Below are 56,236 nucleotides of genomic sequence, written 5' to 3'. Positions count from 1 at the left end.
CATGGCTGTCGGCCGGAAAACGCGCGACGGCAAAAACACCGTCAACCAGTGCAGCATCGCTTGCATAACCGATCGCCAGTGGGGCCTCTTTACGGGCGACCAGCGCGACAGCGGCGCGCACGTTATCGACTTCGGCGACATGTGGCGACAAACGGTCCCAAAGCCCCAGATGCGTCAGCGCGGCCTTGCCATAGATGCCCGCAGGCACAGAGGCGACAAAGCCCATGGCCAGCCGCCCCCCATCCAAGCGGGTCAGCACGGCGTCAACAGTAAGGTCAAGAGGTTCCGGCTTCGCCGCAAGAACGACAAGGTGATTGCCAAGGATGTCTGCGCGGCTTTCTGGCAAGACGTGTCCACCTGTTTCCAGTATGTCCATCCAGTCTGTGCTGGCAAGGATGACCACATCGGCAGGTGCCCCCAGACTGATCTGGCGTGCCAGCGTGCCACTGCCACCGTACGACACAACCACATCGCCTGCCTCTGCCGCAATCTGATCAAGTGGCCCTTTCAGGCTTGCCGCAGCGAAGACAAGGATGTCATCCGCAGCCAGCGGCGTGCCAAGACAGGCAATCACAAGAACAAGCGTTTTGAACATAAGCGTTTATTGAGCGCAGCGGCGAGACTGGCAAGGGGGCGGTTTGGCTGCTAGTGCGATGGCACCACTTTTTCGAAGGCCTATATGCGGTGTTTCTTTATCGGCTCCTTTCTCCCCTGATCGGTCTTGCGCTGCTCTGCCGCGCACTCTGGGCCGTTCTGCGCGGGACAGAAGGCTGGGGCGACATGCGCCAACGCATCATGGGGCCGCGCGTTACATGTCCGGCGGTCTGGGTGCATGGGGCGAGCGTGGGCGAAATGAACGCTGCGCGCCCAATCATTGCGGCGTTGGCACAGGAAATGCCGGTGCTGGTCACGGCGACGACAACCACTGGGCGCGCCACCGTGTGCAACTGGGGACTTGTGAACGTGCAGGCGGGTCTGGCACCGCTGGATTGGCGCTGGATCACCCGCCGGTTCCTGCGGCGCAACAGGATCACGGGCCTCGTCATCATTGAAAACGAACTTTGGCCCAACCGGATCATCACCTGTCACAAGAACTCCCTTCCGGTCGCGATGGTCAACGCGCGCATGTCGGCAGGCAGCGCGCGGACATGGCAGCGTTTCGGCGGGCTTGCGCAGCACGTGCTGAAGCCGATGATACTGGTCGCGCCGCAAGATAGCGAAAGTGCTGCCCGCCTGACTCAGCTGGGCGTGCGATCCGATGCCCTGGCGTCGCCGGTCAACCTCAAGGGGCTTTACGTCCCGAACCACACACAGATCCCGCACTATCTGCGCGCACGCGACCCTTCGCAAACGGTTCTCGCCGCTGCCACACACCCGGGGGAAGATGATATCGCGCTATCCGCCCTGAAGATCATGCGTGCAACCCGCCCCGATATCGGTCTCATCATCGCGCCACGTCATCCTGTACGGGGGGCCGAAATCGGAACCGCAGCAGAAGCCGCCGGATTTTCCGTCGCCTTTCACAGCAGCGACGACGCCCCTGATACGGACGTCTTCATCGCCGATACGTTGGGCGACATGCATCTGTGGTATCGGCTGGCCGGGGTCGCATTCATCGGGGGGTCGCTGGTCAACAAAGGCGGGCACACGCCATTCGAACCGGCCGCATACGGTTGCCCGATCCTCTTTGGCCCGCATGTGGCGAATTTTACCGATACCTATGCGGCACTCACCAAAGCGAACGGGGCGGTCGAGGTCACGGACGCGGCAAGCCTCGCGCAGGCAGCACTTGCACATATCGGTGATACGTCAATGGCCGCCCGTGCAAAGGCAGCACTGGATCAGCCCGACATCACACCACTGCTTGACCAGATCAGACAGGCCCTAGGCCCAAACACCTGACCGCGCGGTCAACTGCGCGACACGCGTGCGCACCTCATCTGATATCGGCCCTTCGCGGGGTTGATCGCGCAGCGTTGTCACCCACTGCTCAGGCGGGGCCTTGACCCGCGATTGCCCCGTCCATTTCAAGGCGCGCAGGACGTCTTGCGCAGGATTCGGCAGGCGCTCGGGAACGTCATGCCCGTTCAACGTCGCCCAGACGCCGGTCCAGCATCGCCCCACGGACCACGGGTTGTAACCACCCCCGCCCAGCACAACAAAGCGCGGTGCCATGGGCATCAGGGCAGCGACAACGGCCCAATGCGCGTTATTGGAAAGGGCCATCCGCGACTGCGGGTCTTCGGTGACGGCATCCGCGCCGCATTGCAAAACGATGGCGTCAGGACGAAACGCTGCAACAGCTGGCAGGATCAGCCTTTCACGGACGAACGCCATTTCCGTGTCATTGAAACCGGCAGGGACCGGCAGGTTGAAGACCTGACCGCTGCCCGCGTCCTCAAGCGCGCCGGTGCGCGGCCAGCGGTTCTGTTCATGTGTGCTAACAAGCAGGACATCGGGTTCATCGGCAAAGGCGTATTCCACCCCATCAGGATGATGGGCATCAACATCAATATAAGCCACGCGGGTCGCACCGTTGCGGCGCAAGGACTGGATCGCAAGCACTGGATCGTTGAGATAGCAAAACCCGTTCGCGCGATCGGGAAACCCATGATGGGTGCCCCCGGCTGGCGTATAAATAATCCCGCCCTCACGCAGCAATTCACCTGCGAGCATGGCCGCACCGGCAGAGGTGGCGGGTCGGCGATACATTTCGGGAAAAACGGGGTTGGCGTGGGTGCCAAGACCGTGGCGTGCGCGAACCGCATCGGATACGGCCTGCGCCGTTTCAGCTGCTTGCAAAGCGGCCACATATGCCGAGGTATGAAAACCGTACAACGCTGCAGGTTTCGCCCGCGGGCTGACCAAATACTGATGGGCAGGTAGCCAGCCAAGGGCCCGTGCCAGATCCATCACGGTGGACACACGGGGCACGCGCAACGGGTGCCAATGACCATAGCTGGAGTGCCGATAAATCTCAGAACCGATAAATCGGGGCGGTTGATTCATTCGCATCTTGCCTGTGTCAACGCTGCGTGGAACGGTAGATCCGTCAATGCAAAGGAACCTAAGGCGCGTGCCTCAACAAGCCACCAAAAAGAAAAAACGCCAGTTGCCCTTGAAACTGCGGGAAGGTGGGAAAACAGATGTTCGCACACAGTTCGCGGCCCTGTGCTATCGCGTGACGGATGGAACGGTCGAAGTCTGCCTTGTGACCAGTCGTAAGTCGAAACGCTGGATTCTGCCCAAAGGCTGGCCAATGCACAAACAGACTCCCGCAGCAGCCGCCGCAACCGAAGCTTGGGAAGAGGCTGGGGTGACCGGTCAGCCGATCGACCACTGCCTCGGGGCCTACTCATATGTCAAACCGCTCTCTCAGAACCCTACGCCGGTGATCGTGATGGTTTATCCTGTGAAAATCACCAACATCGCGAGCAAATGGCCCGAAAAGAAGCAGCGCAAACGCAAGTGGGTGCCCCAGCGAATTGCGGCGAAGAAATTGCAAGAACCCGAATTGCGCCGGATCGTTGCGACCTTCGATCCCGAACGCCTCGAGAATTGATTGTCTTTTCAACAAAGATACTTATCTTCGATCTATCCGCATTTCTCAGGCGACAGGACAATGATCCGCTATACGCTGACATGTGACAACGACCACCATTTCGAAAGCTGGTTTCAGTCCGGCGACGCATTCGAACGGCTGCTCAAGGCTGGCATGGTGAATTGTGACGCCTGCGGGTCTGCGCAAGTCAGCAAAACGATCATGGCACCAGCCATTCCCAAAAAGGAACACCGCAGCAAGCCGGACGTGGCTGAAAAACTTGCCGCCCTGAAAAAGCACATTGAGACGAACGCGGACTACGTCGGCAACACGTTCTATACCGAAGCCCGCGCAATGCATGACGGCGAAAAACCAGCACGCGCCATTTATGGTCAGGCGGACGCGAAACAGGCGAAATCGCTGATCGAAGACGGTATTCCGGTCATGCCACTCCCATTTATTCCCAAAAAGCAGACGAACTGATGACATATCTGATTACCGGCGCAAACCGCGGTATCGGCGCGGAAATGCGCACGCAATTGCAATCACGCGGTGACACGGTCATCGGAACGCACCGCGATGCGCCACAGGACGGGTTTCTGCAGCTGGACGTCACGCAGCCCGCAGATTTTGACAAGCTGGCGCAGGGCCTTCAGGGGCACAAGATTGCGACGCTCGTCTGCAACGCTGGCGTTTACCTGGACAAGGGCGAAGACCTTGAAACAGGTTATCCGCAGGACATGTGGGCCGCGACCTTTGCCGCGAATGTGACCGGCGTGTTCAAAACGATCCAGACGGTCCTGCCGTTTCTGGAAAGCGGCAGCAAGATCGGCATCATCTCCAGCCAGATGGGGGCCAACGCAAAGGCAAGCGGTGGCAGCTACATCTACCGTGCGTCCAAGGCGGCGGTGCTGAACCTTGGCAGCAACCTTGCGACCGATCTGAAATCGCGCGGCATTTCCGTCGGCATTTATCATCCGGGATGGGTGCAAACGGACATGGGCGGCGACGTGGCGGCGATCACCCCGACGCAAAGCGCAAATGGGCTGATCGCCCGGCTCGACGACCTCAGCATCCAGACCAGCGGGACATTCCAGAACTGGGACGGCACGCCGCACCCCTACTAGGCAGGGCGGAAGGTTGGGCGCGCAAAAATGTGACGCTACGGCACCCCGCCCTGACCGATGCCATTGCCCTTGTGGGCAGAGCGCATTAAAGGGACGCCAAAGGGCTCCAAGGACTTCCCATGCCAACACTCGTGATGAAATTCGGCGGCACGTCGGTCGCTAATCTTGACCGGATTGCACGCGCGGCCAAGCGTGTCTCGGTCGAGGTCGCAAAAGGCTACGATGTGATCGTGATCGTCTCGGCCATGTCCGGCAAGACGAACGAACTGGTCGGCTGGGTCGATGAAACATCGCCGCTTTACGATGCGCGGGAATATGACGCCGTCGTGTCCTCGGGGGAAAACGTCACCGCTGGCCTGATGGCGCTGCGTTTGCAGGAAATGGGGATCAATGCCCGCAGCTGGCAAGGCTGGCAGGTGCCGGTCCAGACAACATCGGCCCATGCCAGCGCCCGGATCGAGGATATCCCGCCCGCCAATATCCGCGCCCGCTTTGACAACGGCATGCAGGTCGCGGTCGTGGCCGGTTTTCAGGGGGTCAGCCCCGAAGGACGGATCACGACACTGGGACGCGGCGGGTCAGACACAACGGCAGTGGCTTTTGCCGCCGCATTCGAAGCGGAACGTTGCGATATCTATACCGATGTGGACGGCGTCTATACGACGGATCCGCGCATCACCTCCAAGGCGCGCAAGCTCGACAAGATCGCGTTCGAGGAAATGCTCGAACTCGCCTCGCTCGGGGCGAAGGTCTTGCAAACACGCTCTGTCGAACTGGCGATGCGCTACAAGGTGCGCCTGCGCGTGCTGTCGTCGTTCGAGGAACCATCTGACGAGGCAGGCACGCTGGTCTGCGATGAGGAAGAAATCATGGAACAAAATGCTGTTGCCGGTGTCGCATATTCCCGCGACGAAGCGAAACTGACACTCATTTCGGTCGCCGACCGCCCGGGGATCGCCGCGGCGATCTTCGGACCGCTGGCCGATGCGGGCGTGAACGTGGACATGATCGTGCAAAACATCTCTGAAGAAGGTCGCACCGACATGACGTTCTCGTGTCCGGTCGATCAGGTGTTGCGCGCGCAAAAAGCGATGGAAGACGCCAAGGCCAGCGAGTCAATCAACTTTCATGACTTCGTGACAGACGATCAGGTTGCAAAAGTATCAGTCGTGGGGATCGGAATGCGGTCACACGCCGGTGTTGCAGCAGATATGTTCAAGGCGCTGCACAACGAAGGGATCAACATCAAGGTCATCACGACCTCTGAAATCAAGATTTCGGTGTTGATCGACCGGAAATACATGGAACTTGCCGTGCAGGCGCTGCACGATGCATTCGATCTGCACAAAGCTGCCTGAATAACAGGCAGCACCGATTTCCCGAGGTTGATAGCGCAATGCCCCTTTGCCTTGTCGGACCTGTCCTTTAAGACAGTCAGCGGGGGAACGCATAATGCCGCAAAGCGTTGAATCAGAAAGCCGGAAACTGCTCGGACGCCTGCGAAAGGCGCTGGCAGAAGATGGGGCCGGACAGGAAAGGCTCGACCGGATCGTCGAACTGATCGCCAGTTCGCTGGCCACCGAAGTCTGTTCGATCTACCTGTTCCGCGATACCGAGACACTTGAACTTTGCGCCACCAAGGGTCTGCAGGCCGAAGCCGTGCACCTTACCCGCATGCGGCTCGGCGAAGGGCTTGTGGGCCGTGTCGCAAAGACCGGACAGGTCATGAATACCGCCGATGCCCCGAACGAACGCGGATTCCGCTATATGCCGGAAACGGGCGAGGAACGGTTTTCATCATTCTGCGGCGTGCCGATTCAGCGGCTTGGTGATGCGCTGGGTGTTTTGGTCGTACAGTCAAAGGAAGCCCGCGAATTCACCACTGACGAGGTCTACGCGCTCGAAGTCGTTGCGATGGTGATCGCAGAAATGACAGAACTTGGTGCCTTTGTCGGCGAAGGTGCCGCCCTGTCCGCACGCCACCAACAGGCAGTGATGTTCAAAGGCAGCGTTGGTCAGGAAGGCGTCAGCGAAGGTCAGGTCTATCTGCATGAACCGCGGGTCGTCGTCACGAACCCGATTTCCGAAGACCCGGACGTCGAACTGGCCCGCTTGCGCGAAGCAGTCGATACGCTGCGCATGAGTGTCGATGAGATGCTGACGGATTCGCCGCAGATGGTCGGCGATCAAAAACAGGTCTTCGAAGCCTACCGCATGTTTGCCAATTCCCGTTCGTGGATGAAGCGCATGGAAGACGACGTCTCCAACGGTCTGTCCGCCGAAGCGGCTGTCGAAAAGGAACAATCGCTTGCACGCTCGCGCCTTGGACAGGCCAAGGACGCCTATATGCGCGAACGGCTGCACGATCTGGACGATCTGTCGAACCGCCTTCTGCGCATACTGACAGGCCAAGGCAGCGAAACGGGTGCGGAAATGCCCGACAACCCAATCCTCGTCGCCCGCAACATCGGCCCTGGCGAGCTTTTGGACTATGGCAAGACATTGCGCGGGATCATTCTGGAAGAAGGGTCCGTCGGCTCGCACGCGGCCATCGTAGCCCGCGCCTGGGCCATTCCGCTCGTTATCAACGCCAAGGGCATCACAACCGAAGCGTTGAACGGTGACGTCGTGCTGGTTGATGGCGAACAAGGCATTGTTCACTTGCGCCCCGATGAACAGGTGCAGGCCGCATTCCGCGACAAGATCGCAATGCAGACGCGCGCGCAGGAACGTTATGCCTCGATCCGTGATCTGCCCGCACGGTCCAAATGCGGCACCGAAATCCAACTGCACATGAATGCGGGATTGATGGCCGATCTGCCATCGCTGGAAAGCTGCGGGGCGCTTGGCGTTGGTCTGTTCCGCACAGAGCTACAGTTCCTTGTGCGCAACAAGATGCCCCGACGCGCCGAACTTGTCGCATTGTACCGACGCGTGATGGATGCGGCCAAAGGCAAGCGCGTCGCCTTCCGCACGCTTGATATCGGGTCAGACAAGGTGCTGCCCTATATGAAGCCGAACGATGAACCCAATCCCGCAATGGGCTGGCGCGCGATCCGCGTGGGCCTTGATAAACCCGGGGTCCTGCGCATGCAGCTGCAGGCGCTGATCCGTGCCGCCAATGGTGAACCCTTGACGGTCATGTTCCCGTTCATCACGCTTCGCAGCGAATTTCGCGACGCAAAAGCGGAAATGGACAAGGTGCTCGCCCGCGAACAAAAGCTTGGCAATCCGCTGCCTTCCAAGATCGAGGTGGGTGCGATGCTGGAAACGCCATCGCTCGGATTTGCACCTGAAAGCTTCTACCAAGAGGTCGATTTCATCTCTGTCGGTGGAAACGATCTTAAACAGTTCTTCTATGCAGCCGACCGTGAAAACGAGCGGGTACGCAAACGCTATGACACGCTGAACGTCAGCTTTCTGAGCTATCTGGAAATGGTCGTGGGGCGTTGCGAAAAATCGAATACGCCGATCTCGTTCTGTGGCGAGGACGCAGGCCGCCCGATTGAAGCGATCTGTTTTGCCGCCCTTGGCTTTCGGTCGCTCTCCATGCGCCCGGCATCCGTCGGTCCGGTCAAGCATCTGCTTCGGCAAGTGGATCTAAGCGAGGTCAAATCCGTCATTAACAAGGCCCGCGAAAGCGGCGAGCAATCGGTGCGCACAGCCGTTTCAGACTATTTGCTGGATCAGGCGCGGTTGACTGGCAATCTGGCGGCGACAAGCGCTGTGTGAAACGCCTGTTCGACGGTGTCGGGTCCGTGAATTCGGGCGATGCGGCGCAGACCGAAATGAACGTGAGCCATTTCAACATAGTAATCGGTGAACGCATAGTTCGTCCCCGCACCGGCTGCGGCCCCCAGCAACGGCACCGCCTGTGACGCCAGTTTCTGCGTCAGAACGGTTGCAAAACGTGGTGCGACCCTGCCAAGCAGCCCGTTGATCGCCGCCCCTGTGATGCCAAGACGCGCGCCGATGAATGCGGTATCGACCCCGTCGTCGTCCGGCCCCGGCGCGCCTGCGCCAAAGACGGCAAGGCATTGCAGCCGGGTCTCCTGATCGGTCGGATCTTCGTCATATTGCACAGCAACGCCCTGCACCGCGCGGAAAATCATCGTGGTGGCAATCGGCAGTTCCGCCAACGCAGTGGGCAAACCGCCAACACCCCCAAGCGCGCCTGAAATCGTGGCAAGCACCTTATGCGCCCGATCCGACTTGATCCGCCCTGCCCCGACGCCCGTGCGGGACGTTGCGGCCACGTCATAGCTTTTTTGCAAGGCTTTACGGGCCGCGCCGTTGATTTGGGATTTCGCGCCTTTTGGCAGCAGCTTCAGCGTGTCTTCGACTTGACCGCCTACATAATTGATCGCCTGCATCAGCACGCCGTTTGCCTTGGCTTGGCGCCGCGCAAAGGCTGCAATCATCTCCTCCGCCTCCTCTGTCAGCGGCGGGTGTGGGTTATCGGGGTTCACCAATTTCATCTCGCTCATAAAGAATAGATATGACCGGCCCGACCCGGTTTCAATCTATGGCGCGCAGAACCGATCCGGTGACACCGTCCCAGGCATCATCCACAAGTTCGAGACCCAGAACACGTTTCGGGTTCGTCGGCGGTGGCATTTTCACGTCGCGCAGCCGGAAAAAACCGAACCGGCCGTAATAAGGTGCATCACCCACCAGCATGATCCTTTCCCAGCCAAGTGCGGCGGCCCGTCCGATACAATCCAGCATCAAAAGCGCAGCGATCCCTTCGCCCTGGCGTGTCGGATGGACGGCAATCGGGCCAAGCAGCAACGCTTGCTTTCCACCCACCTTCACCGGCCAGTTTCGCACCGCACCGGCCAGCACACCGTCATGATCCCGCGCAACAAGACAAAGGGCTGCAATCGGTCTGACATCCTCGCGCAGGCGATAGGATGACAAGGCGGATCGTCCGGGCGCAAAACACAGATCATACAGCATTTCGACTTCCCACCAGTCATCAAGCGTTTCCTCGGTGACGACAATCTCTTGTGTTCGCATCTTGCGCTGGCCTGCTCTGTCTTTTCAGGGCAGGTTAGCGGCTGGAACCACAGACGAAAAGGCGCAGCGATGTTCTATAGACCCGAAGACGGTCACGGCTTGCCACACAATCCATTCAACGCCATCGTCACACCCCGCCCGATCGGCTGGATCAGCACGCGCGGCGCGGACGGGTCCGACAACCTTGCACCCTATTCGTTCTTCAACGCAGTAGCCTACGAGCCGCCGCAGGTGATGTTCGCCTCGACAAGCGCGAAACCCGACAGGGACGGTACGAAGGACAGTGTCGCCAACATCCGCGATACCGGTGTTTTTGCCGTAAACATCGTGGCCTTCGCCATGCGTGATGTGATGAATCGAACATCAGGGCCCTGGCCGCGCGACACAGACGAATTCGCAGATGCCGGAATCGCCAAATCCGACTGCGCCACCATCGCCTGTGCCCGCGTGCAGGATGCGCCAGCGACGCTTGAATGCAAGCTGACACAGATCGTGCAGCTTCCCGGCGCGGCGAACTTTGTCGTTTTCGGCGAGGTCACCGGCGTCCATATGCGCGATGATTGCCTTGTGAATGGCCTATTCGACGTGACCACTTTCAACCCGCTCGCACGGCTTGGCTATCACGATTACAGCTTTGTGGACGCGGTCTTCAGCCTCAAGCGGCCTGAAAGCTGAGCGTCAGCAGGTCATCTGAACGTTCAGCCTGCGGATTCCGCTATACGCGATAGGCCGGTCCCGATTGCGGTGCTGGCTTGCGCCCGGATGGGATTCGTGAAGGCTGAAATTCGTGAATGTCGCCGCCAGTCCGGCCAACGTCCCGAAGTTCATCATACTCGCTGATTCCAGCGCCGGTCTGATGCGTTCAAGAATGTGCCACGCCGGATTCATCATCCTGTGCGTCAGTGTAAACTGGCGATTACCGGTGTCGTGCATCTGGTGCCAGTGTTCATTACGAAACGAGAAGGACAGCGCGAGGTCGCCCGGTGCCTCGCGCAATGCATAGCAGCCAGCCCTGAATGCGCTCTGGATCGCGCCGTCAGCGATACCTGTCATACCGCGCTGCAAGTTCGATGTGATCGCCTCGTTTCCGGCCGCGCGCGCGGCGGTGCGACCGGCACTCGGCAGGGTCTCGGCAAGACTGGCCATATCGGCCATTTCAAAGACTTCACCGACATCAATATTGAGGTTCCGGTATTCAAATGCACCGGTCCCGACTGCAAATAGTCGAATAGGCATGTAGCACTCCAATCACTCATTCAATGAACGGAGTCTACGCGATTTCCGGTTTATGACAAAGTCGGGAAAACCCTAGTGCCCGCCAATGATCCCGGTACGCACGGAATAGTCGACGGCCAGCGCGTAATCGGGGTCATCATCACTGTCGACCATCAGGTGCCCGGCCTTGGACAAAAGTTGGTGACAATCGCGGCTCAGGTGACGCAACTGGATCTTCTTGCCAGCCGTCTCGTACTTGGCCGCAACCGCCTCGATTGCCTGCAAGGCAGACTGGTCCACAACGCGGCTTTCGTTGAAGTCGATGATGACAAGCTCCGGATCAGCATCAGGTGCAAAAAGTTCTGCGAACCCGTCCGCAGACCCAAAGAAAAGCGGACCCTGAATGCGGTAAACCTTCTGACCTTCTGTCACCTCGGTATGGGCATGGATGCGGGTCGCGTTGTTCCAGGAATACGCCAGCGCGGACACGATCACCCCGACGACAACAGCCGTAGCAAGGTCGGTATAGACCGTCACAGCCGTCACCAGCACAATGACGAAAGCATCCGTCAACGGTACTTTGAACAAGATCGTCAGCGACTTCCACGCGAATGTGCCGATCACGACCATGAACATGACGCCCACAAGGGCCGCCAGCGGAATCTGCGCAATCAGACCGGATGCAAACAGGATGAAGGCCAGCAGGAACAAGGCCGCGACAACACCTGCAATCCGCGTGCGGCCGCCAGATTTCACGTTGATCATCGACTGGCCGATCATGGCACAGCCACCCATACCACCAAAAAACCCCGTGACAGTATTGGCAACACCCTGCGCGATACATTCCTGCGACGCACCGCCCCGCTTGCCAGTCATTTCGCCCACAAGGTTCAATGTCAGAAGGCTTTCGATCAAGCCGATCGCAGATAGAATCAACGCGTAAGGCAAGATAATCCAGAAAGTTTCCATGTTCAGCGGCGGCAGCAGATCACCATAAAGCCCGGTGACTCCGGTCGCCGGATCAAGGGTCCAGGGAATGTGGAACGGCGGCAACCCGCCCTCGATAGAGGCCAGATCACCCACGCGCGGCACGTCAAGGCCTAGCCCGATCACGAGAAGCGCGACAATTCCGATCCCGGCAAGCGGTGCGGGAATAAGACTGGTGATCTTGGGCCAGATCCAGATGATCGCCATGGTCAGGGCGGTCAGCGCCAGCATCATGTAAAGCGGCATGCCGGATAGCCATTCGCCGTTCGCCATGCCATGCCCGCCGCCACCATGGGCGGTCCCGGGCACCTGGAACTGGCCAAGCTGTGCCAGGAAAATGACGATGGCCAGCCCGTTCACAAAACCCAACATAACGGGATGAGGCACAAGGCGAATGAATTTTCCCCAGCGCATGATCCCGACAAAAACCTGAATAAGCCCCATTAGAATCACAGTTAGAAACAGGTATTCGACGCTGTGTTGCGCCACCAGTGACACCATGACGACCGCCAGGGCACCCGTCGCACCCGAAATCATCCCCGGCCGCCCGCCGATCACCGCAGTGATCAGACCGACGATGAACGCGGCATAAAGACCGACAAGCGGATGAACCCCCGCAACAAAGGCGAATGCGACCGCTTCGGGCACCAGCGCAAGCGCAACAGTCAGACCAGAAAGCACCTCAATCCGGATCCGACCGGGCGTCAACGGTGCATCGGGATCTTTCAAAGACAGACTGTCGGAGAAATTCGCCAGAAGGGCGCGGGCCATGTGCTTACCTGAGATTGGGAACTGCTTTGGCGCGGACCTAGCCCAGCACGCCCGCCTTGTCACCCCCAAGGCTGTAATTGGGTTGCAGACCCTCGCGTCACAAGGCAACACTGGACACAACCAATGGGGGAAAGATGCAGACGAAGATCGGGATAATCGGCGGATCTGGCCTTTATGATATCGTCGGGCTCAGCGATGCGACGTGGATCACGATCGACAGCACGTGGGGGCAACCCTCCGATCAGGTTCTGACAGGTACGCTCGACGGGGTGCCACTGGTCTTTCTGCCAAGACACGGGCGCGGGCATGTGCACACACCCACGACAGTGCCGTACCGCGCGAATATCGACGCATTGAAACGGATCGGGGTGACTGACGTGATCAGCGTCAGCGCGTGCGGATCGTTCCGCGAAGACATGGCCCCCGGTGATTTCGTGATCGTAGACCAGTTCATCGACCGGACCTTCGCGCGGAATAAATCCTTTTTTGGTACAGGCTGCGTCGCGCATGTCAGCGTTGCGCATCCGACCTGTCCACGGCTATCAGCCGCATGTCTGACAGCCGCAAAAGACGCCGGAATCAACGTGCATGATGGCGGGACCTATCTCGCGATGGAAGGGCCGCAGTTCTCCAGCCAGGCGGAAAGCCGGCTCTACCGCGATGTCTGGCACTGCGATGTGATCGGGATGACAAACATGCCCGAAGCAAAGCTCGCCCGCGAGGCAGAGCTTTGCTATGCCTCCGTCGCGATGATCACCGATTACGACAGCTGGCACCCCGATCACGGGGCAGTCGATGTTTCCGATGTCATCAAGACGCTGCAAGGTAACGGCTCCAAGGCGCGCGATCTGGTCACGCGGCTGCCAACGCTGCTCGACCGGATGCGCGCACCCTGCCCGCACGGCTGTGATCGGGCACTCGAACACGCGATCATGACAGCCCCCGACAAACGGGACGCTGCGCTGGTCGCCAAACTCGATGCGGTCGCAGGCCGCGTTCTCTGAAGAAAGCATCCATGAAAACCGTCAAAGACTACATCCGCACCATTCCGGACTTTCCACACGAGGGAATCATGTTCCGGGACGTGACGACACTTTTCGCCGATCCTAGGGGTTTCAGGATCGCGATCGACCAACTTCTGCACCCCTACGCCGGTGAACCGATCGACCGCGTTGTCGGGCTCGAGGCACGCGGCTTCATCCTTGGCGGTGCAATCGCGCACCAGCTTTCGCTGGGCTTCGTGCCGATCCGCAAAAAAGGAAAGCTGCCGGGCAAAACGATCGCACAGCCCTACGTACTCGAATACGGCGAGGCCGTCATGGAAGTACACGAGGACGCGCTGCAACCGGGGGAACGGGTCCTGCTGGTCGATGACCTGTTGGCCACAGGCGGCACAGCCGAAGCGGGGATCAAACTTGTGGAAAAGATGGGCGCATCGGTGATGGGCTGCGCATTCATTATCGATCTGCCCGACCTTGGGGGACGGGCAAAACTGGAACGGCTCGGGATGAATGTTCACACCCTATGCACGTTCGAGGGAAGCTAAGGGGCGCTGCCCCTCGCCTGCGGCTCACCCCGAAGTTTGATTGGACAAAGAAAGACAAACAAAATGCGCCCCGACCCGCTGCCCACTGAAGGGCGGACCATGGTGAAGTCACGTGGTCAGGGCGTCTTTCTCCGTCACGGTCATCAACGCTTCCGCCTGTACCGCAACTCCAGCATGGCGCGTTAACCTTAATAGTTGATGAACACCCAAATCTTTCTTTGTCCAATCAAACTTCCGCCGGAGGCTGGCCGGACGCCTGACGAAAGGACATCGCCCGCATGATGCGAGCACGGGCAGACCAGTGCGCTGGAATGTCATGCGCCGTCAGGCGCGCCGCATTACAGCGCCGGGGTTGAGAATTCCCTCGGGGTCAAGCGCATCCTTGATCGCGCGCATCATCGCCTGTTTTGCCGGATCCGCGTAGGTTTCGAGATCATCCACCTTGAGGCGGCCGATCCCGTGTTCTGCGCTCACCGATCCACCATGCGCGTGCGCCAGATCATGTACCGCCTTTTTCACCACATCACGCAGGTTGCCATAGTCTGCGCGCGACTTCCCCGCCGCGGGAAAAACGTTGTAATGCAGGTTGCCGTCGCCAAGATGTCCAAAGCAATTGATCCGAAAATCGCCCAACTTCTCAAGCAACTCTGCTCCTTCATCAATGAAGGCCGGCACACTGCCGAGCGGGACTGAAATATCGTGGCTGCTGACCGATCCGATCCGGCGATTTGCCTCAGGAATGCTTTCGCGGATATGCCAGAACGACAACCTGTCAGCTTCCGACTGCGCGATGACACCGTCACTGACCAGTCCTGCCGCGAACGCTTCGGCGAACAACTCCTCAAGGGCTGCATCCGGCGAAAGCCCGCGTGGCAGACCGACGTCGATCAGGACTATCCATTCGGGCGACGGTGACAGCGGCGCTTTGACCTCTGGCCCCACCTCGGCCAGAAAATCCATGCCTTGCCGGTGCATCAACTCGAAGGCTGATATGCCTTCGGCCATCCGTGCGCCTGCCATCGCCAAAAGGTCCAGTGCCGCGGCAGGCGACGTGACGGCCATCATCGCAGCACCCCGTTCTGCGGGGCACGGAACCAGTTTAAGTGCTGCCGCCGTAATGATCCCCAACGTCCCTTCTGACCCGATCATCAGGTTGCGCAGATCGTAACCGGTGTTGTCCTTGCGCAGCCGGGACAGCCCGTGCCAGACCGACCCGTCAGCGCGAACCACCTCAAGCCCCAGACATTGCGCGCGCGCATTGCCGTAACGCAGAACGTTCACGCCACCAGCGTTCGTGGCCAGCAATCCGCCGATCCGGGCAGATCCTTCCGATGCCAGCGACAGCGGAAAAAGCCTGTCGATATCCTCGGCCGCTTTCTGGACATCGGCAAGGATGACGCCCGCCTCGACAACCATCACGTTCTCACGCGGATAAACGTCACGTATTTGGTTCAAACGTTCGACCGACAGGACGACAGGTGTTGGTCCGTCTTCCATGATTTGCCCGCCGACAAGTCCGGTCCCGCCGCCGTAAGGGACGATCCCGACCCGCGCCGCGTGGCAGGCCTTGACCATCGCGGCGACCTCTTCGGTCGTGCCCGGAGCGACGACAAGCCCGTGCCCGTGCCACCTTGCCCGGCTTTCTGTAAAGTATTTTTCCGTGTCCGCCTTGAATGCTGCTGCGGGCAAAAGCGCGCGCAACTCTGTTTCGAATTCCGGCGTGACAGGGTTAAGCATGGCGGGCTCCTTTGCTGTTGCTTCAAACATGCCCGGGCACAAGGTTCAATGCGTCAGGTGCGCGCCTTTTCAAACGCGGTCCAGGCAGCCTCGAACCGCGCGAAATCAAACCCCGCTTCGCGCGCGGGGCCAAGCACAAGCTGCTCTGTCTCCTGCATCTTGCGGATCGCGGCGGCAAGGTGGTCGACAACATCGGGCGGCACGACCACCGCGCCGTGCCTGTCCGCGTGAACAAGATCGCCGGGCGACACGGTCAGGCCGAAGATAGTCACCGGGCCCGCCAGTTCAGTCACATGCACGAACCCATGGCTTGGCCCGATCGACCCCGCGACGACCGGAAATCCGTCGGCCATGTCGCCAAGGTCGCGCATCACGCCGTTCGTCAACGCGCCGGCCATGCCAAAGCCCTTGTGAACGGTCGTATTCACTTCGCCCCAGAAGGCCCCGATAGCATCGGGGAAATCCGTGTCTTCGATCACGGCGACTGACGGTTTCGGGGCTTCGGCCATCATCTTGTAGTAATCCATGCGCCGCGCACGGATCACATCGGGCGCTTCGGTCGGCGGCGTCACGGCGCGGATTTTGGCCGTTACCGCATAGCCGACCACCACGCCTTGCGGATCGGACGCCAGCATCGTGCCGCGCGTGAACGCATTAAATCCGCGTTTGCCTTGCGCGACCTCGATTGCATTGCAAACCGTCGGGGTGTCTACACTGCGTAGTAGTGTCAAAAGGCTTTGATCCATTAGTCCTCCAGCCAGCGGCGCAAGGCCGCTGTCGTTTCTTGGGGTTGCTCCAGTGTTGGCAAATGCCCTGCGTTTTCAATGACCTGCAAGGTCGCGTGCGGCATCAGATCAGCCATCAGCGTGTGACGGTGCAGCGGGCAAAGCGCATCCTCCCGCCCGCACAGGATCAACGCCGGGCACTGCGCGTTTCGCAAGGTGTCCTGCTGGTCCGGGCGCGTTTGCAAGGCGCGGGACTGGTTTTCAAAGACGTCCGGACCAAGGCCCAGCGCCATGTCCATGCACAGCTCTAGTATGGCGTCGCGCTGTGGTCCGTCGGCCAGATAGCGCGGCTTCATTTCATCGCGCATGACGCCTGCCAGCCCGCCTGCGCGCACTTTTGCGATCTGCGTCTCTCTCGCATCGAGGATTGCGTCCGCTTCGGCCTTTGGGTTGGTGTCCATCAATGCGATCCGCGCCACGCGATCCGGGGCCTGCGACAGGATTTCCATTGCCACGATTCCGCCCATCGACAGCCCCGCCAGTGCAAAACGCGGTGGTGCATGGGCAAGCACCTGCGCGGCAAGCGCGCTGACCGTATCCGCCCCGCCAATGTGTGCCACCTGCACGGCCCGTTCCTGCGAAAAGGTTGCAATCTGTGACGCGAAAAGTCGCGCATCGCACATCATGCCCGGCAGGAAAACCAGTGGTATCATTTCGCGGCTGCGGCCCCTTCTGCCATCGCGCCGAGTTTGGCATAGGCAATTTCGGGATCAACCGCGCCAAAGCCCGCGAATGTACCAAAGCCGCAATCACTACCTGCCACCACGCGATCGCGTCCGACAATTTCCGTAAAGCGATCAATACGTTGCGTGACAAGCTCTGGGTGTTCGACGAAGTTTGTCGTCGTATCAACGACGCCGGGAACCAGCACCTTGTCATCGGGGATGTCGGCCTTGCGGTCACGGAACACGGTCCATTCGTGGCCGTGGCGCGGATTTGAGGTTTCGAACAGAAGATAGCGCGCCTTGGCTGACATCAGGGTGTCGAACATCTTGGCCATCGGGATGTCGCAAACATGCGGGCCTTCGTAGTTGCCCCAGCAGATATGGATGCGCACCTTGTCCTGTGGAATGTCCTGAAGCGCGTGGTTCAGCGCCGCGACGTGGCCGTTCGCGATCTTGATGAATTCTGCGTCCGAGAGGTCGTTGAACAGCATGTGCCGCGACAGAGCGAGGTCGGGGCAATCAAGCTGCAAATCAAGGCCCGCTGCGACGATCGTTTCGTATTCCGCCTTCATCGCATCGGCGAGTGCGGCAAGATAGGCCTCGCGCGTTTTGTAGTAATCGTTCTGCAAGAACAAAGAGATGACGCCGGGAGAGGCCGCGTTCATGAAACCGCGTTCCACCCCGTGCTTTTTCATCGCTGCCTTGAGGTTGGCGATATCCTTTTGCAACTCGCCCTGGCCTTTCGATTTCACCTCGCCGACGCACATGGGTCTGGCATATTGCGGTGTGCCGCCCTCGTCAGCCAACCGCTTGAGGAAGCTTGGAAATTTCTTGAGATCAGCTGGCGCGTTGCGCGGGCTGTCACCGTCAAATCCCGTGTAGCGGTCTTTCACATATGTCGCATAGGAAATCTTGGACGTTTCGCCGTCACTGACGATATCCACACCGACGGCGGCCTGCCTGCGCACGGTTTCATCGACGGCGGCCGTCATGCAGGCATCAAATTTTGCCTGATCAAAGGGCTGGCCGTGTTCGCGTGAAAAGATTAAATCCACGACCTCTTGCGTGCGCGGCAAGGATCCGGCGTGCGTTGTTAGGACTTTGGCCATTTCGGCTCCTTTCGGGTGGTGACTTGCGTGCACAACCTGTGCACAGGGCGTACACCGTGCTGCACAGTTTGCGCGATTAACCTTTCCACGTCAGGCCCGCCGGGTCACCCGTGGCGACGACATGGTAAAGCGATGCTTCGCCCGACATGGACGGCACCGCGTTGTGCATCAGCCCCTCTGGCACCGACATCGTATCACCCGGCGCAAGCGTGGCGCTGCCACCGTCCCAACTGACCCGCCAGTGTCCGCGCATCGGCATCAGCACGGACGGATATGGATGGCTGTGCATTTCATCGGAAGCAGAGTTGCGGTTCATCAGTGCCACCTCGAACCCCGGCTTGTCGCGCAGCCGCCCGTGTTCGCCGATCACGGTAACGGGTTTTTTGTCGGCAAGCGCCATCAAATCCCAATAGCGGGCGACGTAATGCGGCACGACGTCGGCCGACGTGGGTTCGGGAAAGGTTGCAAGTTCAGCGTCTGTCAAAAGCGGCATCGGCTTTAGCCCATCGGGCAGCGTCTGCCCTTTCTTTGTGTCGTAAAGCTTTCCGTTCTCGCCCAGCACCAGCCCGTGCCCGGCGGCATCCTCGATCACCTGCGGTGCCCAGATCACGCCGCCACCCGCATCATCACCACCAAGCACCGCCATGATCATCCCGTAATCAGTGCCAATATTTTCAAACCCGCGAAAGATGCCGGTCGGGATATTGATGATGTCACCCTCTTCCAGAACGACCTCACCCGCGTTCCCCCAACGGCCCCAAAAGAACCGCCAACGCCCTTTCAGGACAAAGAACACCTCGGCTGTGCGGTGGCTGTGAAGCGAGTTGCGGCACTTTGGCGGCTGTCCCGCCGCGCCGATATTGAAACCGTGCGGAATGGCCAGATGCACGTGCTGGTCGGGGCTTTCGCTGACACCGCCGCCGATGATCGTGAAGTTTTCCTTCTGATCGCTGCCCGGTGTATGTGCGTCGATAAAGGCCGTCTTGCACGGGTGCAGATCACCATAGCGGACAATGCGGGATTCCATTTCAGCGGGGGTCATTTTGTTTTGCTCCGGTCCCCGAGGTGGTCCGGGACATTTGGTTGTGGCTGGTCGAGGTTCCGGATCAAGTCCGGGACGTGTGGGTTCATGACAGGATTCATTGTGACATTGGACAGGTCGGGCTTGTCCCGCCCCAGGGTTCGCACAACAGCAGTGCCCCAACTTGTTTCATCGCGATGTCGGCGTTCTGGACCGACACATCAATAGCCAGGTCACGAGATGTGATTTCGACGACCGCGTCACCGGACACAAGGATGATGTGGGTGTTATAGCCAAACTTTCCGTCGACGATGTATCGCCCACCGGTCCAGTCCCCGTATGCGAACGGCTGACCCTCGAGGCAGTTGCCCATATCGGCGCACCTTTTCGCGATGTCAGGCGAAACTGCAAATTCAATCTGCGGGTCTGACGTGGTACCGCCGAAAACGCCAATGACCGGGTTTGTGCCTTCTCCACATTCAAACATAAGTATCGGCCCTTGCGACAGGGAAACCCTGCAATTCCCCGGCACAAAGGCCGCCGCGTCGATCTGCTGCAGGGCCGTCATATCGACCTTTGCATCATTCGCGTGGCCCGCAGCCGGGATCAACACGCAGCAGGCAATGCCAATGACGCGTCTCATCCCTGCGCCATCAAAATCTGCTTCCAGATCGCGATCTCATCATACAGCGCGAATTCACGCCGCAGCCCCCATGGCCCGAACTCGGCATGGCACATGCCCATCACATGGACTGGTGCGCCGGTGGGTTTGCCAAAACTACCCCAGCCTTCGTGCAGTCCGTCGAGCGACCAGCGGATTGCGGCGCGCGGCGAGAGCATGTCGCCATCCATCCCGATCTGGTGATGGATCTTGAAGTCCGCATTCGGAAAGGACGACCGCAGCCCGACCCAGAATTCCAGACAGCCCTCGCGCCCGATGCTTGTCTTGGCCCCCGCGTATTCACCGATGACAGCGCGGTCGAATTCCTCGGCGATGACGTTGAAGTCCTTGGCCATGATCCGGGTCAGCACGTCTGCGTATTCCTGCCCCCAGTCGTTGTCATTGCCGGTGCCTTTGTAATCGCCCCGCACGTCCATTTTCGGCGTGAAGACGGGTTTGGCGTTGCCCGGACCACCTTCGGCCTCGATCAGGCTGGCGGCATAGCTGGCCGGGTCCATCCCGAGTTGCCGCACGATCCCGCCGTAGTCGCGGATCAGCCATTCGTCGTAGATGACATCATCTTTTGCCGCGCAATCCGCGATCACGCGCACGGTCCATTTCTTGCCTGTCGCAGGCCCGAACTGCCCGTCCCGGCTGTGCGTCGCTTTGGTCAGCAGGCGGTGGGAGGACAGGAAGCCTTCGTCTTCGTTGCCTGACCAGATTACATCCTCGCCCAGCAATTCGCGGTCAGGGAATTCGTTTATCGTGGCCATGGTCGAGGCGATCACCGCCTGATTGCCTTGCTGCACGCCCATGGGTGAGCGCACCGGGATGTCGGGCGCATAGTAGTGGTTCAATGTGCCGACGCCGCGGTCTTCCCAGATTTCCTTGGTGATCCCGATGATATAGTCGGGAAAGTCTTTCCATTTGGGATTGAAACCCTTCATGTGCGTTGTCCTTTGGTCGTGCCGCGCTGGATCAGCGGGCCATCAATTTCGATCTTGCGCGCGGCGACACCTGCGTCGTCAATCTGGGCAAGCAACTGGTCCACCGTTGCCTTGACCATCTGGTTCACCGGTTGCCGCACAGTTGTCAGGTCGTAGGCCGCCCATGCAGCAAGCGGCACATCGTCATAGCCCACGATCGCCACATCATCGGGCACGCTGCAGCCGATTTCGCTGCGCAGCGTGTCCATCACCGCAAAGGCCATGTGATCGTTTCCGACAAAGATCGCATCCGGCGGTGTTGCCGCGTCCATCATCTGGCGGGCGGCCGCGGCCGCTGTGTCCCTGTCGTATTTCCCGTCGATCATGTCGTGCAGCGTTGCCCCAGCCGCCTGAAGTCCCGCGACGAACCCTGCGTTGCGGTCCCGTCCTGTGGATGATCCTTCCCAGCCGCTGATGTGGGCGATGCGCTGATAGCCGCAATCCAGCAGGTGTTGCGCCACCTTGCGCCCGCCCGCCGTGTTGGCCGAGGTCACCGCCGAAATCGCCGTATCGTCCTGCCCCCTATTGAACATCACCACGGGGATGCCCGCCGCCTCGCACCGCGCGGTCAGGTCGCCGTTCATGCCGACCGAGGCAGTGATGATCCCGTCGACCTGATAATCGAGCAGGTCCTGCAGCACACCGGCGACCTGCGCGGCGTCGTTCGTGACCGTGAAGACAAGGATGTGATAGCCTTGCGATTGCAGCGCGTTGGACAGCCGTTCGAGTGCGACCGGATAGAACTGGTTGTCGAGGTAGGCGACGATCAGCCCGATGATCCGGCTTTTGCCTGTGATCATCGCGCGCGCCATCATGTTCGGGCGATACCCGAGCTCTGCCGCCGCTTTTTTCACCTTTTCGATTGTCTTGGGACTGGCCGATGCGCCGGGCGTAAAGACCCGGCTGACCGCCGATTGGCTGACGCCGGCACGTTCCGCGACCTGCAGCGATGTGATCCGTTCGCTTGCCATCAGTCTGCCGTCCAGCCGCCGTCGATCAGCATGTGCGTCCCCGTCATCAGCGCTGCAGCGTCGGAGGCCAGATAGACCACCGGCCCCATGATATCGCTGACGTCACCGATGCGGCCGAGCTTGATCTTGTCCAACAGCCATTTGACCCGTTCGGGCCGTTCAAACGTCTGTTCCGTGAGTGGTGTTCTGATGAAGGTCGGGCAGATCGTGTTGACGCGGATGCCGTGCTGGCCCCATTCGATTGCGAAGGCCTTGGTGAACCCTTCGACGCCGTGCTTGGTGCCGCAATAGACAGCACGGTCGATTCCCCCCACGTGGGCCATTTGCGAGGTGACGTTGATCAGGCTGCCGGGTTTGCCAGCAGCGATCAGCCCTTTGGCCACGGCGACGGTCAGGAAATAGGCCCCCTTGAGGTTGACCGCACTGACCGCATCGAAATCCGCTTCGGCTGTTTCGATTGCGGGCGTGTGAATCGCCAGTCCGGCAGAATTGACGAGCACTCCATAGGGGCCGGTTTCGGCGACTGTCGTTTGCATTGCCGGGACATCGGCGACATCAAGTGGCAGCGCGCGGGCTGTCATGCCTGCGGCAGTCATTTCATCCACCACCGCGTTGAGCTTGTCGGCAGATCGCGCAGCAAGCGTCACGTCAGCCCCTGCTTCACCCAGTGCCACAGCGCAGGCCAGCCCGATCCCCGAGGACGCCCCCGCGACAAGCGCGCGTTTCCCATCGAGCCGGAAGGAAGGCGTGGCCGGAAGGGTCATCGCATGCCCTATTCCGCTGCTGTCTTGTAAGGCGCGCCTTCGCCGTAGGGCACATTGATCCCGCCATAGCGGCGCACGCGGATATTGCATTGCTCGGCGTGGCCCACAAAGCCTTCGAGCATGCAAAGCCGTGATCCATAGGCCCCGATCTCGGCGGCCGCCGCGTCGGTTGTAATTTTCTGATAACTATGCGTTTTCAGATACTTGCCTACCCAAAGCCCGCCGGTATAACGCCCCGCCTTTTTGGTCGGCAACGTGTGGTTCGTGCCGATCACCTTGTCGCCGTTGGCCACATTTGTGCGCGCCCCGAGAAAGAGCGCGCCATAGCAGGTCATCTTGTCGAGGAACCAGTCGTCACGGTCGGTCATCACCTGCACGTGTTCGGACGCGATGTCATCCGCGACTTGCAGCATTTCGTCGTAGGTGTCGCACAGGATCACTTCGCCGAATTCCTCCCAAGAGGTGCGGGCGGTTTCGGCGGTGGGCAGGATTTTCAGGATCCGGTCAATTTCCGACAGCGTATCCTTGGCGAGCTTTTCAGAATTCGTCAGCAGCACGGCTGGCGAGTTGTAGCCGTGTTCGGCCTGACCGAGCAGGTCGGTCGCGCACAACTCTCCGTCGACCGTGTCATCTGCGATGACCATGGTTTCCGTAGGACCGGCGAAAAGGTCGATGCCGACGCGCCCGAACAGCTGCCGCTTGGCTTCGGCGACGAAAGCGTTGCCAGGCCCGACCAGCATATGCACCGGGTCGATGGTTTCGGTACCAAGCGCCATGGCCCCGATGGCCTGAATGCCACCCAGCACATAGATTTCATGCGCCCCGCCCAGATGCATTGCGGCGATCACGGCGGGGTTCGGTTCACCCTGAAACGGTGGTGTGCAGGCGATGATGCGCGGCACCTTGGCGACCGAAGCTGTCGCGACGGACATATGCGCGGATGCGACCATCGGGAATTTCCCGGCAGGCACGTAGCAACCCACAGATTGCACCGGGATATTCTTGTGACCGAGGATCACGCCGGGCATCGTTTCAACCTCGATATCCAGCATGGAGTCGCGCTGCGCCTGCGCGAAGTTGCGTACCTGTTCCTGGGCGAATTTCAGATCCGCCATGTCCTGATCGGACACTTTCGCCATGAGCGCTTCGATTTCAGAGTCCGTCAGCCGGTAGGACGGCGGTGTATACTTGTCGAATTTTTCGGACATGTCGCGCACGGCGGCGTCACCGCGCGTTTCGATGTCTTTCAGACCTTCTTCGACGATGGCGCGGACCTTGGCATCATCTTCGGCGCGCGCCTCTGCGGAGCGGGCGGTTTTCAGGTGGCGAATGGTCATAACAGGCGCTCTCCGCTGTCCTTGTCAAAGAGGTGGCAGATGTTGGCAGGGATCGCCGCCGAGACAGGATCACCAATCTCGACACGGTAGTCCTTGCTGGATTTCACCGACAGGATGGTTCCGCCTGCACGCATCGTCACCATCGTCGCTTCGCCTAGCAGTTCCAGTGAATAGACCTTGGAATTGGCGTTGCTTTCGCCGGTGACGACGGTCGCGTCCTCTGCCCTGAACCCAAGCGTGATCGGCCCTGATACTTCTGTAGGCAAGCCGCTGATCGACACCTTGTCGGCAGTAAAGGTGCCGTTGCTGATCGTTCCGTCCATGAGGTTCATCGCGGGCGAGCCGATGAAACCGGCCACGAATGTATTGGCGGGCCGGTCATAGATTTCGGTGGGGCTGCCCACCTGCTGCACCATGCCCTGATTCATGACGACCACGCGGTCGGCCAGTGTCATTGCCTCGATCTGGTCGTGCGTAACGTAGATCGTCGTGGTCTTGAGTTCGTGGCTGAGGTTCTTGATCTGCGCCCGTGTTGAGACCCGCAGTTTTGCATCGAGGTTGGACAGGGGTTCGTCCATCAAAAAGACATTCGGTTCACGCACAACAGCGCGCGCAAGCGCAACCCGCTGGCGCTGGCCGCCGGACAATTCGGCAGGCTTGCGATGCAGGAAATCGTCAAGTTCCACCATTGCGCTGGCCCGTTTGACCATCGCGTCATGATCGCCCGCCACCTTGCGCACCTTGAGCGGAAAGCGGATGTTTTCGTAGACGTTCATGTTCGGATAAAGCGCGTAGGATTGGAACACCATCGCCACATCCCGATCCTTTGGGTCGAGATCGTTGATCCGTTTGCCATCGACCAGAATGTCGCCGCCGGACGCGTCTTCAAGCCCTGCGATCATGCGCATCGTCGTGGTCTTGCCACAGCCCGATGGGCCAAGCAGCACGAGAAACTCTTGATCTGCGATAGTGAGGTTGAAATCATGGACGCCCACAAACGAACCCCAGCGTTTGGTCACGTTTTTCAACTGGATTTCGGCCATAACGCCCCCAAGGATTGCATACGCATGCAAACTCTTACGGGATTCGCGCTTTCTGGCAAGACCTCAAATAATAAAACGCGATTTGGCCGTGGAGCGACATATTCTTTCTTGCCTAAACGCACCGAAAGGCGGTTAAATTGCAATCGTATGCAAGGGCTTTCGCGATTCGCGGGTGCCTGCAGGTATCACTCGCAGCCATCGCGCTGCCCAAAATATGCTGCGCAATAGCGGCAAAGTTAGAACTGGGAGGTTCTTGAAAATGAACATGTTAAAAACAGCCCTTCTTGGGACGGCGATCGCCGCGATTTCCGGAACAGCTGTCATGGCGGACGGGCACGGCTGCTCTGTCACGGAAGGCCGCATCAGCATCATCGGCAACGAATTCCCTGCGATCCAGTCGGTCGGCGCTGCCGCCCTTGCCTGCGCTGAGGGCATCGAGGCCGAGACCAACCTGACCGCCGACCACCAGACCCTGAACGTGGCTGGTATGACCGGCAATCCGGCTGAGTACACCTCGGCCATCATCGCCAATTCGTCCATCGTCGCGCTGATCAACGAGGACGTCATTCGTCCGCTGGATGATCTGGTCGCGCAATACGGGCAGGACATCCCGCCCCGCCAGTTGATCACCATTGACGGCAAGGTCATGGCCGTCGCCTTTATGGCGAACGCGCAGCATCTGGTGTACCGCAAGGACGTGCTGGAACAGATCGGCATGGATGTCCCCACGTCCTATGAAGAGGTGCTGGAAGCCGCTGAAAAGATCCGCGCCGAGGGCATCATGGAATACCCTGTCGGCGGTGCCTATGCCGCTGGCTGGAACCTCGCCGAGGAATTCGTAAACATGTATCTGGGTGCGGGTGGCGCGTTCTTTGAGCCCGGCACGGCCAATGTCTCGATCAACAACGAGAAGGGCATTATGGCGCTGGAGACGATGAAGGCGCTGACCGAATACATGAATCCCGACTATCTGACCCATGATTCCAACGCCACCAGCGCGGAATGGGAAGCCGGCAATGTCGCCCTGATGAACATGTGGGGCAGCCGGACGGGTGTTCTGATGGACGAGGAAGGATCTGAAGAGGTCGTTTATTCCAACACTGTCGCGGGTGGTCCGCTGACCGTTGGTGACAGCGGCGTGCCTGCATCCACCCTGTGGTGGGATGGCTGGACAGTGGCCAAGAACATCAGCGACGAAGAAGCCGCTGCCACCTTCCAGGCCCTTGCACATGCCACATCCCCTGCCTTGCTGAACGACGAGACCATGGGTCAGGCCGTGTGGCTGATGGAGGGTTACCAGCCACAGCCGGTAAACGAAGGCGTACTTGCCACGGTTGCCTCTGGTGCGCAGCCGTATCCGATGCTGCCTTACATGGGTCTGCTGCACACAGCCCTTGGCGACAACCTTGCCGAGTACCTGCAGGGTCAGGAATCCGCAGAGCAGGCGCTCGCTGACGTCGAGGCGGCCTATACGACCGCCGCAAAAGAACAGGGCTTCCTGCAATAGGATACCCGACGGCCGGGGTGCTGACGCGCCCCGGCCATAACTGATTTCAAGGCCACGGGGGCGCGGGCGACGTGAAGCACAAGACCTTTTTCTGGTTTGTTTTGCCATCCGGGCTGCTGATGATGCTGTTCATCGCTTTCCCGATCTTTTCCGTTATCACCCAGTCGCTTTATTCCCAGCACGATCAGGTACTGCTGACAGTCGAAAACTGCGGCCCCTTCGGGTGCACGCAATCGACCACTGTCGATCAGGACGCCACTGCCGCGCTGAAGCAGGAACAACCCTTGGGCAAATGGGCGGGGACTGGCATCTACCGCGACCGCAACCATCTGGCCTTTGGCGAAGTTGCCGCCGCATGGGTCAATGCGGACGGTTTGCCCGACTTTGGCCGCAGCCTGATGAACCTGCCGTTTTACAAGGCGATGGCCTTTACCCTGACCTACACTGCCATTGTTACCCCACTGACCATCATCCTTGGTTTTGCTATTGCCGTCGGCGTCAATTCGGTGGCCACAGCCCTGAAAGGGCCGACGATCTTCTTCTCGTTGCTGCCTTTCATCGTCACACCGCTGGTCGGATCGCTGGTGCTGTTCTGGATGGTGGATGCAAACGGTATCCTTGGCGCGGGGCTGCAATGGCTGACCAACAATCCAACGCTATCGGTCAAGGCCTCGACCGCGCTGATGTGGATCATGCTGATGGTCTATGGCGTCTGGCACGCAGCCCCTTTCGCGTTCATCGTGTATTACGCGGGGCTTCAGACCGTAAACACCGACACGTTGGAGGCGGCGCTGATTGACGGAGCCTCGCGCTGGCAGCGCATCCGCTATGTCGTTGTCCCGCATCTGTTTCCGCTGACCACATTCATCGCCCTGATCCAGCTGATGGACAATTTCCGGGTTTTCGAGCCGATCGTGTCGTTCAGCGCGCAGGCCCATGCGGCGTCGCTGTCCTATGCGATCTACAATGATCTGTCCGGTGAAACGCGCCTGCTGTCTTCGGCGGCGGCCACGTCTGTGCTGACGATCCTTGGCGTTGCCATCCTACTTTCGCCCGTGCTGGTGCGCACGTATCGCGATTTCAGCAATCCACGCTAGGGGCGACAGTATGAGCAGCAAAGCGCAACAACAGTCCATGCCGATCCGGATTTTCGCCACCAGCTTTCTGTTGCTTTGGCTGGTGCTGGCCGCCTTTCCGTTTCTGTGGACCCTTTGGGGGTCGTTCAAGGTCGAGGGTGATTTTTTCTCGAAGGCGGACTGGGCCAATTCCGTTTTTGGCAATCTGACCCGCGTTGAAACCGGCGGCAGTTTCACCGGTGACGGATATTACGGGGCGTGGGTCCAAGAGGAATTCTGGCGCGCGGCGCTGAATTCCGCGATCGTCTGCGTTTGCGTTGTTACAATATCGCTGACCTGCGGGACGCTGGGCGGCTATGCCCTGTCGCGGTCCACCTATCGCTATGCGTTCTGGTTTCTGTTCTTTGCCCTGATCTTTCGGGCGATGCCACCGATCACGCTGGTTTCGGGCTATCTGTTGCCCTTTTTCGAATGGAACCTTTGGGGCCATCTGTCCACCACCATTATTGTGTTGGTCGCGATCAACCAGCCGTTCACGCTGTGGATGCTGCATGCCTTTTTCAAGAATATCCCCAAAGATCTGGACGAAAGTGCGATGGTGGATGGTTGCAACCGCTTTCAGGCCTTCCGGCATGTCATCATTCCGGTGATGTGGCCCGGTGTCATTACCACGGGGCTGTTCAGTTTCTTGCTGGCCTACAATGACTTTGCCGTCACCACGATGCTGCTGTCCAAGGAGAACCAGACAATGGTGCCCAAGATCGCATCCTTCCTTGGCACCACGCAAACAAAGGGCAACGTGATGTTCGCCGTTGCCGCCGTTGTTTCCGTGACTGCCCCGTTGTTCGTGATGATCATGGTATTCCAGCGCCAGATCGTGTCCGGCCTGACCGCCGGTGCCGTGAAGGGGTAACGCATGTCATTTCAGGCCGAAAAGGCGGTGGTGCGCGCGCATCACGCTGCGATTGCGGGTGCCACGCCTGAAACCGTTGCCGCTGCCCTGGCCACCCACACCACCCCTGATTGGCACTGGCGCGGCATGCATCCCTTTCACGAGCACCACGGCGCAGCGCACGTCGCCGCCGTTTTCTGGACCCCGTTCCTGACCGCGATGACCCGCGTGCAGCGGCGCGAGGATATCTTTTTCGCGGGCCACAACGACCGTGCCGTAGGCGGTGTCTGGGTCTCGTCCATGGGCCATTTGATGGGTCTTCTTGACGCCCCGTTTCTGGGGATACCCGCCACCGGCAAGATCGCGATGCTCCGCTATGCGGAGTTTCACCACGTGCGCGATGGCAGGATCGTCGAGACCGCCATGTTCTGTGATCTGATCCATTTGATGCATCAGGCGGGTCTGCAGCCCTTGCCACCACAGACCGGCGCGCATCTGATCCAGCCCGGACCGATGACACATGACGGCCTGCTGCGCGATGATGCCGACCCGACAGAAGGCCCGAAGACCGCCGCGCTGATCGAACGGATGATTGGCGATATTCAGGCAAATTCAACGTCGCGCGACAACCCCGCGCCCCGCGATGCCACGCCGCAAGACGAACTGCGCCGCTGCTGGCATGACGACATGTTATGGTGGGGGCCGGACGGGATCGGCGCGACCTATACGATCGACCGCTATATCGCCCAGCACCAGCGTCCGTTCCGCACGCAGTTGAAAGACCGCGAATTTCACGGCCATATCTGCCGGATTGCTGAAGGCAACTATGGCGGGTTTTTCGGCTGGGCGAACCTGTCAGTGTTGCCGACCGGCGGTTACATGGGATTGCCCGCATCCGGAAAGCGGGCCGAGATGCGGGTCGTCGATATCTATCGCCGCGACGGTGACAAGCTGGCCGAGAACTGGATTTTTATCGATATCCTGCATTTCCTGAAACAACAGGGGCTGGATGTGCTGGAGCGGATGGAAAGCCTGACCCGCGTCTAGCAGACGATCATTGCAGGGAAATACTGCACTGTCACTCCGCGATCTTCGATGCGGGCTTTGGTGTCTTCATCCACCGCGAAGCTGTTTACATCCAGCGTTTGCAGGCCCCGCATTTGCAGCAGCGGTGCGACGTCATCCGGCAAGGCGGCTTCGAGGGCGAGGTTCTTGATGCTGCGATTGCCTGCGAGCGGTGACAGGTCTGTAATCTCGCCGCTCATGAAAAAGAGCGATTCAAGCCGCCCCATGTTTCGCACGAAAGACAGCCCGTCGTCGGGTCGCGCATCAAGAGAGAGTTCCTTCAGCGCCGTCATGCGATAGACCGGAGCATAGGTCGGCTGCTGGTAAAGATCGTTGGCATGCAGCATTTGCAGATTGCGAAAGGCGGCGACGCCGGACAGGTCGGACACATCCGTCCAGCTGATATGCAGTTCGGTCAACTGCGTCATGTCCGCGATGTCCGCCAGATCGGTGAAGTTTGTCCGACTCATCATCAGCTTGGTGACGTGCGGCATGTCGTTCAGCACGGTGAAATCGGCCAGATGGGTGCCGTCCAGATCAAGTCGCGTGCATTCGCTGGCTTTGCAGGCCGCAACCTTTTCCGCGCCGCGCTTCAGCGCGTCTTCTTTCCAGTCAACGACGGGTGGTGTTTCGGTCTGGCACGCGGTCAGCGCGAGAACGGCAATAAGAGAAAGCAGCAACCGGAACATCATAACGCATCTTTCAAAATGTGATGCTGATACCGTCACAAAGCTGCGCCTTTGGGTCAAGCTATGGGATTCCTGACCTTTTGCGGCGTTTCGCAATGGCAACAAGTCACACCTCAGCCGACGTCGGTCTTGCCCCGTCTGTCATGGCGCAGGTTCGCGTAAAGCACGTGATTGCGCCAGCGACCGTTGATTTGCAGATAGCTTTGCGCGACGCCTTCGTATTTGTAGCCGCACTGTTCGAGCAACCGCCGAGACGGTGTATTTTCGGGTAGGCACCCTGCCTCGATCCGTGACAGATCAAGCGTGTTGAAAGCGTGATGCACGACGGCCTCGATCGCTTCGCGCATGTAGCCGTGACGGGCGAAGGGTTCGCCGATCCAGTAACCCGTCGTCCCCGCCTGTGCCGGACCGCGCCGGATGTGATCCAGCGTGATTGCCCCAAGCAGCGCCTGATCTTCACGCCGGATCAGGAACAACGGCACCGCCGTACCGTTCGCGATAGAGCGTTGCGCCCAGTAGACGCGGTTGGTGAATGCCTTGCGTGAAAGGTGGTCACGCGCCCATGTCGGTTCCCACGGGCTGAGAAAGCTTTCGCTTTCGCGCCGCAGGGCTGACCATTGCCGGAAATCACCGTGCATCGGTGGGCGCAGCGTCATCCGTTCTGTTTCGAGTTTGACCTTACGCCGTGTGCCGAGCATCAGGCAGCTAACCTTGCCCGCAGCGCCTCCAGCGTGGGCGCGTTGGATGCTGGTCCGTAAAGCGCCATCGCCGCGCCTGCATTGCCAGCCATGTGGCCTGCAAAGTTGCGCACGTCCTGCGTTGTCACACCGTCGACGTGGGCGATGGTTTCTTCGAGCGGCGGAATGCGGTCCCAGATCGACAACAGACGCGCCAGTCGTTCGCCCCGGTTGGACGGGCTTTCCAGCCCCATCAGCAGACCCGCTTTCATTTGCGCCCGCGCGCGCGCGACTTCTTCGTCGGTCATGTCATCGGCGGCGCGTTTCATTTCGTCCACAGTGATTTCGGCAAGCTGGCCGATCTGTTCGGCGCTGCTGCCCGCGTAGATCGTCGTGAGTCCCGTATCTTCGTAGGCTCCTGCCTGCGCGAAGATCGTGTAGCAAAGCCCGCGGTTTTCACGGATTTCCTGAAACAGCCGCGAAGACATGCCGCCGCCCATGGCTGTGGCATAGATCTGCGCGGTATAGATCGCAGGGTCGCGGTAGTTCGGACCTTCGAGAGCAAGCGCGAAATGCACCTGTTCGAGATCCTTTGTCATCCGCTTTTCACCGCCGCCGAATGCCGCAGGTTGGATCACGGCTGCCGGTTTTACCCGTTCAAGATGCCCAAACAGGTCTTCGGCCTGCCGCACGATTGCATCATGGTCGATCCCACCCGCCGCGGACAGGATCATCTGGTTGGGTCCGTAGTGTTCACCCACAAAGTGCGACAGGTCTTCGCGGTTGAAACTGCTGACCCGTTCGGATGCGCCAAGGATAGTCCGGCCCAGCGCCTGATCGGGATAGGCGACTTCTTGCAGCCAGTCGAAAATCACATCGTCTGGCGTATCAAGCGCCTGACCGATTTCCTGCAGGATCACGCCCCGTTCGACTTCGATCTCGTCGGGGTCAAAGACAGGGTTCAGCAGGATATCTGCGATGACATCCAGCCCGAGTGCCACGTCGTTTTCCAGCACACGCGCGTAGTAGGCTGTCATCTCGCGCGAGGTATAGGCGTTGATATAGCCGCCCACGTCCTCGATCGCCTCGGCGATCTGCAAGGCGCTGCGCGTCTTGGTGCCCTTGAACGCCATGTGTTCAAGGAAATGCGCGATTCCATTCTGTTCGACCCGTTCGTGGCGTCCACCCGCCCCGACCCAGATGCCGATGCTGGCAGAATGCAGCCCCGGCATGTGTTCGGTCACGATCCGCAGACCGTTGGACAAGGTGTGCGTTTGGATGGTCAATTGATGCGATCCCGGATGATGGTTTGTATGGCTGACAGGTCGTTGGCGACGCGCGTGATGCGTTCTGAACGCTCATACAGGTCTGCCATGCGTGGGGGCAAGGGGGGATGGATGTTTGTCGCGGCTTCGACAGCCGCCGGGAATTTGGCGGGGTGCGCTGTTGCGAGCGTGACCATCGGTGTGCTGCCTTGATGCGCCTCGGCCACGTGGACGCCCACGGCGGAATGCGGGCAAAGCAATTCGCCGTGTTTTGCCACATAGGTCTTGATCGCTGTCGCGGTTTCTTTTTCGGATGCGCGCCCCGATTTGTAGGTTTCCTTGAGCGCCTGATAGGCCCCCTGGCTGATGGTGAAGCCGCCTGATTTCAGGTCTTCCATCTGCCCAGCAACCGTCCCGCCATCCTGATCGTAGGCATAGAACAGCGCCCGTTCAAAATTGGAACTGACTTGGATGTCCATCGACGGGCTGATCGTTGGCGTGACACCTTCCTTGGTATAGGCCCCGGTTTCCAGCGTGCGGTGCAGGATATCGTTGCGGTTTGTGGCGACGATCAGATCCTTGATTGGCAGTCCCATCTGTTTGGCGATGTAGCCCGCAAAGATGTCGCCAAAGTTGCCTGTCGGCACCGTATAGCTGATGTCACGACCCGGAGCGCCGAGCGATACCGCGGATGAGAAGTAATAGACCACCTGCGCCAGCACCCGCCCCCAGTTGATCGAATTGACGCCAGCGAGCGAGACCTCTTCACGGAAGGCGAAATCGTTGAACATGTCCTTGACGGCCGCCTGGCAGTCGTCAAAGTCCCCGTCCACGGCGATGGCGTGCACGTTGTCTTCGGTCGGTGTCGTCATTTGCCGGCGCTGCACCTCTGACACCCGGTTGTGCGGGTAGAGGATGAAGACGTCGACCGCATCAAGCCCGCGGAACGCCTCGATCGCGGCGGACCCGGTATCGCCTGACGTTGCCCCCACGATTGTCACCCGCTTGCCAGAGCGCGTCAGTGCGGCTTCGAACATCTGCCCGATGATCTGCATGGCGAAGTCTTTGAACGCCAGCGTCGGCCCGTGAAAGAGTTCGAGCAGGAAGTGATTGCTGTCCAACTGCACGAGCGGTGCGCGGGCGGCATGGCCGAAACCGGCGTAGGCTTTCGTGATAAGTGTTTTGAATTCAGCGTCGGTGAAGGTGTCGCCGATAAAGGGGCGCATCACGGCGAATGCGATGTCCTCATAGGATTGCCCCGCCATCGCGGCGATCTGACCCTGTGTCAGCGTCGGGATGGTTTCGGGCACGTAAAGCCCACCATCGCGGGCAAGGCCGGTCAGCATTGCCTCTTCGAATGTCAGAACGGGGGCTTTGCCACGCGTGGAGATATAGCGCATCAGGTGGCGTCCTTTTGCCGTGTGCGGAAGATCAGGTAGATCGTCATGGCCGCCCAGACGATTGCCAGCAGGAACCACGTGATTGCGTATTCCCAGTGGTCGTTCTTGATGCTGGCACTGTTGATCGGCAGCGGTGTCAGACGCGGATCCTGTGCCGTGCTGGTGTTGGCGACAACCATGATCGGCAGTGTGTCCAGTGCCTGCGACATGGCGATCACGTCGCGGGCAAACCATGTGTTTGCTGCGATGTCGGGGGCGGGCGTGGAGCTGTTCTTATCGTCCGGCCAGATCAGGTTACCAGCGATTTCCGTCAGGTCCGTGCGCGGGGCGGCGTCTTTCGCATCCAGCGGCAGCAGCCCCAGATCGACGAGAATCGCGCCGCCCGATTGCATTTCGAATTTCGAGATGGTCCGGAAACCTGTTCCCGCTTCCGTGCCCGACACAAGCACATGCAGTTCTTCGCCCGTCGGACGCCCGACCACATAGACCCCGCGATAGTTGTCGTTTGCCCGCGACACCGAGAGCGGCAATGCCACCGGATCAGCGGCAAGCCGGGCGTCGATATCTGCAAGGATCGTCTCTTTCCATTCCAGCCGCTGCAGCTGCCAGATGCCAAGGTAAAGGAGGATTGCACATCCGCCGATGCCAAGGATGAGGGGGAAGATGATGTTGCGCAAAGTGCCGTTCCGCGATGAATTTCGTCAGGGGTCTATAGCCCCGTTCAGCCTGCGGGGAAAGGGTGTCACACCGTCAAGAAAAAGGGCGGGGAAACCCCCGCCCTTTGGATCATTGGATGGTGCCGACCTTAGCCGCCCCAGACGTAGACGGCGGCAAAGAGGAACAGCCAGACAACATCAACGAAGTGCCAGTACCATGCGGCTGCTTCAAACCCGACGTGCTTTTCCGGGGTGAAGTGACCGGCCTGCAGACGTGCGAGGCACACTGCCAGGAAGATCGTCCCGATGATTACGTGGAAGCCATGGAAGCCCGTCGCCATAAAGAAGTTCGCGCCATAGATATTGCCCGAAAAGCTGAACGCCGCGTGGCTGTATTCGTAGGCCTGAAAGCCGGTGAAGATCACACCGAGTCCGATCGCGATGATCAGGCCCCATTTCATGTCTTCGCGGTTGTTTTCGTGCACAAGCGCGTGGTGCGCCCAAGTTGCCGCCGCACCCGAACACAGCAAGATCAGCGTGTTGATCAGTGGCAGGTGCCATGGGTCGAAGGTTTCGATCCCTGCCGGCGGCCAGACACCATCGACTGCCGGGCTGTTCGGGCTCATCGGGTACATGGCGTGCTTGAAGAAGGACCAGAACCATGCCGCAAAGAACATGACTTCGGACATGATGAACATGATGAACCCGTACTTCAGGCCGATGCGCACCACAGGCGTGTGATCGCCCACTTTGCTTTCCTCGACCACGTCGGACCACCACGCGTACATCACGTAAAGCACGAGCGCGAGGCCGATAAGGAACATGTAGGGACCGCCGCCCTGTTTTGGCATCCAGAGAACGGCGCCAAACAACATGAAGAACGCGCCGACCGAACCGAGAAGCGGCCAGATCGAGGGGTTCAGAATGTGATAATCGTGGTTCTTTTCATGTGCCATGTGCAGTCTTCCCTGGCTTGAGCGGCTTATTGTGTCACGGGCGCAGGGGTCTGCGCCGCAGTCTGGTCCAGATAGGCCTGCATCTCTTCTTCGGGCAGGTCAATCTGATAAAACGTATAGCTGAGCGTAATTGTGTGTACGTGCTGGCCTTCGCGGTCGTTCACGATCGCGGGATCAACGAAGAAGTTGACCGGCATCAGCACCGTTTCACCGGGCATCAGCACCTGTTCTTCAAAGCAGAAGCAATGGATCTTGTCAAAGAACGCGCCCGCCTCGTAAGGGGTCACGTTGTAGGACGCGCTTCCGGCGACGGGCACATCAAGCGGGTTGTGCGCCTCGTAATATGCCATGCCGGTTTCACCGATCCGCAGGGTCATTTCCCGCACTTCGGGTTTGAAGGTCCATGGCATGTCCCGTTCGAGCGATGCATCGAACCGGATGGTGATTTCCTGATCAAGAATGGTGTCCGGCCCGACTTCGGCGACATTCGTCACACCGCCAAATCCCGTGACCCGGCAGAACCAGTCATAAAACGGGACAGACGCCCAAGCCAGCCCGCCCATGAACACGACCACACCCACCGTCTGAATCAGCGTGCGTGCGGGACCCTGCACATTGGGAAGAAAGCGCATCAGTTGCTCCCTTCTTCGGGGATGATTTGCGGGCGGGCGACGTGATCGAAGCGTTCAAATGCCTCTACCTCGCCCAGTTGGATCACCTTGACGACCGTCAGGCCGAACACGATGGCGATAAACCCGACGAGGATCAGGCCCACTCCCATGTTCTTGCCCAGACGGCGCTGGTGGATTTCATGTTCGACTTTCAAAGCCATTACCAGCCACCCAGACCTTGTGTCTTCAGGATTGCCTCTGCCAGCAGGGCCAGGAAATGCGCAAAGAGGTAGTAGAGCGAGATCTTGAAGGTATTCTTTTCGACGGCGAAATTGTCCGCATCTGCCGCGTCGGTGTCGCGCTTCCAGATGTCATAGCATCCCTTGAGGAACCAAGCGTTCATTGCAACCGCTGTCGCCATGTAGAGCGGACCGCCGACTGACGTCAGCCCGAGCCCGAGTGCCACCGGCACCAGCAGCAGCGCATAGCCCAACACGTGGTTGCGCGTCGTGCGCGTGCCATGTGTCACGTTCAGCATCGGCACGCCGGCATCGCCGTAATCGGATTTCATGAACAGGGCGAGCGCCCAGAAGTGTGGCGGTGTCCACATAAAGATCAACGCGAACATCAGCACGGATTCAATGCCGATCCCGCCTGTTGCCACGGCCCATCCGATCATCGGGGGGAAAGCACCTGCCGCGCCGCCAATGACGATGTTCTGCGGTGTCGCCCGCTTGAGCCACATCGAATAGACGACCGCGTAAAAGAAGATGGTGAAGGCCAGCAGACCAGCCGCCAGCCAGTTTGTTGCCAGCGCCAAAAGCACCACCGAAAAGCCGGAGAGCGCCATACCGATGGCGAGTGCTTCGCCCGGTTGCACGCGCCCGTCTGGGATCGGGCGTTTCGCTGTCCGCTTCATCACGGCGTCGATATCCGCGTCCCACCACATGTTCAGCGCGCCAGAGGCCCCTGCCCCGACAGCAATGCAAAGGATCGCGACAAATCCGATGAACGGATGCACCGGGACCGGCGAGACCAACAGGCCAACGAGTGCCGTGAACACGACAAGCGACATGACACGCGGTTTCAGCAGGGCGAAATAGTCGCCCATGCTGGCTTCGTAGTCTGTCGTGCTTTGCAGGCTTGCGTCGCTCATCTGTGTCCTCTGGCGGCGGGTACGCGTGTGCGCACCCTAGACCTTATACAGGGTTTTCGATCTTGGCTTCGGCAAGCCAGGCGTCATAGGTTTCCTGGCTGACCACCTTGACCGTGATCGGCATGTAGGCGTGATCCTTACCGCAAAGTTCGGAACACTGGCCAAAGTAGATGCCTTCTCTTTCAGCGGCAAACCAAAGCTGCGCAAGGCGGCCGGGCACGGCGTCCTGCTTGACCCCGAATGCCGGGACCGTCCACGAGTGGATGACGTCGGCCCCTGTCACGGTCATCACGACCGTTTTGCCCACAGGCACGACGACGGCGGTGTCGGTGGCCAGCAGGTGCAGGCTTTCGTCATAACCGAATTCGGCCAGTTCGTCTTTGGCGAGCATGAAGCTGTCGAATGCGACTTCTTCATCCGTATATTCATAGCCCCAGTACCACTGGTAGCCTGTCACCTTGATATTGATGTCAGCTTCGGGGATTTCCTGCTGGTCGAACAGCACGGGCAGCGACCATGCACCGATGAAGACTAGGATCGCAATCGGCACCACTGTCCATGTCACTTCGAGTGCGGAATGGTGCGTGAATGTCGCCGGTGTCGGATTTGACTTGCGGTTGTAGCGCACCGCAACCCAGACCAGCAGACCAACAACGAAAAGCGAAATCGCCGTGATGATGATCAGCAGCATGCCGTCGAGCCATTGCAGGTCGCGCGCAAGTTTGGTTGCCGCGAACTGGAAACCCGTCGCGCCGTTTTCCGGTGCACCGATCACTTCAAGTTCCTGGTTCACGTCCTGTGCGAAGGCTGCTGTTCCCGACATGATCAGGCCAGCCGTGGCGAAAATCGATGTTGCAAGTGAGGTGAGTCGCATATTCTACCCTTGTTCCGCACCACGTCGCAGTGCTTTATCGGTTGGCTCATCCGCCGAAAGGGGCGGAATCCCGTTGTATCCCGGCGACCGTGTCCCATATCCTGATAAACAACTCAAGAACCCCAGTTGCGGCAAACAGACGCTTTTTTCACGAAAGACCCGTTTTTTGCCCTGCCCCAGAGGAAAACAAGCATGTCGCACGATCCGTTCCGCCCGTTCGAGACCCATCTGGATCAGGAAACCGCCCTTTCGCTGGTCCGCGAGGCGACGGCGGGGGCCGATGACGGTGAGCTGTTCCTTGAACGCCGCAAGTCAGAGATGCTCTCTTTTGACGATGGCCGCGTGAAAACCGCAAGCTTTGACGCCTCTGAAGGCTTCGGTTTGCGTGCCGTGCGCGGCGAAACCGCCGGATACGCCCATTCAACCACCATCGACGAACACGCCTTGCGCCGGGCTGTCGCGACTGCGCGGCTTGCCGTTGGCGATGGTGGCGGGACGATGTCCGCCGCCCCTGCCGGCACGAATCGTAAGCTTTACAGCGACGAAGACCCGATGGCGCAGGCCACCTTCCCTGCCAAGATCGACCTTTTGCGTGAAATCGATGCTTTTGCCCGTGGGCTTGATCCGCGCGTTGTGCAAGTGTCCGTCAGTCTGGCCGCATCCCATCAGGAGGTTCTGATTCTGCGCCCCGAAGGCACCCTTGTCACCGACACCCGCCCTATGTCGCGCATCAACGTCAACGTCATGGTTGAGGAAAACGGCAAGCGCGAAAGCGGCAACATGGGAGGTGGTGGCCGCGCTGGTCTGATCGGTCTGATCGCAAGGGATCACTGGGAAGGTGTCGTGCGCGAGGCGTTGCGCATCGCGCTGGTCAATCTGGACGCCGAGCCGGCCCCCGCCGGTGTCATGGACGTTGTGCTGGGACCAGGCTGGCCCGGTATCTTGCTGCACGAAGCGATTGGCCACGGCCTTGAAGGCGATTTCAACCGCAAGGGCACCAGTGCCTTTGCCGGTTTGATGGGCACACAGATCGCCGCGAAGGGCGTGACCGTGCTGGATGACGGTACAATTCCGGATCGTCGCGGATCAATCACCGTGGACGACGAAGGCACCCCCAGCGCCAAGAATACCCTGATCGAGGACGGCGTGCTTGTTGGCTATATGCACGATCGCCAGAACGCCCGGTTGATGGGGGTCGCCCCCACCGGGAACGGGCGGCGCGAAAGCTATGCCCACGCCCCGATGCCGCGCATGACGAACACATACATGCTGGCAGGTGACGCCAGCCCCGAAAGCCTGGTCGCCGATCTGAAAGACGGGATCTATGCCGTCGGATTTGGCGGCGGGCAGGTCGATATTACCAACGGCAAGTTCGTGTTTTCCTGCACCGAAGCCTACCGCGTCAAGAATGGCGTGGTCGGTGCCCCCGTGAAAGGGGCGACGCTGATCGGTGACGGCGCGACCGCGCTGAAGCACATTCAAGGCATCGGCAATGACATGGCGCTTGATCCCGGCATCGGCAATTGCGGCAAAGCCGGCCAATGGGTGCCAGTCGGGGTCGGACAGCCGAGCCTGAAGATCGGTGGGCTGACTGTCGGCGGGGCAGCGGCCTGAGCAGGGTTATTTCTGGCGAGCAGAGGACGATCGTCTTGCACCGACGCAGGACCGAACTGGCCTGTTTCAAGACGTGGTCAGTCCTGCGGCAGGCTCTCGCATTCATTCCCTGTTAACTGCGATGGTCTAGACCTGATTCTGCAACAGTCGGAGTCTGGGATGACCGGAAAACAGCCTTCTTCCCCCACCCCCCCACTCCCACCAGAGGAAACTGTCATTTTCGACCAGCTTCGGTTGTTGCGATCACGCCGCGTTGGCGTGGCGACATATAAACGCTTGATGTTGGAACATGGCACGGCGCGTGCAGCCCTTGCTGCCTTGCCGTCGGTGGCAAAGGCTGCGGGTGTTCCCGACTACGAAATTTGCCCCGAACCCGTGATCGTCGCCGAACTGAAGGCCGCGAAACGGGCGGGGGCCATCCTGCTTAGCCACTCTGATCCGCGCTATCCTGCACACTTGCGCGATATCTCCGATGCGCCGCCGCTGTTGTGGGTGATCGGGCAAACGGAATATCTGTCCCGGCCGATGATCGCGCTGGTCGGTGCGCGCAATGCCTCGTCGCTTGGTACACGCATGGCAAAACGGCTGGCCGAGGACCTGGGTGCAGCGGGATACGTCGTTGTGTCCGGCCTTGCACGCGGGATCGATGCGGCTGCGCATGTCGCCGCACTGCCACATGGCACTGTTGCCGTTCAGGCCGGGGGTGTCGATGTGATCTATCCGACCGAGAACGCAGAAATCGCGCATAAGATCGCAAAACAGGGCTTGCGGATTTCCGAAATGCCGATGGGCCTGCAGCCGCAGGCGCGCCATTTTCCGGCACGCAACAGGATTATTTCGGGCCTTGCGCGGGCCGTGGTCGTGGTCGAGGCCGCCGCCAAATCGGGCAGCCTGATCACCGCACGCAACGCGCTGGACCAGAACCGCGATGTGCTGGCCGTGCCGGGGCATCCGTTCGATGCGCGCGCTTCTGGTTGCAACATGCTGATCCGCGATGGAGCGACGCTCGTGCGCTCGGCCCGCGACGTGATCGAAGCACTTGATCCGATTGCAGAGGCCGCGCCGGAACTGCCGCTGGCCCCGCCTGTACCGCCAAAACCGCAGCGCAGCCTGCGCGAGACGAACGCGCTGCATGGTCAGATTCTTGCGCGGCTGGGCCCGTCACCTATTGCCGAAGACCAATTGATCCGCGATCTTTCGCAGAACCCGACACAGATTGCGCCGGTCCTTGTCGATCTGGAACTGCAGGGCAAGATCACGCGGCAGGCAGGCGGCTTGCTGTCGCTGGTCGGTTAAGGGCAGACCTGTGCCGGTAGAACCGACGCGTATTCGCGGCAGAACGGGCCACCGGCCCACCATGCATCTGTTGCGCCGACCGAATAGTCGTCGACATACCAATTGCCGCTTTGCAGATAGAGAAAGGCGACAACCTCTGGCCCGTCGATCTCCCATGCGGCGATACCATCGCGCAGAACAAGTGGCGTCTGCGAGATATCGATCGCGCCACCGCCAGGGCGTTGCGCTGACAACATGGCAAGTCCGCGCCCGTCTTCCACAAGTAGCGTGTTCACCACGAATTCGATCGGCGCACCCAGATCATTGACCACATGTGCACGCACTGTATCCATCAGCTCTGCCCGCAGGGCCGTACCACGCGCCGGTGTCACGGGTTCTGCCGGAACAGTTGTTGCAACACACGCAAGCGTGACGATCATTCCCGCCAGTTTCCCCTTCATGTCTGCGCCCTTTCTGCTATCCGCGACCCCGTATCAGGCTGACTTACACAAGCCGCATTGACAAGCCCTGCGCAGACACCACATGTTCCGCGACCTAATACCTTAGATTTGTTCTGGAAGGATTCTTATGCCCGTCGTCGTTGTTGAGTCCCCGGCAAAAGCCAAGAAAATCAATGGGTATCTGGGTAACGACTATACTGTCCTCGCCTCTTTCGGGCATGTGCGGGATCTGCCGCCAAAGGACGGATCGGTCGATCCCGACGCCGGGTTTGACATGAAATGGGAAGTGGCAAGCGACAGCAAAAAGCACATCAAGGCTATTGTCGATGCGCTGAAAGACGACCCCGAGCTGATCCTTGCCACTGACCCCGACCGCGAGGGCGAGGCGATCAGCTGGCACCTTTGGGAAGAGCTGTCCAAGAAGAAGGGTCTCAAGATCAGCAAGGCCGACCGTGTCGTGTTCAACGCGATCACCAAGAACGCCATTCTTGAAGCGATGAAGCACCCGCGCGAGGTGGATCAGCCGCTGGTAGAAGCCTATCTTGCCCGTCGTGCGCTGGATTATCTGGTTGGCTTCAACCTGTCCCCCGTGCTGTGGCGCAAACTGCCCGGCGCGAAATCCGCAGGCCGCGTGCAGTCCGTTTGCCTGCGCATCATCGTCGAGCGCGAGATGGAGATCGAGGCCTTTCGCGCGCAGGAATACTGGACCGTCAAGGCGATCCTGCAAAACCCGCGCGGCCAGACCTATGAGGCGCGCCTGACGACGCTGGCCGGTGAAAAGCTCGACAAGTTCAGCCTTGGGAATGAAACGCAGGCCGAAATGGCCGTGCAGGCGATCAATTCGCGCGATCTGATTGTCACCCGTGTGGAGGCCAAGCCCGGCACCCGCAATCCCAGCCCCCCGTTCATGACATCGACCTTGCAACAGGAAGCCAGCCGCAAGTTCGGCTTTGGTGCCCGCCAGACGATGTCGGTCGCCCAGCGCCTCTATGAAGCCGGGTTGATCACTTACATGCGAACCGACGGGATCGACATGGCACCCGAGGCTGTGACCGACGCCCGTGCCGCGATTGAAGGCCGCTATGGCAAGGATTACCTGCCCGCAGAGCCCCGCATCTACAAGAACAAGGCCAAGAACGCCCAGGAAGCCCACGAATGTATCCGCCCGACGGAAATGTCCGTCAGCACCGAAGATGCCAAGATTTCCGACGCCGACCAGCGCAAGCTTTATGATCTGATCTGGAAACGCACGATGGCTTCGCAGATGGCAGCCGCGCGGCTGGAACGCACGACTGTCGATATCGGCTCCAAGGACGAGCAGGTCATGCTGCGCGCGACCGGTCAGGTGATGTTGTTCGACGGCTTTTTGTCCGTCTATGAGGAAGGCAAGGACGACGCCGTCGTCGACGAGGACGACAAGCGCCTGCCACAACTGTCCGAAGGCGAAGCCGCCGCCAAGCAGAAGGTTGATCCCGAACAGCATTTCACGCAGCCCCCGCCCCGTTATACCGAAGCGACACTGGTCAAGCGCATGGAAGAACTGGGCATCGGCCGCCCGTCGACCTATGCCAGCATCGTCACAACCATTCAGGACCGCGGCTATGTTGAAAAGGACAAGAACCGTCTGATTCCGCAGGACAAGGGTCGCCTTGTCACGGCCTTTCTGACGAACTATTTCCGCAAGTATATCGGTTACGATTTCACCGCTGATCTTGAGAACCAGCTGGATGAAGTGTCCGCAGGTGATGCCAACTACAAGGATGTTCTGGCCCGCTTTTGGCGCGATTTCTCGGCGGCGATTGCCGAAACTGCGGATCTGCGCATCACCGAGGTGCTGGAAAAGATCAACGAGGTGCTGGAGCCGCATCTGTTTCCGCCAACCGAAGACGGCACCGATCCCCGCCTGTGCCCGAACTGCGGGGCCGGTCGCCTGTCCATGCGCACCGCCCGGTCCGGTGGTGCGTTTATCGGCTGTTCGAATTATCCGGAATGTCGTTACACCCGCCCCTTCGGCCCGCCCAACCCAGAAGCCGAAGCCTCGGCCATTCCGCCCGAAGGCAAGCTGCTTGGCAGTGATGCCGGTGACGAGATCCGCGTCTTCAAAGGCCGCTTTGGGCCCTACGTTCAGCGCGGTGAGGTAACCGAAGACAACAAGAAGCCGCTCCGCCAAGGCGTGCCCGAAGCCTGGAACCCTGAAGAGATCGACCTTCCTCAAGCCTTGAAGCTGCTGGAACTGCCCCGTGAAATCGGCCCGCACCCCGAAGATGGCGTCATGGTCTGGGCCAACATCGGACGCTATGGTCCTTATATCAAGCACGCTGAAAGCACATCGCATCGCGGTGGCACGAACGCCAATCTGGAGGGCATCGAAGAGGTCTGGACCGTTGGCATGAACCGTGCTGTGCAGCTTTTGGCCGAGAAGGTCGCATCCCGCGGTAATCGCGGTAAGGCCGCTGTGCCGATCCACGAGCTTGGCGAGCATCCCGACGCGGGTGGTCCGGTCAATATCTATGACGGCAAATACGGACCTTACGTCAAATGGGAAAAGATCAATGCGACGATTCCCGACACGATCGAACCGGCAGACCTGTCACTTGATGCGGCGGTGACCCTGATCGCGGAACGTGCGGCCAAGACCGGCAAGAAGGTCGCCAAAAAGAAAGCGCCAGCAAAAAAGAAAGCACCGGCAAAGAAAAAGGCGGCAGCCAAGAAGTAGGCATGTCTGCCGCGCTGCAGCAATCGCATTGACTTTGCTGTGCGGACCGCTCAATTTCCCGCCAACACGAAATACCGGGGAAGTTCGCATGAAAAAAGTCTATGGATCCGCAGCAGAAGCACTTGATGGCCTTTTGTTCGATGGCATGTTCATCGCGGCGGGCGGCTTTGGCCTTTGTGGTATTCCCGAACTGCTGCTGGATGCGATCAAGGACGCGGGCACCAAGGATCTGACGTTCGCGTCCAACAACGCTGGCGTTGACGACTTCGGTATCGGTATCCTGCTGCAGACCAAACAGGTCAAGAAGATGATTTCGTCCTATGTCGGCGAGAACGCCGAATTCATGCGCCAGTATCTGTCCGGCGAACTGGAGCTGGAATTCAATCCGCAAGGCACGCTGGCCGAGCGCATGCGCGCGGGCGGCTGTGGTATCCCCGGCTTTTATACCAAGACCGGCGTAGGAACCGTTATCGCCGAGGGCAAGGAGCACAAGGATTTCGACGGTGAGACCTACATCATGGAAAAGGGTATCTTTGCCGATCTGGCCATTGTGAAGGCCTGGAAGGCCGATCCCACCGGCAACCTTGTCTTCCGCAAGACCGCTCGCAATTTCAACCCGCCTGCCGCGATGTGTGGCAAGGTCTGCGTGGTGGAGGTCGAGGAAATTGTACCGACCGGATCGCTTGACCCTGACAATATCCATTTGCCAGGGATTTACGTGCATCGCCTTATTCAGGGTGAGCATGAAAAGCGGATCGAACAGCGCACGACCCGCGCGGCCTGATGCGGGTCGCCGTCATCGGCTCTAGCCATGTCGGCGCAATCAAAGAAGCCCTGCCGCAGATCAGGGCCGCCTATCCGACCGTTCGCCTTGATTTCTTTGCCGTCCCCGGTGGCGTATTTCGCCGCTGTGTGCTGCGCGGCGAAGTGTTCCGCACCAAACCACAAAGCGACGCTGAAGCCGCGATGATCCTGCAGGTCAACGGCACCTTGTCATGCGATGTGGCGGATCACGATCATATATGGGTTGTCGGATATCGCTTTGCCTATGGGGCCGTATTGCAGGCGTGGATCAACAATAATGATCCGCAGACCGAGATGCTGGCTGCCCTGGGCGAAAGCGTTGAACGCATCGCGACCCAGTTCGGTCCGGACCGCCGCATCACCCTGACCCCTGCCCCTTATCCATCCTTGCGCACCCGCGCCCCCGGCCCCAAGCATGAAATGCGCATGGCCCGCATTCAACGCCACCCCGAGCGGGACGCGATATTCACCGCCTATGAAACCGCACTGACACAGTTCGTCAAAACCGCAGGCTATCATTGCGTGCTGCAACCGGCTGACACGCGCGCAGCCCCCTTTGCCACCGACAACCGCTTTTTGATCGGTGCAAAGGATTTTCAGCACGGTCAGCCGCTGCAGGGCGATCTCCGCCACATGAACCACAGCTATGGACGCGCCGTTTTTGCCGCCTTTGCAGAACAGCGCCTGGGTCTGATGCCGGAAACGTCGGGCTGACCTGCGCAATTGATTTGCCCCTGCCGCCGGGCGGGGTATAAAGCTGCAACGCAGCATTTTGGGGAAACACCATGCCTTGGGACAGAAATCAGATGGCCGCCCGCGCCGCGCAGGAATTGCAGGACGGTTGGTATGTGAATCTTGGCATCGGAATCCCGACGCTGGTGTCCAACTACATTCCCGACGGGATCGAGGTGACGTTGCAATCCGAAAACGGCATGCTGGGCATGGGCCCTTTCCCGATTGAAGGTGAAGAAGATGCCGACCTGATCAATGCGGGCAAGCAGACCATCACCGAACTGCCTCAGACCGCCTATTTCGACAGCGCCACATCATTCGGCATGATCCGCGGCGGCAAGATCGCGATGGCAATCCTTGGTGCGATGGAAGTGGCGGAGAACGGTGATCTGGCGAACTGGATGATTCCGGGAAAGCTGGTCAAGGGCATGGGCGGTGCGATGGACCTTGTCGCCGGTGTCGGCCGCGTTGTTGTTGTGATGGACCACACCAACAAGCACGGCGAAAGCAAGGTGCTGAAGGAATGCACCCTGCCGTTGACCGGTCAGAAGGTTGTGGATCGCATCATTACGAACCTTGGGGTTCTGGATGTCGTGGATGGTGGTCTGAAGATCGTCGAAACAGCTGACGGCGTCACAGAAGACGCGCTGCGCGCCGCCACCCAAGCCACAATCGTCTAGCCGCATTTACCGCGAGGACACGAAAACGCAACCATCGGTCGCCAGTTCTGGCGGCGTTTGGCACAATCCGCGTGCCAGCGCGAAGGCGGCCAGCACCTTGGGCACATAGGCCCGCGTTTCCGGATAGGGCGGCACACCGTTGTTGTTGCGCACGGCCCCTTCGCCTGCGTTGTATCCCGCAAGCGCGAGGATCGGATCGTTGTTGAAATGGTTCATCAACCAGTTGAGGTAGGCAACACCACCCTTGATGTTATCCTCGGCCACCAGCCGATCTGTCACGCCGAACCGTTCAGCTGTGGCTGGCATCAGTTGCATCAGGCCCTGCGCACCGGCGGTGCTCTCGGCGTCCGGGCGGCCCGCGCTTTCGACAGAAATCAAGGCCAGCACCAGGGCCGGTGAAACATCCGTGCCGACGGTTTCCCTGAGGATCGTCGCACCATGGGCTGTCGCAATATCATGCAGTGTCTGCAAGCGTGGGATGGGAACATCCTTGCCGCTGGGTGCCTGATCAATCGCGACAAGCGCAGGCAGCAGGCGTCCGGGTTGGCTAGCGGTCAGATCGGGCGACACAGCTTCCCAGAACCATTCAAGCCCTGTGACACGTGGAGCCGCTGGTGCGCCACCGCCGCCTGTGCCCGCTGCCGCCGGACTGCTTGGCGCGCTGGGCGCGTTTGGACGGATTTGAACGGTAATCCGATTTCCGGTGCCCGTGGCCACGCCGATACGCTTGAAAGTGAATTCCGGCTGGAGCCGATGTTGTTCGGCATGTGCGACCGACGCAAACGCCAGTGTGGCCGCCAAAGCGAACCATTTGATAAAGAGATTCATTTTTTTGCCCGCCTCAACGGTATTTTTGATTACAGATTGAATCGCATCTTTGTGGCGCATTCCAAAGCGAAACGAGAACAATCAAATGAAATGGATTTGATTGGACGCAAAACGGCAACGGTGCAATCACTCAAATCCAACTGATTCAACTTTTTTATTCAATAATTACAAGTGATTACATTTTTGTGCCGGAGAAAATGAAGAACCCGTAAAATGGCACCAATCGGGTCCCATTCGCGCCGCATTCAAGGGCCAAAACATAGTCATCCAAAGCGGGGATCGAGCCAATAAGAGGCCGGCCCGAGATGATCTGCCTAGGACTACTTGAACACTAGCGAAACCCTGAGGAGGGAAATCACATGCTTAACTTTATCAAAAACTTCCGCAACGACGAAGACGGCGCAGTCACAGTTGACTGGGTTGTTCTGACAGCTGCTATCGTGGCTCTGGGCCTCGTTGTAGGTACTTCCGTCAAGACAGGCGCAACCGACCTGGCAACTGACGTTGGCGCTGACCTGACAGCTCAGGTTACTCCATAATCTGATTTGACCTAACGGTCGCAGATATATAGGTCGCGTCGCGCAAGCGGCGCGGCCCTTTTTCTATGCGTATGGCACATGGCGCAATGTAACGTGCCCAATCGGCAAGTAGATCACAACAACCAGAGCGTCATGTCTTGTGGACCTATTTGACGAGCTTCCAAAGAGATGAAGATGGTGCAGTCGCGGTGGACTGGGTCGTACTGGCAGCACCACATGTTCTGCTGGGCGTTCTGATCGGCGACGCCACAATGAACGGTGCGACAGCCCCCGCCACCGAGTATCGGCGCAGACCTGAGCGCGCAGATCACACCCTAGGACAACCTCAAACTCCAGGAAATCAAGGTCGTGCTTAACAGCTTGAGGGTGGCCAGTTTTGTTTCAGAATCAGTACTTGGATGCCGTTCGATGGTCATTTCAGGAAACAGTCTGTTGCACCCAACCTGCCCCAAACCCCTAAAAATGGGCGAATTGTGCCGCATTCCCGCCCCAATTCAACTGCAAAACTTTCTTAACCAAAGCGGGATGCGACCCAATAAGAGGCCGGGTCACACGCACATCGCTTGGTAACACTGAAACGCTAAATACCCTGAGGAGGGAAACACATGCTTAACTTTATCAAAAACTTCCGCAACGACGAAGACGGCGCAGTCACAGTTGACTGGGTTGTTCTGACAGCTGCTATCGTGGCTCTGGGCCTCGTTGTAGGTACTTCCGTCAAGACAGGCGCAACCGACCTGGCAACTGACGTTGGTGCTGACCTGACAGCTCAGGTTACTCCATAAGATCGATCTGATCTGACGTAATGGGGGGCTGCGCACCATTTCGGTCCGCAGCCCCTTTTTCTTGAGGATTCCTTAGGATTTGGACCAGTAAAATACCGCATGCCTGCCATCATCAGGCCATACTGTCCTCTTATCCAAGATCCACGAAACCTACTATTGTATCGGAGTACCGTGTATGTGGTCGTTCCTGAATAAATTCCGCCGGAAAGAAGAAGGCGCTGTTACGGTCGACTGGGTCGTAATCACTGCCGCGATCGTTCTATTCGCAGCAACGCTGGGCTACGGCCTGCGTGACACGACCATTGCAGCCGGTGACACCATCGGTGCCAATATCTCTGCACAGGTCACTCCGTAATTAACGAACTGCGGGTTACGCCTGCAAACAACTGACCGTCAAAAAGGCGGCTGTAGATAAAATGAGAAATCGAGGTACGACAAATGCGCGCGATATTTGGATTGGTTCTCGTCGTTGGCATGGGGCTTGCAGGTTTTGCCGTCTATATGGTGAAAGGTCATTTTGCAGCCCAGCAGACTTTGCTTGAACAGCAAGCTGCGAAAGCACAGGCGATTGTTCCGACAACTGAAATTTATGCTGTAAACCGTTCGATCGGTTACGGCGAACGACTGACTGCCGAAGATGTGCAGTTGATCAAGTACACGCAGGAATTCCTGCCGGAGGGCGTCTTCGTCTCTCAGGAAGAGCTTTTCCCCCAAGGTATAGACGTGTCGCGCGTCGTGCTTCGCGCCATGGAACCGAACGAAGCGATCACACAGGTCAAGGTGACCGATCCGGGTGAAGATGCCGGCATCACAACCCGCCTGTCCCCCGGCATGCGCGCATTTGCAATCAACGTGAACCTGTCGACAGGTGTGTCCGGTCTGATCCGGCCCAGCGACCGCGTCGATATCTACTGGACCGGCACACCGCCGAATTCCCGTGGCAACAACGGTGAGCTGACTCGCCTGATCGAAACAAACGTCGAGGTTATCGCGATTGACGGATCATCCGACATCAACCGCGCTGAAGGCGAAATCGCCCGCACCGTCACGGTTCAGGTCGACCCGCAGGACGTCGCGACATTGACGCAGGCCCAGGCCAGCGGCAAGTTGACCCTGTCGCTTCTTGGAAAAGGTGACGAGTCGATTGCTTCTGCCACGCAGGTCGATACCGGCAGCATGCTTGGCATCGAAGAAGAAGCCGCCCCCGCACCCATTGCGGCACCAGCACCTGCCGAAATCTGCACAACACGCGAGCGTCGCGGTGCGCAAGTTGTCGAAACACCGATCCCCTGCACCAATTAAGGTGACGTAAAGCCAATTAGAACGCGCTTCATGTAGCTGAAGCGCGTTTTTTTATGGGCATATGTGGGGCGTGTTGCCAGTTGTCCACATGAAGGCAACAGTCCAAAGCATTGATTCTTGCAATGATTCAGCACCTCGGTCATCTTCACCGGTAATGATGGAAAATAATTTCCACAATAAACCGTGATCGGAGAGGCAGGTCACAATGACATATAAAACGATAATCAAGGCGGCGCTTGCCGGCTTAACACTTGCTTTGACTAGCGTTCCTGCGTCAGTCACGGCTGAAACACTGCGCGTCATGCGCGGCGCACCTTCGGGTGTGCTCAACATCCCGATGAACCGGGCTGTTGTTGTCGAGACAGACACACCTTACGCGGAACTTTCGGTCGCCAACTCTGGCATCGCCGACATTTCGTCCATTTCCGATCGGACAATTTATGTTCTGGGTCAGGAACCCGGCCGTACGACACTGACCCTTCTGGGCGCAGACGGTCGCCTGATCACGAATGTGGAAGTCCACGTCACACCAGACATTACCGAATTCAAAGAGCGTCTGGAGCAAATCCTTCCCGGTGAGCACATTGAAGTGCGCACAGCCAACAACGGCATCGTCCTGTCAGGCACGGTTTCTTCTACCGCCCGTCTGGACCGCGCCCTTGAACTGGCTGAGCGTTATGCACCGGAGCGTGTATCCAACCTGATGAGCGTTGGCGGCACACAGCAGGTCATGCTGAAAGTCCGTTTTGCAGAGATGCAGCGGTCGGTCCGCAAGTCCCTGTCCTCCTCGATCGCCTTGCAGGGCACCACATTGGGCGGTGATCTGGGTGTTCTGGGCGGTGGTAACACGCTGGCCACAGCAGCCGGGGCAAACGCAGGCGTTTCTGCCGGAACATTGGGATCCGGTGACGCTAACGGTGCAATGCTCTTTGGTTTCAACGCCGGAGCCGTCGAAGTCGGTATCCTGCTCGAAGCCCTTGAAACGCGCGGTGTTGTCCGCACGCTGGCTGAACCAAACCTGACAGCCCTGAGCGGTCAGGAAGCCAAATTCCTTGCAGGCGGTGAATATCCCGTTCCTGTCGTACAGGAAGAAGGCCGCACAACGGTTGAATTCAAACCTTTCGGTGTCGAGCTGAACTTTGTCCCACGTGTTGTTGATGGTGACATCATAAATGTGGAACTGGCCGCTGCCGTTTCGTCCATCGACCCAAGTGTCGCCGTCACCCAGTCAGGCTTTGCTGTCAACGGCTTCAAGCGCCGCGAAACATCGACAACTGTCGAAATGCGCGACGGTGAAAGCTTTGCGATTGCAGGTCTGCTGTCCGACGACTTCCAGGACATCAACGGCCAGGTGCCATGGATCGGCGATGTGCCCGTCCTCGGTGCGCTGTTCCGCTCTGCTGAATACCAGCGCGAGCAGACAGAACTGGTTATCATCATCACACCGCATCTGGTCACACCGACCCGCGGCGAAGCCCTTGCCTTGCCAACGGACCGTGTCCAGCCACCAACCGAACGTGATCTTTTCCTCTTTGGCCGTGTCGCCGCTGACGAAGCGCCAACACAAGGTGGAGCCGGTGAAATCGCACGCCAGGACTTTTCAGGGTCCTACGGCTATGTCCTTGACGAATGATTGGGAGCTAAGACAATGAAATTCATCATCACAGCGACCATCGCGACAGGCCTTCTGGCCGGGTGTGCAAACAGCGTCATCGACCCCAATGGCACCTTCTACAAGGAAGCGGGTGCACAGGTAGACCGGGGTGATTTTGGCAACGCCACAATGAACAACATGTTGGTTCAAAGTGGGCAGTCCAGCTATACTATCAACCTTCAGCGGCGTTTTACTTCTGAAGTGGACGATACGATCACTTTTGAGTTTAATTCCAGTCAGTTGACAGCTGCGGGACAAGCAACACTGGCCCAGCAGGCCGCGTGGATCAAGCAGTTCCCGGAAGTCCGCTTCAAGGTCTTCGGCCATGCCGACGCCGTGGGTTCAAACGCCTACAACCAGCGTCTTGGTCTGCGCCGTGCACAGACCGCGGTCGGCTACCTTGTCAGCCAGGGGATCAGCCGCAGCCGACTGGAGGCAATCGCCTCATTCGGTGAGACGCGTCCGGTCGTCAACACGCAAGCACCGGAGATGCGCAACCGTCGCGCCGTCACCGAGGTTTCCGGCTTTGTTGAAAACCATCCGACCGTGCTGAACGGCAAATACGCTGAAGTCATCTTCCGCGAATATGTCGCCAGCGCCGTGCCACCCGCAGCCGTGACCCCTGTCGGGTCTGCAGCTGGCGGAAACAGCGGCGGAAGCGGCGGCCAGTAAGGCCCTTAAAACAAAGTAAACTGTCACACGAAAACGTTGACGCCAGCCCCCCCGGTTGGCGTCAACATTCTTTTTGAAACACCGCTATCGTCGCGAGATACCGCACAATGGCGATGATTTGGTCCAATTTCCGTCACGATTGTCTTTGATATTCCCCTCAATGGGATCGTTCCGTGCGCTGAAACCGTGCGGAATGGGGTAGACGACGATACTGGTGACGGGGAATTTACCCTTTGCACATATCTTCGCCTGCGCCCGCAATGACAAGGACGTTAGGCCATGAGTAGTAACGCTGCAGTAAAGAATGAACCGCAACCGATTGTTGCGTGCACAATCAGCCGCGACGTGCAGAACTTTGATCTGTTGATCGAAGATATGGAAGCCGCCCTTGGTGAAACCTGGGGCGATCTGAGCTTTGACGATGCCTTGCCGTTCCTGCAGCAACCCGACTCTCGCACATTGGAATTCTTTGCCATCGCGATGGATCACGAAGACGAGGCCAACCTCGACCAGATCAAATCCATCATTTCGGCGGCAAAAGCGAAGAAAATCAAGGTCATCCTGATCACGGAAGACGTCAGCCCGTCTGCCCTGCACCAGTTGTTGCGCGAAGGTGGCGACGAATTCGTCCCCTACCCGCTGCCAGAGGATGAACTGGCAAATGCGATCGAACGGGTTCTGACCCCGATCGAGGAAGTACCGGTTTCCCCAGATCACCAGAACCAGTTGAAAGCCACAGGCGACCGCGAGGGCGTCTTGATTGCCGTTCACGGCATGGCCGGCGGCACAGGGGCGACGACACTGGCAGTCAACCTGGCATGGGAACTTGCCAATATCGAGAAAGACGACGGACCCCGCGTCTGCCTGCTGGACCTTGATTTCCAGTTCGGATCTACCGCGACCGCTCTTGATCTGCCGCGTCGCGAAACCGTGCTGGAAATGCTGTCCGACACCGAAGCGATGGACAATGAATCCTTCATGCAGGCGTTGCTATCCTACGAACAAAAGCTGAGCGTGCTGACCTCGCCCACCGATATGATCCCGCTTGATCTGGTTTCTCCCGAAGACATCAGCCGCGTTCTGGAAACGGCGCGCACCAACTTTGATTATGTCGTGATTGATATGCCATCAACGATGGTCGAATGGTCGCAAACCGTTCTTGAGGCCGCGCACGTCTATTTCGCGACGCTTGAACTGGATATGCGGTCTGCCCAGAACACGCTGCGCCTGAAGCGCGCGTTGCAGTCCGAAGACCTGCCATTCGACAAGCTGCGTTTCGTGCTGAACCGCGCGCCCGGGTTCACCGATCTGAACGGCAAGAGCCGCGTCAAGCGTCTGGCCGAAAGTCTTGGCATATCGATTGAAGTCCTGCTGCCTGATGGCGGCAAGGTCGTCGGCCAGAATTCCGATCATGGTGTGCCAATGGCAGAGGGAATTCCAAAGAACCCGATGCGCAAAGAAATCGTAAAACTCGCTGCGTCAGTTCACGCCGTGAACCAAGAAGCAGAAGCCCGCGGGTAAAGAGGTAAACGCATGTTTTCAAAATATAAAAAGAACGAAGGGCCGAAAGGCAACGACAAGCCGGTTCTAGCCGCTGTTCCTGACACCCCCGTCGAAGCGGCCAAGTCGTTGATGAAGCCATCGTCCAAGAAGGCCGCTGATGCCGCCCCGATGGACCGCGACAAAAAGCGCAAGGAGCGTTTGGCTGAAATCAAGCTGGAGATGCACAAAGCGCTGCTGGACAACCTGAACCTTGCCGCGCTTGAAACCGCAACAGAAGCGGAACTGCGCCAGGAAATCAATGCGATCACTTCTGAAACACTTGATGACATGGGGATCGTGCTGAACCGCGAAGAGCGCACGACCCTTGGTCAGGATCTGTTTTTCGAAGTCACGGGCCTGGGCCCGCTTGAAACGCTTCTGAAAGACGACACCGTCAACGATATTCTGGTGAACGGTCCACAGCAGATTTTCGTGGAACGCAACGGTAAGCTGCAACTGACGGACATCACGTTCAAAGACGAAAAGCACCTGCTGCGCATCATTGACAAAATCGTGTCCGCCGTTGGTCGCCGCGTCGATGAATCCAACCCTTACGTTGACGCCCGTCTTGCCGACGGTTCGCGTTTCAACGCGATGGTACCACCCATCGCGGTTGACGGATCGCTCGTGTCCATTCGTAAGTTCAAGAAAGACAAGCTTGGGATCGAAGACCTTGTCAAATTCGGGGCCTTCACCGAAGAAATGGCCGCATACCTCCAAGCTGCCGTGTCGACGCGCCTGAATGTTATCGTTTCTGGCGGTACCGGTTCGGGTAAAACGACCACGCTAAACGCGCTATCGTCCTTTATCGACGATGACGAACGCATCCTGACCATCGAGGATACGGCCGAACTTCAGCTCCAGCAGACTCACGTCGGTCGGATGGAAAGCCGCCCGCCCAACGTCGAAGGCAAAGGTGGCGTTTCCCAGCGTGACTGTTTGAAAAACGCCCTGCGGATGCGCCCGGACCGGATCATCGTGGGTGAAACGCGTGGCGAGGAAGTCATCGACATGTTGCAGGCCATGAACACCGGCCACGACGGGTCCATGACCACAATCCACGCCAACAGCGCCCGCGACGGTGTGTCCCGTCTGGAAAACATGATCGCGATGGCCGGTATTGAAATGCCGATCAAGGCGGTCCGTTCGCAGATTTCGTCCGCTGTGAACCTGATCGTGCAGGCATCGCGTTTGCAGGATGGTTCGCGTCGCATGACGTCGATCACGGAAATCACCGGTATGGAAGGCGACGTCATTTCGATGCAGGAAGTGTTCCGCTACCAGCGCGTCGGCCTGACACCAGACAACAAGATCATCGGTCACTTTACGGCGACCGGTGTGCGGTCTGCCTTCTCTGATCGCTTCAAGCTGTGGGGCTTTGATCTGCCGCCAGCCATCTTTGAACCCATGGTTGCGGAGTAATATCGAATGATTTCTGCAGAACCACTTATTTACATCGTCATCTTCGTCGCCGTTCTGGCGATGGTGCAGGGCGTGTATCTGGTCCTTTTCGGCAAATCCATCAGCCTCAACGGCAAGGTGAACCGTCGCCTTGAACTGCTTGAAAAAGGTGGTGGTCGCGAACAGGTCCTGGAACAGCTGCGCAAGGAAATGACGCAGCACATGAAATCGCAAAGCATTCCGCTTTATTCGATTTTGGCAAACAAGGCGCAAAAGGCGAACATCGCATTCACGCCGCCCCAGATCCTGATGGTGATGGGCTTGGTAAGCTTTATCGCCTTTCTTGGCCTGACAGTCGGCACTGAAGTCAGCCCGATTGTCCGCGTCTTCGTTGCGATTGCGATGGGTGTCGGTGGTGTCTTTGTCTGGATCAGCACAAAAGCCAACAAGCGCATGTCGATGATCGAGGAACAACTGCCAGAGGCGGTTGAACTGATGGTCCGTTCGCTGCGAGTCGGTCACCCGTTTTCATCTGCGATTTCCATCGTGGCCAAAGAAGTGGCCGATCCACTTGGCACCGAGATGGGCGTCATTTCCGATGAGACAGCCTATGGCCGTGACATGGGTGAATGCCTGAAAGCGATGGCCGAACGTTTGGATATGCAGGATATGCGCTTTCTTGCGGTTGCCGTGACGATCCAACAGCAGTCCGGTGGTAACCTCGCCGAAATTCTGGATGGTCTGGCAAAGGTGATCCGCGCCCGTTTCCGCCTGTTCCGCCGCGTGAAGGCGATCACTGCCGAAGCGAAATGGTCCGGCAAGTTGCTGTCCGGCTTCCCGATCCTTGCCCTGATCGGTATCAACGTGATCCAGCCGGATTACTTTGATGACGTTATGGAGACGTCGATCTTCATCCCCGCCTGTCTGGTTGTTGCCGGCTTCCTTGTCGCGAACCTGATCGTGATGCGCGCCCTTGTGAACATCAAAGTATAAAGGTCTGATCCTATGATTGAGACAGCCAAAAACCTGATCGAAAGCTATCTTGGCCCGTTCGGTCCACTGATGCTGGTCGGTTTGCTGGGCGTGATGATGATCCTCATCACCCTGCCGATCCTGATGCAA

At 59.0% G+C, this 56,236-nt stretch carries 58 protein-coding genes (2 of these 58 only partly in view); 29 read left to right on the top strand and 29 right to left on the bottom strand.

The window, feature by feature from the left end:
• Window positions 1-595, bottom strand: partial view of a molybdate ABC transporter substrate-binding protein gene (modA, locus tag BMY44_RS00865; RefSeq protein WP_089989119.1) — the 5' portion only. The gene continues 125 nt to the left of window position 1, outside the view; 595 of the gene's 720 nt are visible here — the first part of the coding sequence; its start codon is at window positions 593-595; the stop codon falls past the left edge of the window.
• An 89-nt stretch (window positions 596-684) separates the two neighbouring features.
• Here modA and BMY44_RS00860 point away from each other — a divergent pair, with 89 nt between their 5' ends.
• Window positions 685-1,902, top strand: coding sequence for a 3-deoxy-D-manno-octulosonic acid transferase (locus BMY44_RS00860; RefSeq protein ID WP_131801549.1), 1,218 nt, complete (start codon window positions 685-687; stop codon window positions 1,900-1,902).
• On the opposite strand, the gene BMY44_RS00855 is transcribed toward BMY44_RS00860, so the two are convergent.
• Window positions 1,885-3,015 (bottom strand): acetoin utilization protein AcuC, encoded by a 1,131-nt coding sequence (locus BMY44_RS00855; protein WP_423219729.1) that lies wholly within the window; start codon window positions 3,013-3,015, stop codon window positions 1,885-1,887. The two genes, BMY44_RS00860 and BMY44_RS00855, sit on opposite strands and share 18 nt — an antisense overlap.
• Window positions 3,016-3,076: 61 nt before the next feature.
• On the opposite strand from BMY44_RS00855, the gene BMY44_RS00850 reads away from it, so the two are divergent.
• The 5 genes from BMY44_RS00850 (at window position 3,077) to ptsP (ending at window position 8,400) form a co-directional block, all read left to right on the top strand.
• Complete coding sequence (locus BMY44_RS00850) at window positions 3,077-3,562, top strand: NUDIX hydrolase (RefSeq protein ID WP_242650445.1); 486 nt, start codon at window positions 3,077-3,079, stop codon at window positions 3,560-3,562.
• A 60-nt stretch (window positions 3,563-3,622) separates the two neighbouring features.
• Window positions 3,623-4,024 carry a DUF1178 family protein gene (locus tag BMY44_RS00845; RefSeq protein ID WP_089989109.1) on the top strand — a complete coding sequence of 134 codons (402 nt, stop codon included), beginning with the start codon at window positions 3,623-3,625 and terminating at the stop codon, window positions 4,022-4,024.
• The gene (locus BMY44_RS00840) at window positions 4,024-4,668 is read left to right on the top strand and encodes an SDR family NAD(P)-dependent oxidoreductase (RefSeq protein ID WP_089989106.1); all 645 of its coding nucleotides are present in this window, start codon (window positions 4,024-4,026) and stop codon (window positions 4,666-4,668) included. The genes BMY44_RS00845 and BMY44_RS00840 overlap by 1 nt, the downstream gene beginning before the upstream one ends.
• Window positions 4,669-4,787: 119 nt before the next feature.
• Window positions 4,788-6,026, top strand: a complete 1,239-nt coding sequence (locus BMY44_RS00835) for an aspartate kinase (RefSeq protein ID WP_089989103.1) — start codon at window positions 4,788-4,790, stop codon at window positions 6,024-6,026.
• 94 nt (window positions 6,027-6,120) lie between these two features.
• Window positions 6,121-8,400, top strand: coding sequence for a phosphoenolpyruvate--protein phosphotransferase (gene ptsP / locus BMY44_RS00830; protein ID WP_089989101.1), 2,280 nt, complete (start codon window positions 6,121-6,123; stop codon window positions 8,398-8,400).
• Here the strand turns inward: ptsP and BMY44_RS00825 are convergent.
• Complete coding sequence (locus BMY44_RS00825) at window positions 8,355-9,146, bottom strand: EcsC family protein (RefSeq protein ID WP_089994319.1); 792 nt, start codon at window positions 9,144-9,146, stop codon at window positions 8,355-8,357. The genes ptsP and BMY44_RS00825 overlap by 46 nt on opposite strands.
• Window positions 9,147-9,186: 40 nt before the next feature.
• A complete protein-coding gene (locus tag BMY44_RS00820; protein WP_089989098.1) occupies window positions 9,187-9,687 on the bottom strand; it encodes a GNAT family N-acetyltransferase in 501 nt (166 codons plus the stop codon).
• A gap of 69 nt (window positions 9,688-9,756) precedes the next feature.
• Between BMY44_RS00820 and BMY44_RS00815 the strand changes: the two genes are divergently transcribed.
• Complete coding sequence (locus tag BMY44_RS00815; RefSeq protein WP_089989095.1) at window positions 9,757-10,362, top strand: flavin reductase family protein; 606 nt, start codon at window positions 9,757-9,759, stop codon at window positions 10,360-10,362.
• A gap of 3 nt (window positions 10,363-10,365) precedes the next feature.
• Here the strand turns inward: BMY44_RS00815 and BMY44_RS00810 are convergent, their stop codons facing one another.
• Window positions 10,366-10,923, bottom strand: a complete 558-nt coding sequence (locus tag BMY44_RS00810) for a hypothetical protein (RefSeq protein ID WP_089989093.1) — start codon at window positions 10,921-10,923, stop codon at window positions 10,366-10,368.
• A 72-nt stretch (window positions 10,924-10,995) separates the two neighbouring features.
• Entirely contained in the window at window positions 10,996-12,660 is a 1,665-nt protein-coding gene (locus BMY44_RS00805; RefSeq protein WP_089989090.1) for a SulP family inorganic anion transporter, read from the bottom strand.
• A 134-nt stretch (window positions 12,661-12,794) separates the two neighbouring features.
• Here BMY44_RS00805 and BMY44_RS00800 point away from each other — a divergent pair, with 134 nt between their 5' ends.
• Entirely contained in the window at window positions 12,795-13,664 is an 870-nt protein-coding gene (locus BMY44_RS00800) for an S-methyl-5'-thioadenosine phosphorylase (RefSeq protein WP_089989087.1), read from the top strand.
• Window positions 13,665-13,675: 11 nt separating this feature from the next.
• Window positions 13,676-14,206, top strand: coding sequence for an adenine phosphoribosyltransferase (locus BMY44_RS00795; RefSeq protein WP_089989083.1), 531 nt, complete (start codon window positions 13,676-13,678; stop codon window positions 14,204-14,206).
• Window positions 14,207-14,530: 324 nt separating this feature from the next.
• On the opposite strand, the gene BMY44_RS00790 is transcribed toward BMY44_RS00795, so the two are convergent.
• From BMY44_RS00790 to BMY44_RS00740, 11 genes are all read right to left on the bottom strand, one after another.
• A complete protein-coding gene (locus tag BMY44_RS00790; protein WP_089994317.1) occupies window positions 14,531-15,943 on the bottom strand; it encodes an FAD-binding oxidoreductase in 1,413 nt (470 codons plus the stop codon).
• 53 nt (window positions 15,944-15,996) lie between these two features.
• Window positions 15,997-16,689 (bottom strand): RraA family protein, encoded by a 693-nt coding sequence (locus BMY44_RS00785; RefSeq protein ID WP_089989081.1) that lies wholly within the window; start codon window positions 16,687-16,689, stop codon window positions 15,997-15,999.
• A complete protein-coding gene (locus BMY44_RS00780) occupies window positions 16,689-17,381 on the bottom strand; it encodes an alpha/beta fold hydrolase (RefSeq protein WP_089989078.1) in 693 nt (230 codons plus the stop codon). Before BMY44_RS00780 ends, BMY44_RS00785 begins: the two co-directional genes overlap by 1 nt.
• Window positions 17,378-18,502: a cobalamin-independent methionine synthase II family protein gene (locus BMY44_RS00775; RefSeq protein ID WP_089989075.1), complete on the bottom strand. Its 1,125-nt coding sequence runs from the start codon at window positions 18,500-18,502 to the stop codon at window positions 17,378-17,380. The genes BMY44_RS00780 and BMY44_RS00775 overlap by 4 nt, the downstream gene beginning before the upstream one ends.
• Before the next feature lie 76 nt (window positions 18,503-18,578).
• A complete protein-coding gene (locus BMY44_RS00770) occupies window positions 18,579-19,544 on the bottom strand; it encodes a cupin domain-containing protein (RefSeq protein ID WP_089989073.1) in 966 nt (321 codons plus the stop codon).
• Window positions 19,545-19,641: 97 nt separating this feature from the next.
• On the bottom strand, window positions 19,642-20,166 hold the full coding sequence (locus tag BMY44_RS00765) for a hypothetical protein (protein ID WP_089989069.1): 525 nt from the start codon (window positions 20,164-20,166) through the stop codon (window positions 19,642-19,644).
• Window positions 20,163-21,131 (bottom strand): nuclear transport factor 2 family protein, encoded by a 969-nt coding sequence (locus tag BMY44_RS00760; protein ID WP_089989068.1) that lies wholly within the window; start codon window positions 21,129-21,131, stop codon window positions 20,163-20,165. The genes BMY44_RS00765 and BMY44_RS00760 overlap by 4 nt, the downstream gene beginning before the upstream one ends.
• Window positions 21,128-22,141, bottom strand: a complete 1,014-nt coding sequence (locus BMY44_RS00755) for a LacI family DNA-binding transcriptional regulator (RefSeq protein ID WP_089989064.1) — start codon at window positions 22,139-22,141, stop codon at window positions 21,128-21,130. The genes BMY44_RS00760 and BMY44_RS00755 overlap by 4 nt, the downstream gene beginning before the upstream one ends.
• Window positions 22,141-22,905 carry an SDR family NAD(P)-dependent oxidoreductase gene (locus BMY44_RS00750; RefSeq protein ID WP_089989061.1) on the bottom strand — a complete coding sequence of 255 codons (765 nt, stop codon included), beginning with the start codon at window positions 22,903-22,905 and terminating at the stop codon, window positions 22,141-22,143. Before BMY44_RS00750 ends, BMY44_RS00755 begins: the two co-directional genes overlap by 1 nt.
• An 8-nt stretch (window positions 22,906-22,913) precedes the next feature.
• On the bottom strand, window positions 22,914-24,242 hold the full coding sequence (gene hisD, locus BMY44_RS00745) for a histidinol dehydrogenase (RefSeq protein WP_089989059.1): 1,329 nt from the start codon (window positions 24,240-24,242) through the stop codon (window positions 22,914-22,916).
• Complete coding sequence (locus BMY44_RS00740; protein WP_089989056.1) at window positions 24,239-25,285, bottom strand: ABC transporter ATP-binding protein; 1,047 nt, start codon at window positions 25,283-25,285, stop codon at window positions 24,239-24,241. Before BMY44_RS00740 ends, hisD begins: the two co-directional genes overlap by 4 nt.
• A 259-nt stretch (window positions 25,286-25,544) precedes the next feature.
• On the opposite strand from BMY44_RS00740, the gene BMY44_RS00735 reads away from it, so the two are divergent.
• The 4 genes from BMY44_RS00735 to BMY44_RS00720 all read left to right on the top strand — a co-directional run bounded on the left by BMY44_RS00735 (window position 25,545) and on the right by BMY44_RS00720 (window position 29,807).
• Window positions 25,545-26,792 (top strand): ABC transporter substrate-binding protein, encoded by a 1,248-nt coding sequence (locus tag BMY44_RS00735; protein WP_089989052.1) that lies wholly within the window; start codon window positions 25,545-25,547, stop codon window positions 26,790-26,792.
• A 71-nt stretch (window positions 26,793-26,863) separates the two neighbouring features.
• Window positions 26,864-27,889 (top strand): carbohydrate ABC transporter permease, encoded by a 1,026-nt coding sequence (locus BMY44_RS00730; protein WP_089989049.1) that lies wholly within the window; start codon window positions 26,864-26,866, stop codon window positions 27,887-27,889.
• A 10-nt stretch (window positions 27,890-27,899) separates the two neighbouring features.
• Complete coding sequence (locus tag BMY44_RS00725) at window positions 27,900-28,781, top strand: carbohydrate ABC transporter permease (protein ID WP_089989046.1); 882 nt, start codon at window positions 27,900-27,902, stop codon at window positions 28,779-28,781.
• A 3-nt stretch (window positions 28,782-28,784) separates the two neighbouring features.
• Window positions 28,785-29,807 (top strand): nuclear transport factor 2 family protein, encoded by a 1,023-nt coding sequence (locus BMY44_RS00720; RefSeq protein WP_089989044.1) that lies wholly within the window; start codon window positions 28,785-28,787, stop codon window positions 29,805-29,807.
• Here the strand turns inward: BMY44_RS00720 and BMY44_RS00715 are convergent.
• The 10 genes from BMY44_RS00715 to coxB all read right to left on the bottom strand — a co-directional run bounded on the left by BMY44_RS00715 (window position 29,804) and on the right by coxB (window position 38,109).
• Window positions 29,804-30,517 carry an EexN family lipoprotein gene (locus BMY44_RS00715; protein WP_089989041.1) on the bottom strand — a complete coding sequence of 238 codons (714 nt, stop codon included), beginning with the start codon at window positions 30,515-30,517 and terminating at the stop codon, window positions 29,804-29,806. The genes BMY44_RS00720 and BMY44_RS00715 overlap by 4 nt on opposite strands.
• 110 nt (window positions 30,518-30,627) lie before the next feature.
• Window positions 30,628-31,212, bottom strand: a complete 585-nt coding sequence (locus BMY44_RS00710; RefSeq protein ID WP_089989039.1) for a GNAT family N-acetyltransferase — start codon at window positions 31,210-31,212, stop codon at window positions 30,628-30,630.
• The gene (locus BMY44_RS00705) at window positions 31,212-32,477 is read right to left on the bottom strand and encodes a M16 family metallopeptidase (protein ID WP_089989036.1); all 1,266 of its coding nucleotides are present in this window, start codon (window positions 32,475-32,477) and stop codon (window positions 31,212-31,214) included. Before BMY44_RS00705 ends, BMY44_RS00710 begins: the two co-directional genes overlap by 1 nt.
• Window positions 32,474-33,856: a threonine synthase gene (gene thrC, locus BMY44_RS00700; RefSeq protein WP_089989033.1), complete on the bottom strand. Its 1,383-nt coding sequence runs from the start codon at window positions 33,854-33,856 to the stop codon at window positions 32,474-32,476. Before thrC ends, BMY44_RS00705 begins: the two co-directional genes overlap by 4 nt.
• Window positions 33,856-34,533 carry an SURF1 family protein gene (locus tag BMY44_RS00695; protein ID WP_089989031.1) on the bottom strand — a complete coding sequence of 226 codons (678 nt, stop codon included), beginning with the start codon at window positions 34,531-34,533 and terminating at the stop codon, window positions 33,856-33,858. Before BMY44_RS00695 ends, thrC begins: the two co-directional genes overlap by 1 nt.
• A gap of 128 nt (window positions 34,534-34,661) precedes the next feature.
• Window positions 34,662-35,468, bottom strand: coding sequence for a cytochrome c oxidase subunit 3 (locus tag BMY44_RS00690; RefSeq protein ID WP_089989028.1), 807 nt, complete (start codon window positions 35,466-35,468; stop codon window positions 34,662-34,664).
• Window positions 35,469-35,494: 26 nt separating this feature from the next.
• Window positions 35,495-36,100: a cytochrome c oxidase assembly protein gene (locus BMY44_RS00685; RefSeq protein ID WP_089989027.1), complete on the bottom strand. Its 606-nt coding sequence runs from the start codon at window positions 36,098-36,100 to the stop codon at window positions 35,495-35,497.
• Complete coding sequence (locus BMY44_RS00680; RefSeq protein WP_089989024.1) at window positions 36,100-36,300, bottom strand: hypothetical protein; 201 nt, start codon at window positions 36,298-36,300, stop codon at window positions 36,100-36,102. Before BMY44_RS00680 ends, BMY44_RS00685 begins: the two co-directional genes overlap by 1 nt.
• The gene (cyoE, locus tag BMY44_RS00675) at window positions 36,300-37,235 is read right to left on the bottom strand and encodes a heme o synthase (protein WP_089989022.1); all 936 of its coding nucleotides are present in this window, start codon (window positions 37,233-37,235) and stop codon (window positions 36,300-36,302) included. The genes BMY44_RS00680 and cyoE overlap by 1 nt, the downstream gene beginning before the upstream one ends.
• A gap of 43 nt (window positions 37,236-37,278) precedes the next feature.
• Window positions 37,279-38,109: a cytochrome c oxidase subunit II gene (gene coxB, locus BMY44_RS00670; protein WP_089989019.1), complete on the bottom strand. Its 831-nt coding sequence runs from the start codon at window positions 38,107-38,109 to the stop codon at window positions 37,279-37,281.
• A gap of 192 nt (window positions 38,110-38,301) precedes the next feature.
• Between coxB and tldD the strand changes: the two genes are divergently transcribed.
• Window positions 38,302-39,723 carry a metalloprotease TldD gene (tldD, locus tag BMY44_RS00665; RefSeq protein ID WP_089989017.1) on the top strand — a complete coding sequence of 474 codons (1,422 nt, stop codon included), beginning with the start codon at window positions 38,302-38,304 and terminating at the stop codon, window positions 39,721-39,723.
• A gap of 159 nt (window positions 39,724-39,882) precedes the next feature.
• Window positions 39,883-41,019, top strand: coding sequence for a DNA-processing protein DprA (dprA, locus tag BMY44_RS00660; protein ID WP_207510467.1), 1,137 nt, complete (start codon window positions 39,883-39,885; stop codon window positions 41,017-41,019).
• Here dprA and BMY44_RS00655 read toward each other — a convergent pair.
• Window positions 41,016-41,459: a hypothetical protein gene (locus tag BMY44_RS00655; protein WP_131801548.1), complete on the bottom strand. Its 444-nt coding sequence runs from the start codon at window positions 41,457-41,459 to the stop codon at window positions 41,016-41,018. The two genes, dprA and BMY44_RS00655, sit on opposite strands and share 4 nt — an antisense overlap.
• A 127-nt stretch (window positions 41,460-41,586) precedes the next feature.
• Between BMY44_RS00655 and topA the strand changes: the two genes are divergently transcribed.
• The 4 genes from topA (at window position 41,587) to BMY44_RS00635 (ending at window position 46,391) form a co-directional block, all read left to right on the top strand.
• Entirely contained in the window at window positions 41,587-44,175 is a 2,589-nt protein-coding gene (gene topA / locus BMY44_RS00650) for a type I DNA topoisomerase (protein ID WP_089989011.1), read from the top strand.
• 88 nt (window positions 44,176-44,263) lie between these two features.
• Window positions 44,264-44,959, top strand: a complete 696-nt coding sequence (locus BMY44_RS00645) for a CoA transferase subunit A (RefSeq protein ID WP_089989009.1) — start codon at window positions 44,264-44,266, stop codon at window positions 44,957-44,959.
• Window positions 44,959-45,693, top strand: a complete 735-nt coding sequence (locus BMY44_RS00640; RefSeq protein WP_089989006.1) for a hypothetical protein — start codon at window positions 44,959-44,961, stop codon at window positions 45,691-45,693. Before BMY44_RS00645 ends, BMY44_RS00640 begins: the two co-directional genes overlap by 1 nt.
• A 71-nt stretch (window positions 45,694-45,764) precedes the next feature.
• Window positions 45,765-46,391, top strand: coding sequence for a 3-oxoacid CoA-transferase subunit B (locus BMY44_RS00635; RefSeq protein WP_089989003.1), 627 nt, complete (start codon window positions 45,765-45,767; stop codon window positions 46,389-46,391).
• Between the two features lie 6 nt (window positions 46,392-46,397).
• Here the strand turns inward: BMY44_RS00635 and BMY44_RS00630 are convergent, their stop codons facing one another.
• Window positions 46,398-47,219 (bottom strand): lytic transglycosylase domain-containing protein, encoded by an 822-nt coding sequence (locus BMY44_RS00630; protein WP_089994311.1) that lies wholly within the window; start codon window positions 47,217-47,219, stop codon window positions 46,398-46,400.
• Window positions 47,220-47,578: 359 nt separating this feature from the next.
• Between BMY44_RS00630 and BMY44_RS00625 the strand changes: the two genes are divergently transcribed.
• The 10 genes from BMY44_RS00625 to BMY44_RS00580 form a co-directional block, all read left to right on the top strand.
• Window positions 47,579-47,758 carry a Flp family type IVb pilin gene (locus BMY44_RS00625; RefSeq protein ID WP_089989001.1) on the top strand — a complete coding sequence of 60 codons (180 nt, stop codon included), beginning with the start codon at window positions 47,579-47,581 and terminating at the stop codon, window positions 47,756-47,758.
• Window positions 47,759-48,363: 605 nt separating this feature from the next.
• The gene (locus BMY44_RS00620; RefSeq protein WP_089989001.1) at window positions 48,364-48,543 is read left to right on the top strand and encodes a Flp family type IVb pilin; all 180 of its coding nucleotides are present in this window, start codon (window positions 48,364-48,366) and stop codon (window positions 48,541-48,543) included.
• 175 nt (window positions 48,544-48,718) lie between these two features.
• The gene (locus BMY44_RS00615) at window positions 48,719-48,898 is read left to right on the top strand and encodes a hypothetical protein (RefSeq protein ID WP_089988998.1); all 180 of its coding nucleotides are present in this window, start codon (window positions 48,719-48,721) and stop codon (window positions 48,896-48,898) included.
• A gap of 83 nt (window positions 48,899-48,981) precedes the next feature.
• On the top strand, window positions 48,982-49,845 hold the full coding sequence (gene cpaB, locus BMY44_RS00610; protein ID WP_089988995.1) for a Flp pilus assembly protein CpaB: 864 nt from the start codon (window positions 48,982-48,984) through the stop codon (window positions 49,843-49,845).
• Window positions 49,846-50,050: 205 nt separating this feature from the next.
• Window positions 50,051-51,478 (top strand): type II and III secretion system protein family protein, encoded by a 1,428-nt coding sequence (locus BMY44_RS00605; RefSeq protein ID WP_089988993.1) that lies wholly within the window; start codon window positions 50,051-50,053, stop codon window positions 51,476-51,478.
• Between the two features lie 15 nt (window positions 51,479-51,493).
• Window positions 51,494-52,171 (top strand): OmpA family protein, encoded by a 678-nt coding sequence (locus BMY44_RS00600; RefSeq protein ID WP_089988991.1) that lies wholly within the window; start codon window positions 51,494-51,496, stop codon window positions 52,169-52,171.
• A gap of 279 nt (window positions 52,172-52,450) precedes the next feature.
• Window positions 52,451-53,692: a CpaE/TadZ family protein gene (locus BMY44_RS00595; RefSeq protein ID WP_089988988.1), complete on the top strand. Its 1,242-nt coding sequence runs from the start codon at window positions 52,451-52,453 to the stop codon at window positions 53,690-53,692.
• A 12-nt stretch (window positions 53,693-53,704) separates the two neighbouring features.
• Window positions 53,705-55,135 carry a TadA family conjugal transfer-associated ATPase gene (locus tag BMY44_RS00590; protein ID WP_089988983.1) on the top strand — a complete coding sequence of 477 codons (1,431 nt, stop codon included), beginning with the start codon at window positions 53,705-53,707 and terminating at the stop codon, window positions 55,133-55,135.
• A gap of 6 nt (window positions 55,136-55,141) precedes the next feature.
• Window positions 55,142-56,107 carry a type II secretion system F family protein gene (locus BMY44_RS00585; RefSeq protein WP_089988981.1) on the top strand — a complete coding sequence of 322 codons (966 nt, stop codon included), beginning with the start codon at window positions 55,142-55,144 and terminating at the stop codon, window positions 56,105-56,107.
• Between the two features lie 12 nt (window positions 56,108-56,119).
• Window positions 56,120-56,236, top strand: the 5' end (the start) of a protein-coding gene (locus BMY44_RS00580; protein WP_089988978.1) for a type II secretion system F family protein. It continues 855 nt past the right edge of the window; only the first 117 of its 972 coding nucleotides appear in the window; its start codon is at window positions 56,120-56,122; its stop codon lies beyond the right edge, outside the window.

The sequence above is a fragment of the Cognatiyoonia koreensis genome (assembly GCF_900109295.1).
GTDB classification, from domain to species: Bacteria; Pseudomonadota; Alphaproteobacteria; order Rhodobacterales; family Rhodobacteraceae; genus Cognatiyoonia; species Cognatiyoonia koreensis.
Note: the sequence above shows the minus strand (reverse complement) of the source record. Positions and strands in the feature narration are given on the sequence as shown.

Bases quoted from the DNA above. Each gene is read 5' to 3' on its own strand.
- BMY44_RS00805 (WP_089989090.1), bottom strand. From the start codon at position 12,660: ATGGCCCGCGCCCTTCTGGCGAATTTCTCCGACAGTCTGTCTTTGAAA.
- BMY44_RS00835 (WP_089989103.1), top strand. From the start codon at position 4,788: ATGCCAACACTCGTGATGAAATTCGGCGGCACGTCGGTCGCTAATCTT.
- BMY44_RS00715 (WP_089989041.1), bottom strand. From the start codon at position 30,517: ATGATGTTCCGGTTGCTGCTTTCTCTTATTGCCGTTCTCGCGCTGACC.
- BMY44_RS00790 (WP_089994317.1), bottom strand. From the start codon at position 15,943: ATGCTTAACCCTGTCACGCCGGAATTCGAAACAGAGTTGCGCGCGCTT.
- BMY44_RS00615 (WP_089988998.1), top strand. From the start codon at position 48,719: ATGTGGTCGTTCCTGAATAAATTCCGCCGGAAAGAAGAAGGCGCTGTT.
- BMY44_RS00760 (WP_089989068.1), bottom strand. From the start codon at position 21,131: ATGAAGGGTTTCAATCCCAAATGGAAAGACTTTCCCGACTATATCATC.
- BMY44_RS00810 (WP_089989093.1), bottom strand. From the start codon at position 10,923: ATGCCTATTCGACTATTTGCAGTCGGGACCGGTGCATTTGAATACCGG.
- BMY44_RS00640 (WP_089989006.1), top strand. From the start codon at position 44,959: ATGCGGGTCGCCGTCATCGGCTCTAGCCATGTCGGCGCAATCAAAGAA.
- BMY44_RS00685 (WP_089989027.1), bottom strand. From the start codon at position 36,100: ATGCGCTTTCTTCCCAATGTGCAGGGTCCCGCACGCACGCTGATTCAG.
- ptsP (WP_089989101.1), top strand. From the start codon at position 6,121: ATGCCGCAAAGCGTTGAATCAGAAAGCCGGAAACTGCTCGGACGCCTG.
- BMY44_RS00725 (WP_089989046.1), top strand. From the start codon at position 27,900: ATGAGCAGCAAAGCGCAACAACAGTCCATGCCGATCCGGATTTTCGCC.
- BMY44_RS00800 (WP_089989087.1), top strand. From the start codon at position 12,795: ATGCAGACGAAGATCGGGATAATCGGCGGATCTGGCCTTTATGATATC.
- BMY44_RS00690 (WP_089989028.1), bottom strand. From the start codon at position 35,468: ATGGCACATGAAAAGAACCACGATTATCACATTCTGAACCCCTCGATC.
- cpaB (WP_089988995.1), top strand. From the start codon at position 48,982: ATGCGCGCGATATTTGGATTGGTTCTCGTCGTTGGCATGGGGCTTGCA.
- BMY44_RS00775 (WP_089989075.1), bottom strand. From the start codon at position 18,502: ATGGCCAAAGTCCTAACAACGCACGCCGGATCCTTGCCGCGCACGCAA.
- BMY44_RS00735 (WP_089989052.1), top strand. From the start codon at position 25,545: ATGAACATGTTAAAAACAGCCCTTCTTGGGACGGCGATCGCCGCGATT.
- BMY44_RS00645 (WP_089989009.1), top strand. From the start codon at position 44,264: ATGAAAAAAGTCTATGGATCCGCAGCAGAAGCACTTGATGGCCTTTTG.
- BMY44_RS00635 (WP_089989003.1), top strand. From the start codon at position 45,765: ATGCCTTGGGACAGAAATCAGATGGCCGCCCGCGCCGCGCAGGAATTG.
- hisD (WP_089989059.1), bottom strand. From the start codon at position 24,242: ATGACCATTCGCCACCTGAAAACCGCCCGCTCCGCAGAGGCGCGCGCC.
- thrC (WP_089989033.1), bottom strand. From the start codon at position 33,856: ATGCGCTATATCTCCACGCGTGGCAAAGCCCCCGTTCTGACATTCGAA.
- topA (WP_089989011.1), top strand. From the start codon at position 41,587: ATGCCCGTCGTCGTTGTTGAGTCCCCGGCAAAAGCCAAGAAAATCAAT.
- BMY44_RS00740 (WP_089989056.1), bottom strand. From the start codon at position 25,285: ATGGCCGAAATCCAGTTGAAAAACGTGACCAAACGCTGGGGTTCGTTT.
- BMY44_RS00625 (WP_089989001.1), top strand. From the start codon at position 47,579: ATGCTTAACTTTATCAAAAACTTCCGCAACGACGAAGACGGCGCAGTC.
- BMY44_RS00590 (WP_089988983.1), top strand. From the start codon at position 53,705: ATGTTTTCAAAATATAAAAAGAACGAAGGGCCGAAAGGCAACGACAAG.
- BMY44_RS00785 (WP_089989081.1), bottom strand. From the start codon at position 16,689: ATGGATCAAAGCCTTTTGACACTACTACGCAGTGTAGACACCCCGACG.
- BMY44_RS00815 (WP_089989095.1), top strand. From the start codon at position 9,757: ATGTTCTATAGACCCGAAGACGGTCACGGCTTGCCACACAATCCATTC.
- dprA (WP_207510467.1), top strand. From the start codon at position 39,883: ATGACCGGAAAACAGCCTTCTTCCCCCACCCCCCCACTCCCACCAGAG.
- BMY44_RS00710 (WP_089989039.1), bottom strand. From the start codon at position 31,212: ATGCTCGGCACACGGCGTAAGGTCAAACTCGAAACAGAACGGATGACG.
- BMY44_RS00755 (WP_089989064.1), bottom strand. From the start codon at position 22,141: ATGGCAAGCGAACGGATCACATCGCTGCAGGTCGCGGAACGTGCCGGC.
- coxB (WP_089989019.1), bottom strand. From the start codon at position 38,109: ATGCGACTCACCTCACTTGCAACATCGATTTTCGCCACGGCTGGCCTG.
- cyoE (WP_089989022.1), bottom strand. From the start codon at position 37,235: ATGAGCGACGCAAGCCTGCAAAGCACGACAGACTACGAAGCCAGCATG.
- BMY44_RS00845 (WP_089989109.1), top strand. From the start codon at position 3,623: ATGATCCGCTATACGCTGACATGTGACAACGACCACCATTTCGAAAGC.
- BMY44_RS00680 (WP_089989024.1), bottom strand. From the start codon at position 36,300: ATGGCTTTGAAAGTCGAACATGAAATCCACCAGCGCCGTCTGGGCAAG.
- BMY44_RS00825 (WP_089994319.1), bottom strand. From the start codon at position 9,146: ATGAAATTGGTGAACCCCGATAACCCACACCCGCCGCTGACAGAGGAG.
- BMY44_RS00750 (WP_089989061.1), bottom strand. From the start codon at position 22,905: ATGACCCTTCCGGCCACGCCTTCCTTCCGGCTCGATGGGAAACGCGCG.
- BMY44_RS00720 (WP_089989044.1), top strand. From the start codon at position 28,785: ATGTCATTTCAGGCCGAAAAGGCGGTGGTGCGCGCGCATCACGCTGCG.
- tldD (WP_089989017.1), top strand. From the start codon at position 38,302: ATGTCGCACGATCCGTTCCGCCCGTTCGAGACCCATCTGGATCAGGAA.
- BMY44_RS00855 (WP_423219729.1), bottom strand. From the start codon at position 3,015: ATGCGAATGAATCAACCGCCCCGATTTATCGGTTCTGAGATTTATCGG.
- BMY44_RS00795 (WP_089989083.1), top strand. From the start codon at position 13,676: ATGAAAACCGTCAAAGACTACATCCGCACCATTCCGGACTTTCCACAC.
- BMY44_RS00655 (WP_131801548.1), bottom strand. From the start codon at position 41,459: ATGAAGGGGAAACTGGCGGGAATGATCGTCACGCTTGCGTGTGTTGCA.
- BMY44_RS00765 (WP_089989069.1), bottom strand. From the start codon at position 20,166: ATGAGACGCGTCATTGGCATTGCCTGCTGCGTGTTGATCCCGGCTGCG.
- BMY44_RS00595 (WP_089988988.1), top strand. From the start codon at position 52,451: ATGAGTAGTAACGCTGCAGTAAAGAATGAACCGCAACCGATTGTTGCG.
- BMY44_RS00600 (WP_089988991.1), top strand. From the start codon at position 51,494: ATGAAATTCATCATCACAGCGACCATCGCGACAGGCCTTCTGGCCGGG.
- BMY44_RS00605 (WP_089988993.1), top strand. From the start codon at position 50,051: ATGACATATAAAACGATAATCAAGGCGGCGCTTGCCGGCTTAACACTT.
- BMY44_RS00770 (WP_089989073.1), bottom strand. From the start codon at position 19,544: ATGACCCCCGCTGAAATGGAATCCCGCATTGTCCGCTATGGTGATCTG.
- BMY44_RS00585 (WP_089988981.1), top strand. From the start codon at position 55,142: ATGATTTCTGCAGAACCACTTATTTACATCGTCATCTTCGTCGCCGTT.
- BMY44_RS00620 (WP_089989001.1), top strand. From the start codon at position 48,364: ATGCTTAACTTTATCAAAAACTTCCGCAACGACGAAGACGGCGCAGTC.
- BMY44_RS00630 (WP_089994311.1), bottom strand. From the start codon at position 47,219: ATGAATCTCTTTATCAAATGGTTCGCTTTGGCGGCCACACTGGCGTTT.
- BMY44_RS00840 (WP_089989106.1), top strand. From the start codon at position 4,024: ATGACATATCTGATTACCGGCGCAAACCGCGGTATCGGCGCGGAAATG.
- BMY44_RS00820 (WP_089989098.1), bottom strand. From the start codon at position 9,687: ATGCGAACACAAGAGATTGTCGTCACCGAGGAAACGCTTGATGACTGG.
- BMY44_RS00780 (WP_089989078.1), bottom strand. From the start codon at position 17,381: ATGATACCACTGGTTTTCCTGCCGGGCATGATGTGCGATGCGCGACTT.